Origin of the sequence: Pseudomonas syringae, assembly GCF_021606685.1 — a bacterium.
In the GTDB taxonomy this organism is placed as follows: domain Bacteria; phylum Pseudomonadota; class Gammaproteobacteria; order Pseudomonadales; family Pseudomonadaceae; genus Aquipseudomonas; species Aquipseudomonas syringae_R.
This window is the reverse complement of record NZ_WKCB01000008.1, coordinates 55797-113467: the sequence shown is the minus strand read 5'-3', so window position 1 is coordinate 113467 and position 57671 is coordinate 55797. Positions and strand designations below refer to the sequence as shown.

51 protein-coding genes (2 of these 51 cut by a window edge) are annotated in these 57671 nt (G+C 60.8%); 21 read left to right on the top strand and 30 right to left on the bottom strand.

The window, feature by feature from the left end:
- Positions 1 to 91 carry the start of an RNA polymerase-binding protein DksA gene (gene dksA, locus GIW02_RS05625; protein ID WP_236417692.1) on the bottom strand. Its footprint begins 314 nt before the window's first position, so the window shows 91 of its 405 coding nt (coding positions 1–91); its start codon is at positions 89 to 91; its stop codon lies off the left edge, out of view.
- A 126-nt stretch (positions 92 to 217) separates the two neighbouring features.
- Between dksA and GIW02_RS05620 the strand changes: the two genes are divergently transcribed.
- Positions 218 to 586 carry a glutamine synthetase gene (locus GIW02_RS05620; RefSeq protein WP_236417694.1) on the top strand — a complete coding sequence of 123 codons (369 nt, stop codon included), beginning with the start codon at positions 218 to 220 and terminating at the stop codon, positions 584 to 586.
- Here the strand turns inward: GIW02_RS05620 and GIW02_RS05615 are convergent.
- Positions 583 to 1785, bottom strand: coding sequence for an N-acetylmuramoyl-L-alanine amidase (locus GIW02_RS05615; RefSeq protein WP_236417695.1), 1203 nt, complete (start codon positions 1783 to 1785; stop codon positions 583 to 585). The two genes, GIW02_RS05620 and GIW02_RS05615, sit on opposite strands and share 4 nt — an antisense overlap.
- Before the next feature lie 128 nt (positions 1786 to 1913).
- On the opposite strand from GIW02_RS05615, the gene folE2 reads away from it, so the two are divergent.
- Genes folE2 through GIW02_RS05585 form a run of 6 tightly spaced genes read left to right on the top strand, consistent with a single transcriptional unit; the run spans position 1914 to position 7123 of the window.
- Complete coding sequence (gene folE2 / locus GIW02_RS05610) at positions 1914 to 2804, top strand: GTP cyclohydrolase FolE2 (protein ID WP_236417697.1); 891 nt, start codon at positions 1914 to 1916, stop codon at positions 2802 to 2804.
- Positions 2801 to 3469: an ATP-binding cassette domain-containing protein gene (locus tag GIW02_RS05605; RefSeq protein WP_236417701.1), complete on the top strand. Its 669-nt coding sequence runs from the start codon at positions 2801 to 2803 to the stop codon at positions 3467 to 3469. The genes folE2 and GIW02_RS05605 overlap by 4 nt, the downstream gene beginning before the upstream one ends.
- On the top strand, positions 3469 to 4335 hold the full coding sequence (locus tag GIW02_RS05600; protein WP_236417703.1) for a metal ABC transporter permease: 867 nt from the start codon (positions 3469 to 3471) through the stop codon (positions 4333 to 4335). The genes GIW02_RS05605 and GIW02_RS05600 overlap by 1 nt, the downstream gene beginning before the upstream one ends.
- 11 nt (positions 4336 to 4346) lie before the next feature.
- Positions 4347 to 5225 carry a metal ABC transporter substrate-binding protein gene (locus GIW02_RS05595; protein ID WP_236417705.1) on the top strand — a complete coding sequence of 293 codons (879 nt, stop codon included), beginning with the start codon at positions 4347 to 4349 and terminating at the stop codon, positions 5223 to 5225.
- Positions 5222 to 5782 carry a gamma carbonic anhydrase family protein gene (locus GIW02_RS05590; protein WP_005792581.1) on the top strand — a complete coding sequence of 187 codons (561 nt, stop codon included), beginning with the start codon at positions 5222 to 5224 and terminating at the stop codon, positions 5780 to 5782. The genes GIW02_RS05595 and GIW02_RS05590 overlap by 4 nt, the downstream gene beginning before the upstream one ends.
- 3 nt (positions 5783 to 5785) lie before the next feature.
- Complete coding sequence (locus GIW02_RS05585) at positions 5786 to 7123, top strand: dihydroorotase (protein ID WP_236417707.1); 1338 nt, start codon at positions 5786 to 5788, stop codon at positions 7121 to 7123.
- On the opposite strand, the gene GIW02_RS05580 is transcribed toward GIW02_RS05585, so the two are convergent.
- Positions 7120 to 7641, bottom strand: a complete 522-nt coding sequence (locus GIW02_RS05580; RefSeq protein ID WP_236417709.1) for a DUF3617 domain-containing protein — start codon at positions 7639 to 7641, stop codon at positions 7120 to 7122. The two genes, GIW02_RS05585 and GIW02_RS05580, sit on opposite strands and share 4 nt — an antisense overlap.
- Positions 7642 to 7771: 130 nt before the next feature.
- Here GIW02_RS05580 and cls point away from each other — a divergent pair, with 130 nt between their 5' ends.
- Positions 7772 to 9211 (top strand): cardiolipin synthase, encoded by a 1440-nt coding sequence (cls, locus tag GIW02_RS05575; RefSeq protein ID WP_236417710.1) that lies wholly within the window; start codon positions 7772 to 7774, stop codon positions 9209 to 9211.
- Positions 9212 to 9379: 168 nt separating this feature from the next.
- Here the strand turns inward: cls and cfaB are convergent, their stop codons facing one another.
- From cfaB to hflK (GIW02_RS05550), 5 genes are all read right to left on the bottom strand, one after another.
- Positions 9380 to 10564, bottom strand: coding sequence for a C17 cyclopropane fatty acid synthase CfaB (cfaB, locus tag GIW02_RS05570; protein WP_236410557.1), 1185 nt, complete (start codon positions 10562 to 10564; stop codon positions 9380 to 9382).
- Positions 10565 to 10710: 146 nt separating this feature from the next.
- Positions 10711 to 12597 (bottom strand): cation-translocating P-type ATPase, encoded by a 1887-nt coding sequence (locus GIW02_RS05565; protein ID WP_236410558.1) that lies wholly within the window; start codon positions 12595 to 12597, stop codon positions 10711 to 10713.
- A complete protein-coding gene (gene hflK / locus GIW02_RS05560; RefSeq protein WP_236410559.1) occupies positions 12594 to 13628 on the bottom strand; it encodes a protease modulator HflK in 1035 nt (344 codons plus the stop codon). Before hflK (GIW02_RS05560) ends, GIW02_RS05565 begins: the two co-directional genes overlap by 4 nt.
- Positions 13625 to 14614 (bottom strand): protease modulator HflC, encoded by a 990-nt coding sequence (gene hflC / locus GIW02_RS05555; RefSeq protein WP_236410560.1) that lies wholly within the window; start codon positions 14612 to 14614, stop codon positions 13625 to 13627. Before hflC ends, hflK (GIW02_RS05560) begins: the two co-directional genes overlap by 4 nt.
- A gap of 12 nt (positions 14615 to 14626) precedes the next feature.
- Positions 14627 to 16531, bottom strand: coding sequence for a protease modulator HflK (hflK, locus tag GIW02_RS05550; RefSeq protein ID WP_236410561.1), 1905 nt, complete (start codon positions 16529 to 16531; stop codon positions 14627 to 14629).
- A 320-nt stretch (positions 16532 to 16851) separates the two neighbouring features.
- Here hflK (GIW02_RS05550) and GIW02_RS05545 point away from each other — a divergent pair, with 320 nt between their 5' ends.
- The 8 genes from GIW02_RS05545 to pbpC all read left to right on the top strand — a co-directional run bounded on the left by GIW02_RS05545 (position 16852) and on the right by pbpC (position 30803).
- Positions 16852 to 17475, top strand: coding sequence for a CDP-alcohol phosphatidyltransferase family protein (locus GIW02_RS05545; protein WP_236410562.1), 624 nt, complete (start codon positions 16852 to 16854; stop codon positions 17473 to 17475).
- Positions 17476 to 17485: 10 nt separating this feature from the next.
- On the top strand, positions 17486 to 19240 hold the full coding sequence (locus GIW02_RS05540; protein ID WP_236410563.1) for a bifunctional alpha/beta hydrolase/class I SAM-dependent methyltransferase: 1755 nt from the start codon (positions 17486 to 17488) through the stop codon (positions 19238 to 19240).
- Positions 19241 to 19242: 2 nt separating this feature from the next.
- Positions 19243 to 20541, top strand: a complete 1299-nt coding sequence (locus tag GIW02_RS05535; RefSeq protein WP_236410564.1) for a phosphatase PAP2/dual specificity phosphatase family protein — start codon at positions 19243 to 19245, stop codon at positions 20539 to 20541.
- Positions 20531 to 20974, top strand: coding sequence for a hypothetical protein (locus tag GIW02_RS05530; protein ID WP_236410565.1), 444 nt, complete (start codon positions 20531 to 20533; stop codon positions 20972 to 20974). The genes GIW02_RS05535 and GIW02_RS05530 overlap by 11 nt, the downstream gene beginning before the upstream one ends.
- A gap of 9 nt (positions 20975 to 20983) precedes the next feature.
- Positions 20984 to 21604 carry a lysophospholipid acyltransferase family protein gene (locus GIW02_RS05525; RefSeq protein WP_236410566.1) on the top strand — a complete coding sequence of 207 codons (621 nt, stop codon included), beginning with the start codon at positions 20984 to 20986 and terminating at the stop codon, positions 21602 to 21604.
- Position 21605: 1 nt separating this feature from the next.
- Positions 21606 to 22538 carry a phosphatidate cytidylyltransferase gene (locus GIW02_RS05520; protein ID WP_236410567.1) on the top strand — a complete coding sequence of 311 codons (933 nt, stop codon included), beginning with the start codon at positions 21606 to 21608 and terminating at the stop codon, positions 22536 to 22538.
- Between the two features lie 179 nt (positions 22539 to 22717).
- Positions 22718 to 28522, top strand: coding sequence for an alpha-2-macroglobulin (locus tag GIW02_RS05515; RefSeq protein ID WP_236410568.1), 5805 nt, complete (start codon positions 22718 to 22720; stop codon positions 28520 to 28522).
- Positions 28503 to 30803 carry a penicillin-binding protein 1C gene (gene pbpC, locus GIW02_RS05510; protein ID WP_236410569.1) on the top strand — a complete coding sequence of 767 codons (2301 nt, stop codon included), beginning with the start codon at positions 28503 to 28505 and terminating at the stop codon, positions 30801 to 30803. Before GIW02_RS05515 ends, pbpC begins: the two co-directional genes overlap by 20 nt.
- Here the strand turns inward: pbpC and GIW02_RS05505 are convergent.
- The 17 genes from GIW02_RS05505 to mnmG all read right to left on the bottom strand — a co-directional run bounded on the left by GIW02_RS05505 (position 30800) and on the right by mnmG (position 47023).
- Positions 30800 to 31168, bottom strand: a complete 369-nt coding sequence (locus GIW02_RS05505; protein ID WP_236410570.1) for a hypothetical protein — start codon at positions 31166 to 31168, stop codon at positions 30800 to 30802. The genes pbpC and GIW02_RS05505 overlap by 4 nt on opposite strands.
- A gap of 59 nt (positions 31169 to 31227) precedes the next feature.
- The gene (gene glmS / locus GIW02_RS05500) at positions 31228 to 33060 is read right to left on the bottom strand and encodes a glutamine--fructose-6-phosphate transaminase (isomerizing) (protein WP_236410571.1); all 1833 of its coding nucleotides are present in this window, start codon (positions 33058 to 33060) and stop codon (positions 31228 to 31230) included.
- A 10-nt stretch (positions 33061 to 33070) separates the two neighbouring features.
- Positions 33071 to 33838, bottom strand: a complete 768-nt coding sequence (locus tag GIW02_RS05495; protein ID WP_236410572.1) for a DeoR family transcriptional regulator — start codon at positions 33836 to 33838, stop codon at positions 33071 to 33073.
- Between the two features lie 210 nt (positions 33839 to 34048).
- Positions 34049 to 35416, bottom strand: a complete 1368-nt coding sequence (glmU, locus tag GIW02_RS05490) for a bifunctional UDP-N-acetylglucosamine diphosphorylase/glucosamine-1-phosphate N-acetyltransferase GlmU (protein ID WP_236410573.1) — start codon at positions 35414 to 35416, stop codon at positions 34049 to 34051.
- Between the two features lie 123 nt (positions 35417 to 35539).
- Positions 35540 to 35956 (bottom strand): F0F1 ATP synthase subunit epsilon, encoded by a 417-nt coding sequence (locus GIW02_RS05485; RefSeq protein ID WP_032885166.1) that lies wholly within the window; start codon positions 35954 to 35956, stop codon positions 35540 to 35542.
- 44 nt (positions 35957 to 36000) lie between these two features.
- Positions 36001 to 37377, bottom strand: a complete 1377-nt coding sequence (gene atpD, locus GIW02_RS05480) for a F0F1 ATP synthase subunit beta (protein ID WP_065953331.1) — start codon at positions 37375 to 37377, stop codon at positions 36001 to 36003.
- 27 nt (positions 37378 to 37404) lie between these two features.
- Positions 37405 to 38265, bottom strand: coding sequence for a F0F1 ATP synthase subunit gamma (gene atpG / locus GIW02_RS05475; RefSeq protein WP_003233565.1), 861 nt, complete (start codon positions 38263 to 38265; stop codon positions 37405 to 37407).
- A gap of 50 nt (positions 38266 to 38315) precedes the next feature.
- Positions 38316 to 39860: a F0F1 ATP synthase subunit alpha gene (gene atpA / locus GIW02_RS05470; protein WP_236410574.1), complete on the bottom strand. Its 1545-nt coding sequence runs from the start codon at positions 39858 to 39860 to the stop codon at positions 38316 to 38318.
- Between the two features lie 21 nt (positions 39861 to 39881).
- Positions 39882 to 40418, bottom strand: a complete 537-nt coding sequence (locus GIW02_RS05465; RefSeq protein WP_236410575.1) for a F0F1 ATP synthase subunit delta — start codon at positions 40416 to 40418, stop codon at positions 39882 to 39884.
- 12 nt (positions 40419 to 40430) lie between these two features.
- Positions 40431 to 40901, bottom strand: coding sequence for a F0F1 ATP synthase subunit B (locus GIW02_RS05460; protein ID WP_015886647.1), 471 nt, complete (start codon positions 40899 to 40901; stop codon positions 40431 to 40433).
- 56 nt (positions 40902 to 40957) lie between these two features.
- A complete protein-coding gene (gene atpE / locus GIW02_RS05455; protein ID WP_002555987.1) occupies positions 40958 to 41215 on the bottom strand; it encodes a F0F1 ATP synthase subunit C in 258 nt (85 codons plus the stop codon).
- A gap of 134 nt (positions 41216 to 41349) precedes the next feature.
- Positions 41350 to 42219, bottom strand: coding sequence for a F0F1 ATP synthase subunit A (gene atpB / locus GIW02_RS05450; protein ID WP_236410576.1), 870 nt, complete (start codon positions 42217 to 42219; stop codon positions 41350 to 41352).
- Positions 42220 to 42235: 16 nt separating this feature from the next.
- The gene (locus GIW02_RS05445; protein ID WP_010565865.1) at positions 42236 to 42643 is read right to left on the bottom strand and encodes a F0F1 ATP synthase subunit I; all 408 of its coding nucleotides are present in this window, start codon (positions 42641 to 42643) and stop codon (positions 42236 to 42238) included.
- A 148-nt stretch (positions 42644 to 42791) separates the two neighbouring features.
- Positions 42792 to 43664 carry a ParB/RepB/Spo0J family partition protein gene (locus tag GIW02_RS05440; protein ID WP_236410577.1) on the bottom strand — a complete coding sequence of 291 codons (873 nt, stop codon included), beginning with the start codon at positions 43662 to 43664 and terminating at the stop codon, positions 42792 to 42794.
- Positions 43665 to 43673: 9 nt separating this feature from the next.
- Complete coding sequence (locus GIW02_RS05435; RefSeq protein WP_236410578.1) at positions 43674 to 44471, bottom strand: ParA family protein; 798 nt, start codon at positions 44469 to 44471, stop codon at positions 43674 to 43676.
- An 18-nt stretch (positions 44472 to 44489) separates the two neighbouring features.
- Entirely contained in the window at positions 44490 to 45134 is a 645-nt protein-coding gene (gene rsmG / locus GIW02_RS05430) for a 16S rRNA (guanine(527)-N(7))-methyltransferase RsmG (protein ID WP_236410579.1), read from the bottom strand.
- Positions 45131 to 47023 (bottom strand): tRNA uridine-5-carboxymethylaminomethyl(34) synthesis enzyme MnmG, encoded by a 1893-nt coding sequence (gene mnmG / locus GIW02_RS05425; RefSeq protein WP_236410580.1) that lies wholly within the window; start codon positions 47021 to 47023, stop codon positions 45131 to 45133. The genes rsmG and mnmG overlap by 4 nt, the downstream gene beginning before the upstream one ends.
- A 553-nt stretch (positions 47024 to 47576) precedes the next feature.
- On the opposite strand from mnmG, the gene GIW02_RS05420 reads away from it, so the two are divergent.
- The 3 genes from GIW02_RS05420 to GIW02_RS05410 all read left to right on the top strand — a co-directional run bounded on the left by GIW02_RS05420 (position 47577) and on the right by GIW02_RS05410 (position 51539).
- Positions 47577 to 48083 carry a sigma-70 family RNA polymerase sigma factor gene (locus GIW02_RS05420; RefSeq protein WP_236410581.1) on the top strand — a complete coding sequence of 169 codons (507 nt, stop codon included), beginning with the start codon at positions 47577 to 47579 and terminating at the stop codon, positions 48081 to 48083.
- Positions 48083 to 49027, top strand: coding sequence for a FecR domain-containing protein (locus GIW02_RS05415; protein ID WP_236410582.1), 945 nt, complete (start codon positions 48083 to 48085; stop codon positions 49025 to 49027). The genes GIW02_RS05420 and GIW02_RS05415 overlap by 1 nt, the downstream gene beginning before the upstream one ends.
- A 136-nt stretch (positions 49028 to 49163) precedes the next feature.
- Positions 49164 to 51539: a TonB-dependent siderophore receptor gene (locus tag GIW02_RS05410; protein ID WP_456361622.1), complete on the top strand. Its 2376-nt coding sequence runs from the start codon at positions 49164 to 49166 to the stop codon at positions 51537 to 51539.
- 19 nt (positions 51540 to 51558) lie between these two features.
- On the opposite strand, the gene mnmE is transcribed toward GIW02_RS05410, so the two are convergent.
- The 5 genes from mnmE to rpmH form a co-directional block, all read right to left on the bottom strand.
- Positions 51559 to 52929, bottom strand: a complete 1371-nt coding sequence (gene mnmE / locus GIW02_RS05405) for a tRNA uridine-5-carboxymethylaminomethyl(34) synthesis GTPase MnmE (protein WP_236410584.1) — start codon at positions 52927 to 52929, stop codon at positions 51559 to 51561.
- A gap of 79 nt (positions 52930 to 53008) precedes the next feature.
- Positions 53009 to 54691 (bottom strand): membrane protein insertase YidC, encoded by a 1683-nt coding sequence (yidC, locus tag GIW02_RS05400; RefSeq protein WP_236410585.1) that lies wholly within the window; start codon positions 54689 to 54691, stop codon positions 53009 to 53011.
- Between the two features lie 2 nt (positions 54692 to 54693).
- Complete coding sequence (yidD, locus tag GIW02_RS05395) at positions 54694 to 54939, bottom strand: membrane protein insertion efficiency factor YidD (RefSeq protein WP_010207715.1); 246 nt, start codon at positions 54937 to 54939, stop codon at positions 54694 to 54696.
- Positions 54932 to 55336, bottom strand: a complete 405-nt coding sequence (gene rnpA, locus GIW02_RS05390; protein ID WP_236410605.1) for a ribonuclease P protein component — start codon at positions 55334 to 55336, stop codon at positions 54932 to 54934. The genes yidD and rnpA overlap by 8 nt, the downstream gene beginning before the upstream one ends.
- A gap of 16 nt (positions 55337 to 55352) precedes the next feature.
- A complete protein-coding gene (gene rpmH / locus GIW02_RS05385; RefSeq protein WP_003213577.1) occupies positions 55353 to 55487 on the bottom strand; it encodes a 50S ribosomal protein L34 in 135 nt (44 codons plus the stop codon).
- A 586-nt stretch (positions 55488 to 56073) separates the two neighbouring features.
- Between rpmH and dnaA the strand changes: the two genes are divergently transcribed.
- Positions 56074 to 57594: a chromosomal replication initiator protein DnaA gene (gene dnaA, locus GIW02_RS05380; RefSeq protein ID WP_236410586.1), complete on the top strand. Its 1521-nt coding sequence runs from the start codon at positions 56074 to 56076 to the stop codon at positions 57592 to 57594.
- A 38-nt stretch (positions 57595 to 57632) separates the two neighbouring features.
- On the top strand, positions 57633 to 57671 hold the beginning of the coding sequence (dnaN, locus tag GIW02_RS05375) for a DNA polymerase III subunit beta (RefSeq protein ID WP_122675238.1). Its footprint extends 1065 nt past the window's final position; 39 of the gene's 1104 nt are visible here — the first part of the coding sequence; it begins with the start codon at positions 57633 to 57635; its stop codon lies beyond the right edge, outside the window.

The following is a 57671-nucleotide window of genomic DNA, read 5'->3' as shown; positions in this document are numbered from 1 at the left end:
GCTGGGCCAGCAACAGCGCACGGAAGAAACCTTGCTGGGCTTCGTTCATGTAATCGGCGGGGGGCTGGGCCAGAAGGTCTTGTTCAGTCATGGAAGCTGTTCACGGGTCAGGCTGTTGTTTTATGTTATAGTATAACAATACAAATAAGCCAATCCCCCTTGCTCACCGCGACGAAGGGCGCAATGCTTGGCCCTCCCCCACCCCCCGAGAACCCCTATGAAATACCTGGTGTGCGCCCTGATATTGGCAGCGGCAGGCCCCGCCTGTGCCCAGGCACCGAGCCCGTTGGCCCACTGCACGCGCAGCGCCAACCTGCTGGCCTGCGTGGATCCGTTGGGCAATGCCTACAGCGTGGCGACGGTGGGCAGCACCACGTATTTGAGGGGGTTTGAGGTGATCGGCAAACGCTATTGGGCACAGACCAACAGTCGCTATGGGCAGCTGACGTTCTTCACCGGGTTGGCGTCGGATGGTGAAGCATGGGTCGGCTACACACGGCGCGTGGGCTGGACCACCCTCAACCGGTTCTCCAGCTCGGGGGGCGCCAGCGCCAAGTTCACCTGCAGCCGGATAACCGGCTGTTAGGCCTGGGCGTCTTTCTGTTCCTGCACCCAGGCCATGTAGCTATTCATTGGCGGGTTCTTCTGGAAGTATTTTTTCAGGCCCTCGAACAAGCCATCGGCAACCGCCTGTTGATGCCGCGCCGTGACCAGCCGCGCGCTGTCCCGGGCATTGGAGATAAACCCGGTTTCCACCAGGATCGACGGCACGTCCGGTGACTTGAGCACCGCGAACCCGGCCTGCTCCACGCGTTTCTGATGCAAGGAGGTGATGCCTTCCAGGCTGCCCAGGATCGAGCTGCCCAGCTGCAGGCTGGAGGCGATGGTGGCGTTCATCGACATGTCGAGAATCACCCCGGCCAACATCGGGTCCTTGTCCTTGAGGTTGAGCAAACTGGTAGCGCCCAGCAGGTCGGCGCCGTTTTCGCGTTGCGCCATGAACCGCGCAGTGGCGGACGTGGCGCCGCCTTCGGACAAGGCATACACCGAAGCGCCCGACGCGGTGATGCGCGGCGCCGCGTCGGCGTGCACCGAGATGAACATGTCGGCGTTGTGCTTGTGGGCAATTTCCACGCGCTTGCGCAGCGGCACAAAGAAGTCGTCGTTGCGCACCAGCTTCACGTCGAAGCCCTTCTCGCGCTTCAAGCGTTTGGCCAGCAGTTGGGCGATGGACAGCACCACGTCTTTTTCGCGCTGCCCCTTGGAGCCGACGGCGCCGGGGTCCTTGCCGCCGTGGCCGGGGTCGACCACCACGATGATGTCGCGCTTGGGATGCGCCTTATCCACCGGCGGTGAGGGTTGGGCTGCAATGTGGCGAGGCACCTGAGTAACGCTGCGAAGGTCCAGCACCAGGCGATGGCCTTGGCCATCCTGAGGCGGCAATAGAAAGCTGTTGAGCTGCATCGGCGCGGCCAGGTTCAGCACAATCCTCGTATCGCCTTTGCCGAAATGCCCGGAGCGTATCGACGTAATGCCGCTGTTCTCCAAAGCCAACTGAGAAAAATCACCACTGAGGCCAGCGCCGCTGAGGTCGATGATCAGGCGTTCGGGCGCACTCAGGGAAAAGGTTTTGTATTGCACCGGCCCGCTGAGGTCGAACACCAGCCGCAGCTTGTCCTCCGAGCGCCACAGGCGGGCGTTGCGGATCTGCGCTGCCGACGCGGTGAAGGGCAAGGTGAACAGGGGGCTCGCCAGAAGCAGGTTAAGGAGCTGACGTCTGTGCATGACAAATACCGCAAATAGAGGAGCGTCCCTACTCGACATGACTGAGAAAAGGCCGGAGCAGAAAAATCTTCGTCGACTCAATGGTTATAATATAACATGTCTTTTTATTTCCAACGATGGACCTGCTCATGAATGCGCTGACTCTGCCGGATATCGCCGCGCAGGCTTCACGCCAAGCCTTGCCACTCGATTGGGTAGGCATGTGCGGCATCGCCCTGCCGATCCTTATCGATGGCCAACACCTGACCGCCACTGCCGATGCAGGCGTCAGCCTTGACGATGGCAGCGCCCGTGGCATCCATATGTCACGCCTGTACCTGGCGTTGGAAATGCTCGATCAGCAGGCCCTTACGCCCGCACTTCTGCGTAATGTACTGCAGCGTTTTCTCGACAGTCATGAAGGTTTATCTGAGAACGCCTACCTGCGGATCCACACCGATTTGCTGCTCAAACGCACGGCGCTGGTCAGCCCATTGGCCGGCTGGAAGCGCTACCCGGTGAGCATCGAAGCGCGTTTGGAAAATCAGATGTTCCACGTGGAACTAAAAATTGACGTTACCTATTCCTCAACCTGCCCTTGCTCAGCTGCGCTCGCCAGGCAGTTGATTCAGCAGCAATTTCTTCAAGACTTTGCCAACACGCCGTTGCAGCATGAAGACGTACTGACCTGGCTCGGCAGTGCTGATGGCATTGTCGCTACGCCCCATAGCCAACGCAGCAGCGCGCAGTTGCATGTCCAGCTGCAAGGCGACCAACTGCCGCTTACCGCGTTGATCGATAACGTCGAAGCCGCCCTCGGCACCGCCGTGCAAACCGCCGTGAAACGTGCGGACGAACAAGCCTTCGCCCTGGCCAACGGGCAGAACCTGATGTTCTGCGAAGACGCCGCCCGCCGCCTGAACCTCGCCTTGAAACGCTCGGATGCCGTCAAAGCCTTCCACCTCAAAGTGATCCACGCCGAAAGCCTGCACGCGCACGATGCCGTGGCTGAAAGCCGCTGGACGAGACACTCTGCATGATCACCTGCAACGCCCTGCGCTGGGGCGCTCCCGGCCAACCGCTGACGCCCGCAGTCGATTTCACCCTGGAACAAGGCAGCCTCACCGGCGTGATCGGCCCCAACGGCTGCGGTAAAAGCAGCCTGCTCAAAGTCATCGCCGGCCTGCAAAAGCCCTTGGCCGGCAAGGTCACCGTGCAGGTGCCACGGCGCGGCGGCCTGGCGTTCCTGCCCCAGCAGCAGCACCTCGATCGCCAATTCCCAATCAGCCTGCAAGAGCTGGTGGCTGCCGGTTTTTGGGGCACCCAGCTCACCCCGCAACAACGCAGCCTGCGTTTACACGCCGTGCTGGAAGACTGGTGCCTCAGTGGCCTGGAACAACGCCCCTTGATGGCCTTGTCTGGCGGCCAGTTGCAACGCGCCCTGCTCGCCCGCATGAGCCTGGCCGATTCGCCAGTGTTGCTGCTCGACGAACCGCATGCCGCGCTCGACGAAGATGGCCAGGCGCTGTGCTGGAAACACATCCACGCCTGGCACGATGAAGGCCGTACGCTGGTGGTGGTGTGTCATGACCTCGCCTCCGTGCGCCACCACACCCCGCAAGTGCTGCAGGTCAAAAGCACAGGTTGCGTGTTCGGCGCGAGCAAAGAACTGATCCGCCCGCAACCTCAGATGCAGGTGGCCTGATGCACTTCGCCGCACACCTGTGGATGCCTTTTTGCGACTTTGTGTTCATGCGCCGCGCCCTGATCGGCGGGCTGGTGCTTGCCTGCAGTACCGCGCCGCTGGGGGTGTTTCTGATCCTGCGCCGCATGAGCCTGATTGGTGACGCCGTGGCCCATGGCATCCTGCCCGGCGCCGCCCTGGGCTTCTGGTTCGCCGGGCTCAGCCTGCCCGCATTGACCATCGGCGGCCTCGGCGCCGGGCTGAGCATGGCCGGTTTGTCGGCATGGATCACTCGCCGCACCGGCCTGCGCGAAGACGCGAGCCTGGCCGCCATCTACCCGATCTCCCTGGCTGCCGGTGTGCTGATCCTCGGCATTGCCGGCAAGCGCCTGGACCTGCTGCACCTGCTCTTCGGCTCGGCGCTGGCGGTCGATGAAACCACCCTGACCGGCATGCTCTGGGTCAGCGGCTTCAGCCTGATTGCAATGGGGCTGATCTACAAACCGTTGCTGCTGGACACCCTCGACCCGTTGTTCCTGCAGACCGTCAGCCGCCTCGGCCCACTGGCCCACGGGCTGTTTTTGACCCTAGTGGTGCTGAACCTGGTGATCGGCTTCCAGGCCATCGGCGCCTTGATGGTGGTAGGCATGATGATGTTGCCGGCCATTGCTTCACGTTTCTGGAGCCGGCGCCTGCCGGTGTTGATCGCAATATCGGCGGTGCTGGGATGCCTGTCGGTGTGGCTGGGCTTGTTGCTCTCGTTCTACTACTCACTGCCCAGCGGCCCGGCGATTGTGCTGGTGGCCGGGGCTGGGTACCTGTTGTCCGTGGTCTTTGGTCCGGTGCACGGCTTGCTGCGCCGTGCGCCCTTGCTTACATCCCAATGAGGTGTTTCCCGATGCGCGCTCTACTCGTGCTGTTCAGTCTCGTCCTGTGCTTATCGACGGCTCAGGCCGCCGACAAACTCCAAGTGGTTACCAGCTTCAGTATTCTCGATGACATCACCCACCAGATCGGCGGTGATCACATCCAGATCAGCAACATGGTCGGCCCCGATGCCGATGCGCACACCTACGAGCCAACCCCCGACGACGCCAAGGCGCTGCTCAAGGCCAAGCTGATCATCAAGAACGGCCTTGGCTTCGAGCCCTGGCTGGACCGCCTGGTCAGCAGCACCGAAACCAAGGCCACCGTGGTCACCGCCAGCAAAGGCGTGATTTCCCACACCATGGAGGAAGACGGCGAAACCATCCCCGACCCACACGCCTGGCATAACCTGGCCAACGCCGAAATCTACGTCAACAACATCACCAAGGCCCTGATCGCCGCCGACCCGGCCAACAAGGCCGACTACCTGCGCACCAGCCAGGCCTACCTCAAGGAGATCTACCGGCTGCTCGCCCAAGCCAAGGCCCGGTTCGGCGCCCTGCCACCGGGCAACCGCCGCATCGTCACCTCCCATGACGCTTTCGGTTACCTGGGCCAGGCCTATGGCATTCAGTTCCTCGCCCCCCAAGGCTTGTCGACCGAGCGTGAACCGTCCGCCGCCGAAGTCGCTGCGCTGATCACCCAGATTCGCAAAGACAAGGTCAAGGCCGTGTTCATGGAGAACATCAAGGACTCGCGCCTGCTCAAGCAGATCGCGGATGAAAGCGGCGCGCAGATCGGCGGCACGCTGTACTCCGACGCCCTCGCCGCAGAAGGCCCGGCCAGCACCTTCACCGGGCTGTTCGAATACAACCTCAACACCCTCTGCGCTGCACTGAGCCAACCATGATCCGCAAGAACCCTTCCGGCGATCTGCCGGTCATTGCCGAATCGGCCTACGTCGACAAAACCGCGATCATCTGCGGCAAGGTCATCATCGGCGAGAACGTGTTCGTCGGCCCCTACGCCGTGATCCGCGCGGATGAAGTCGACGCCAGCGGCGCCATGGACCCGATCACCATTGGCGCCAATTCGAACATCCAGGACGGCGTGGTTATCCACTCCAAGTCCGGCGCGGCAGTGACCATTGGCGAGTTCACTTCGATCGCGCATCGCTCCATCGTCCACGGCCCCTGCACGGTTGGCGACCGCGTGTTCATAGGCTTTAACAGCGTGCTGTTCAACTGCGCCGTGGGCGACGGCTGCGTGGTGCGTCACAACTCGGTGGTCGACGGCCGCGACTTGCCCGCCGCCTTCTACGTGCCCTCCACCACCCGCATCGGGCCGAATACCGACCTGTCGCAATTCCCGCCGGTGAGCGTCAGCGCCTCGGAATTTTCTGAAGACGTGGCCCGCACCAACGTCGACCTGGTGCGCGGCTACAAAGCCCTGCAAAACGAGTTCTGAACCATGAGCCGCCTGCTGATCCGCAATGCCCGCCTGGTGAATGAAGGCCAGGAATTCGACGCCGATGTGCTCATCGGCAATGGCCGTATCGAGAAGATCGCCAGCAGCATCGAAGGCTGCAACGCGCCCGTGGCCATCGACGCGCAGGGCCAGTGGTTGCTGCCCGGCATGATCGATGACCAAGTGCACTTTCGCGAGCCCGGCGCGCCGGACAAGGGCAGCTTCTACAGCGAATCCCGGGCTGCAGTGGCAGGCGGCATCACCAGTTTCATGGACATGCCCAACACCCAGCCGGCCACCCTGAACCTGGAAGCGCTGGCCGATAAAAAGCGCCGCGCCGCTTTGCACTCAGTGGCCAACTACGGCTTTCACTTTGGGGTGAGCAACGACAACCTCGACACCGTCGCCGCCCTCGACCCGTGCGAAGTGGCCGGGGTCAAAGTGTTCATGGGTGCCTCCACCGGCAATATGCTGGTGGATGACCCGCGCATTCTGGAACGCCTGTTCGCCGAGGTGCCGACCATCCTGCTGGCCCACTGCGAACACACGCCGAGCATCCTGGCCAACGAACAGCGCCTGCGCGAACGCTTCGGCGACAAGATCCCGGCCGTCGCTCACCCGCTGATCCGGGATGCCGAGGCGTGTTATCGCTCGTCGTCTTATGCGGTGGAGTTGGCCAAGCGCTTTGGTACGCGCCTGCATGTGCTGCACTTGACCAGCGCCCGTGAACTGCAGCTGTTCGAAGACAAGCCGCTGGCGGACAAACGCATCACCGCCGAAGTCTGCGTGCACCACCTGCTGTTTGATGACCACGACTATCACCGCCTCGGCCACCAGATCAAATGCAACCCGGCGATCAAGACCCGCGCCGACCGCGACGCCCTGCGTGCAGCCTTGTTGAGTGACCGTCTGGACGTGATTGGCACTGACCATGCGCCGCATACCTGGGCACAAAAACAGTTGGGGTATCGTCAAGCGCCGTCGGGGTTACCGCTGGTGCAGCACGCGCTGCCGGCGTTGTTGGAGTTGGTGGCCGACGGGCTGCTGCCCCTGACCACCCTGGTGGCCAAAACCAGCCATCGGGTCGCTGACCTGTTCGCCATCCCGGACCGAGGTTATCTGCGCGAAGGGTATTGGGCCGACCTGGTGTTGATCAAGCCCGAACCCGCCGGCAAGCCGGTCAGCAGCCAGCCGATCCTTGCTCGCTGCGGCTGGACGCCGTTTGCCGAGCGCAGCTTTCGTCACAGCGTCAGCACCACGCTGGTGTCAGGCCACCTGGCCTGGCACAACGGCCAGGTGGTCGACAGTTGCCAGGGCTTACCCCTGCACTTTCTGCGTTAAGCGCGTGGTTTGACCGTTCCGCAGTCGGTACCCAGCCATTGCGCGTGGCTGTCCAGGCTGCCCTTCTGCTGGACACCGGTGGCATTGAAGGTGCCGTTGACGGTGGTGGTGAATTCCTTCTGGCTTTGGAAAGTCGCCACGCCAGTGCCCTGGGCTTTCGGACAGCTGAAACGGAATTTCCACTGGTTGCCGGTCTTGTCGGTCACTTCCTGTTTGCAGCCCGATTGCGGGTCGGTCAGGGGGATCGAGTCAGAGGCCACCTGGGCCGGCGTAAGGCATACCTGTACGCCTTTACCGGCCATGGTGATGCCTTGTTTTTCCAGCATCGCGCGCTGTTCCGGGGTCATCTGTTGCTTGAGCTGACCGAGGATCAGCGACAGGTCCGGCAGGTCCTGGTTATCAACTTTCATATTGCTGGTGGTCAATTCCCACAAGCCCGGCGCCAGCATCTGCGCCTGTGCGGCCACCGGCAGCGACAAACCAATAACCATGGCTAAACCAAGCAGACGAGCATTCATCGGGTAACTCCTGGGTAATTGTGGGCGTTAGACGTCGCGAAAGCGCCAGTGTTGCACGGCAAATAAAATAGCGACATTCGTAGCCGTTCATGGTCTGTTAGGCACTGGATTGTCTGGAGTGATGTCGTTCATGGATTTTTTTGGCCCGCACCTGCTCGCCTACTTCATTGCCACGTTGCACTTTCTCGGAACCCTCGCCGCGATCCACGCGGTGCTGACCGTCAGGACCGCCCAAGGCTCGATCGCCTGGGCCCTGTCGCTGATGTTCATGCCCTACCTCACGCTGATCCCCTACCTGATTTTCGGCCGCAGTACCTTCGACGCGTATATCCAGGCGCGGCGTCAGGCCAACCAGGAAATGCACACCGCCATCACCGAGCTGAACTGGCGCCCGTGGGTCGAGGAGGCCCTGGCCGCGCGCAACTCCAGCGCCTATGCGTCCCTGCGCGCCATGCCCAAGCTGGGCCGCATGCCATGCCTGGCCAACAATGAAGTGCAGCTGCTGATCAATGGCGATGCCACCTTCAGCGCAATCTTCGAGGCCATTCGCAACGCGAAGACCGCCGTGCTGTTCCAGTTTTTCATCATCCATGACGATGAGCTTGGCAGACAGCTACATGCTTTGCTGAAGGAAAAGGCTGCACAAGGCGTAAGCATCTACGTGCTCTACGACCGCATCGGCAGCCACGCCCTGCCCCATCGCTACGTCCAGTCGCTGCGCGACGCCGGGGTGCAGGTCAAGGCATTCGCCACCCGCAGCGGCTGGCTCAATCGCTTCCAGGTCAACTTCCGCAACCATCGCAAGATCGTGGTGGTGGACGGCCTGACCGGGTTCGTCGGCGGGCATAACGTCGGCGATGAATACCTGGGCAAAAAACCGCCACTGGCGCCGTGGCGCGATACCCACGTGCAAGTCACCGGCCCAGTCGTGGCGTGCCTGCAGGAATCGTTCGCCGAAGATTGGTTCTGGGCCGCACGCGAGTTGCCGCCGCTGATCTTGCCGGACGCCTACCCCGAAGACGGTGTGCTCTGCCAATTGCTTGCCAGCGGCCCGGCCGATCCGTATGAAACCTGCTCGCTGTTTTTCGTCGAGGCCATCCATGCGGCGACCGAGCGCGTGTGGATCACCAGCCCGTATTTCATCCCCGACGAAGCCGTGTTTGCCGCGCTGCGCCTGGCGGTGCTGCGCGGCGTCGATGTGCGCCTGTTGCTGCCCTCACGGCCCGACCACCGTATCGTCTACGCCGCCTCCAGCCTTTACGCGATTGAAGCGGTACGCGCTGGCGTGCGAGTGTTCCGCTACACGCCGGGCTTTCTGCATCAGAAGGTGGTGCTGGTGGACAGCGAAATCAGCGCGATTGGCAGTGCGAACATGGACAACCGTTCGTTCCGGCTGAATTTTGAAGTGATGTTGCTCACCGTCGACGAAGCGTTCGCCAAACAAGTCGAGCACATGCTGCTGGACGACTTTGCCCTGGCCCATGAAGTCAGCCAGGAAGAAAGCCGCGAAACCCGCCGCCTGCAGCAGCTGGGCATGCGGGTGGCGCGGCTTATTTCACCGATTCTCTAACAAACGCCGAAGATCTGAATGTGGGAGGGGCGGTGCGACGATTCGACTTGCCCCCGATAGCGGTGTATCAGTGCCAGATCAGCTGGCTGACGTACCGCTATCGGGGGCAAGTCGAATCGTCGCACCGCCCCTCCCACATTTTTACCGAGTTGTTTGCCTAACCGAAATTCAGCGGTAGATATCCTCCCGCGTCCACGGCAGTTCATGGCTGCCATCGGCATGGGGTTTCACCGCCAGGATCTGGTGCAGGTTGATCCAGCCCCGGGCAAACGCATAGGCGCAACCGGCCAGGTACAGCCGCCAGATGCGCAACGCCTGTTCGGGCACCATCTTCGCCGCCGCTTCCAGGTTGTCTTCCAGGCGCTCGCTCCAATGGTCCAGGGTGCGCGCGTAGTGCAAGCGCAGGCTTTCGACGTCGACCACTTCCAGCCCGACTTCGCTGAGCTCGGCAGTCATCATCGCCAAGTGCGGCAACTCGCCGTTGGGGAACACATAACGCTCGATAAAATCCCCGGCGCCACGGCCCACTGGGCGGCCGTCAGTGTGCTTGGCGGTAATGCCATGGTTCATCACCAGGCCGCCTTCACGCACCGCGCCGAACAAGGTCTTGCTGTACTCCGCCAGGTTGGCGTGGCCCACATGCTCGAACATGCCCACGCTCACCACTTTGTCGAACCGGCCGTCCTGGGGCAGGTCGCGGTAATCCAGCAGTTGCAGGTCGACCTGGTCTTCCAGGCCTTCGGCCTTCACCCGCTCCCGGGCCAGTGCCAACTGCTCTTTGCTCAGCGTGATGCCAAACACCTTGACCCCGAACTCCCGCGCCGCAAACCGTGCCAGCCCGCCCCAACCGCAGCCTACGTCGAGCAAATACTCCCCAGGCTGCAGCCGCAATTTACGGCACAGGTGGCGGAATTTGTCTTGTTGGGCCTGGTCGATGGATTCGCTGCCGGTTTCGAAATACCCGCAGGAGTACGCCATGTCCTGGTCCAGCCACAGCTGGTAGAACTCGTTGGACAGGTCGTAATGGTAGGAAATGGCTGCTGCATCAGTGGCCTTGTCGTGGATCGAGCGCACGGGACGACGGTCTTCATCGTCGTCGATCAGGGCGTGACTCAACTCATCACAAACCCGAATGACCTCGGAGATAGAGCCTTCCAGCTCCAGTTTGCCCTCGACGAAGGCTTCGCCCAGTGAGTCGAGCGTGGGATGGGTCAGTTGAGTGACGACGGTGGGGTCCTTCACCACGATGGTCACACTGGGCTCTGGGCCCAAGTTGAATTCATGGCCGTCCCAGAGTCGAAGACGCAGCGGTAGCTGAAGATTCTGTAAGGCCGGTGGAAGTTGCGCGAGCATGAGTAGTCCCCCCTTGTTTCAGACGTCTGCTGTGAGGGTAGACCATCCCAAGACAAAGTAGGAGGCTATCGATTTCATAGCGTTCCTCTATGGAGCCCGGCGCCCTCTACACGAGTGACCGCCGGTTCGATGCACAGTTCTGAAAATCAGTCTTCGAGCTTCAAAAGCGGCTCCTGAAAGCGCAGCAAACGCCCGGCATTGCCCAGTACCAGCAAGGTGCTGAGGTTATGCAGCACCGCCGCAATCATTGCGCCTGCGGCACCCAACCAGCCAAACGCGGCAAACACCACGATGGCCAGGGTCCAGCCCAAACCGATGATCACGTTGACCTGCAACGTCTGACGGCACTGGCGACTCAAGCGCACGCAGGTGCCCAGCCGGCGCAGGTCGCTGCCGATCAACACCACGTCCGCCGACGCCAGCGCGATGTCCGCGCCGCCCGCCCCCATGGCCACACCGACCACACCGGCCTTGAGCGCCAGGGAGTCGTTGATGCCGTCGCCCACCACCATCGGCCGAAAGCCGCTGCCGATCTCGCCCAATACGCGGTTGAGCTTGTCCTCGGGCAGCGCCTGGGCTTCGACATCACTGATGCCCACGTCCAGCGCAAGGCTGTCGGCCACACTTTGGCGGTCGCCGGTCAGCAGCAGTTGCCGGCCCAGGCCCAAATCCCGCAGTTCCTGTAGGGCCTGACGCGCTTCCGGCTTGACGCTGTCGGCCAGCAACAGCCAGGCCAGAAACTCGCCATTCAGCGCCAGCCCGGCGATCGGGCCGTCGTGGTTGGGGACGGCGGTGGTGACGATGCCCAAGTGTTCGAACAACTCCGGCCGCCCCAACGCAGCCTCGCCCTGCGCGGTCTGTGCCACCACGCCCAGTCCCTGGCGTTCGCGAATATCGGTCAGCGCCAGCAACTGCGCCTGCGTCGCCAACCCTGCCAGGGCCCGGCTGACCGGGTGACTGCTGGCCGAGCCGAGGCTGGCCGCCAGGTTCAGCACCACTTGGCGGTCCGGCGCGCTGGTCTCGATGGACTGCAAACGCAGGGTGCCAAAGGTCAGGGTGCCGGTTTTGTCGACCACCAGCGAGGTCAGGTCCGCCAGCTCCTCGAGGAACGCCGAGCTGCGAATCAAAATGCCGTGGCGCGCCGCCACCGCAATCCCGGCAATCGCCGTGGCCGGTGCCGACAGCACCAAGGCACAGGGGCACGCAGCTACCAGCACGGCCAGCATGGCCTGAGCATCGTTGGTCACAAACCAGGTCACCGCCGCCAGCAACAGCACCAGCACCATATAGCTGCCGGCGTAACGCTCCAGCAGCCGCGTGATGGGCGGCTTGGAACGCTCGGCGTTCTGCATCAGCGCGATGACTTTGCCCAGGGTCGACTCATTACCGGTACGGGTCACCTCCAGGCGCAACAGGCCATCGAGGTTGATCGCGCCGCCGAACACCTGCACACCCGCACGGGCTTCCAATGGCACCGACTCGCCGGTGATCGGCGCCGTGTCCAGGCTCGCCTGGCCGGACAGCACCACGCCATCGGCAGGCACCCGGTCACCGGCGCGCACTTCAACGATATCGCCGGTACACAGCGTGCCGTTGTCCACTTCAACAATGCTGCCGTCCGCCTGCACCCGCCGCGCATGGCTGCGAGTCAGCTTGCCGAGGGCATGGATCGCCTCTTGCGAGCCGATCACGCTGCGCTCTTCCAGCACATGGCCAAAGATCATGATGATCGGCAGCAACGCGGCGGTCAGCAGGTCGCCGGTCGCCCACGCGCCCATCATCGCCAGGGCGATCAGTTGGTCGGTGATGCCATGCAGGCTCGGAAAGCGCAGGCTGTACCAGGCCGAGCGCATTACCGGCACGGCCACCAGCAGGGATGCCACGCCAAGCAACAACTGGCTCACGCCACTCTGGTCCGGCGCCAGCCAGCGCCACACCAGGCCCAGTATCAGCAAGCCCAACGCCAACATGGCCAGGGTCAATTGCCGGGCAGCGCTGCGCTGCTCGGCGGAGGTCAGCATGGGTGCACTCATTGTTCGGCTCCCTGGATGATCAAGCGGGAGTCGTCTTTAGGGTCGACCGTGGTCACAGAACCGGCCTGGCCGAGAATCCTGGGCAAGCGCTCGCGGTACAGGCGCAACAGCAGGCCCGGGTCTTTCACCTGGGCCAGGCTGGCGACGGTGGCGGTTTGCGCTTGGGCACTGGCCAGGCGTTCACTGGCCTGGGCATGGGCGACTTGCAGCAGTCGGTCGGCTTGCTGATTGGCGGTTTGGGTGAGCTTTTCCGCATCGGTGCGTGCATTGGCCACCGCCTTGTCGGCTTGCTGGCTGGCAGTCAGAACAGCATTGAAGGCATTCACCGCCGGCCCCGGCAGGCTCGACTGCACGTCAACGCGGGTGACTTCAATGCCCAACCCCACACCGCTGGAGGTCAGCGCCGCCAGGCGCTTGTTGATCCCTTGCACCAGATCGCCGCGCAGCCGTTCGCGCCGTTCGGCGGCGCCGTTGTCGGTGCCGATCAGTTCCGGGCGAGCCACCAGGATCGTGTCCAGGTCCCGCGCCGCCGTCAGAGCCACCGCGCTGCGCGTCACCAGGCGATCCAGCGCCGGCAACACATGCTCGCCCTGCAACACGAAGGCATACGGCTCGGTGACCTTGTAGAACACCCGCACATCCAGCTGTACCACGCCGGCATCACCGGTCAGCAGGTAACCGGAACCGGCCAGCGCGTCGCTCAACGGCGTGGCAAAGCTGGCCACGCGGTCGGCCTGGAGCGCCGCATCGGAACGCAACAGGTTGTCCACCCGCCGCTCGATCACGCGGTCCGCCGCCGGTAACAACACCACCTGCTCGAACGGCTGCGGCCAGGCCAGCAACAGGCCGGCATTCTGGATGCGGTCCAGCGCGCCAAAGTGCAACACCACGGCGCGGTTCTGCGGGTCGATCTGGCGCACATTGGAAAATGCCCAGGCCAACGCGGCCAACACCGTTACTCCATACAGCGCCAGGAAGGTCAGGCGTCCGGCCTGAATCCACGGGCTGTCCGGGCTGTGGCGCTCGGTCATGGCTGAACGTCCTTGGGCCCGTCCACCAACGCACGAAACGGCGCCGCGTCGGTGCGCAGGATGATTTTGGTGCCCGGCGTGACCACCGTGCCCAAGGTATCCAACGAGCGCAGCAGGTTATACAGCTGCGGGTTGCCCGCGTAGGCGCGGCCATAAATCTGCGCAGCTTCAACCCGCGATTGCGCTTCGATATCGGCGGCTTTCACCGTGGCATCGGCCTGCACGATGCGTGCATCACGCTCGGCGGCGGAGCGAATCTGCGCCGCCTCACGCTTGCCCACGGCGGTGCGTTCGGTGGCGATGGTTTCGCGCTCGGCGCGCATGCGGTCGACCGTGGCCGTGAGCGTCACCGACGGCAACGTCAGCCGCTCGATGCCGACCTGTGCCACACGCACGCCATAGGTGGTGAGCAATTGTTGATCAATCTGCGCACGCAACTGCGCTTCGAACTCGGCAATGCGCACTTGGCTGGCGTCGGTGTTGATCAGGCTGGACAGGTCAAAGCTCGCCGCCGTGGTTTCCAGCGCCGAGCCGACAAAGGTTCGAATCTGCCGCGCCGCTTCATCCGGCTGGTTCTGCACCGCGCGCATAAAGCGTTGCACATTCTCGGCATCGCCCTGCACCTGCCACGCCACGTAGGCCTGCACGATAATGCGCAGGCCATCGCGGGTGCCCACATCCTGCAAGCCGCTGGACGTGGTACGCAGGCGCAAGTCCACCGGGATCGCGGCTTCGAACGGCGCCGGCCAGCGCCAGCCCAGGCCCGGTTCCAGCAGCACCCGTGACGGGTTGCCGAAGCGAGTAATCACCGTGGCCTCACCGGAGCGCACTTGCACCAGGCTCGCCGCTGCCACGGCAAACAACACGAGCAGCAGCGCCCAGGCCATGCGCCGCCAAGGGAAAGGCCCGGCAGCCTGTGCATCGCCATGATGGTGGTGGTGGTGATGGCCATGATGATGACCGTGATCGTGAGAATGAGCGCTCAACAGACAGACTCCTTATTGAACGGCTTTACGCGGCGCCGAGGGATCGGCCGGCAAGGTAAAGGAACGCAGATCGATCGTCGGTGCGCCGTCGGCGCCCAGGCGGTGATCCAGGATAAGCAACTTGGCGTGGGCCAGGCCCTGGCTGAGTTGGCCGAGATACTGCTCCAGCACGAAAGCCTGGCCAGCCGCGGCGTAGGCTTTTTGTTCGGCGGCAAAGCGCAGGTCGGCCGCCTGGGCGCCAGCGCTTACCTCGCGGGCGGTGGCCACGGCCTGGTCACGGGCGGTGCTGGCTTGCAGCAAGGCCTGGTTAGTCTGTTCGCTGGCGGCGCCGCGCTCGCGGGAGATCAATGCCTGGGCGCCAATCTGCGCGGCTTGCACACCGTGGTAGGCGTTGGCGGCACCGGCCGGTGGGTGGATGGCTTCCACCACAGTCGCCAGAATCTCTACACCGCTGTCGAGCTGTTGCAGGTCCGCCTGCACGGCGCGGCCGATTTCGTCGGCGAGGCGGGTGCGCTGTTCGCCGAGCAATTCGTCGAGGGTGCGCGAGGCAAAGTCATGCACCAGGATGCGGCTGGCGGTGCTGCGGATCAGGGTCGGCACATCCGCGCTATTGTAGGTAGCGGCCAGGGCGGCCTGGTCGGTCAGGCCGATACGGTAGACAAAACGCACATCCATATTGACGATCTGGAAGCTCTGCTTGTCGCCGCTGCTGCTGGCGATTACCTGGGATTTGTCATTCACATGGCTGGCGTCCCATAACCGATTGGCAATCGCCGGCGGCGGGCCTTCGGCAGGCGCCAGATCGGGCTTCGCGGCTTCACCGACACTGGTGGCCAGCTCATGCACCACGCCGTTTTCCACGCTAATGACGCGGCCCAGAGGCCAGGGTAGGCCGGTATGCAAACCGGGGCCGAACACCTCGACGGGTTTGCCAAAACGCTCATAAATCCCACGGCCTTGCAGGGCCACTTCGTGCACGCCAGTCAGCGCCCAGCCGAGCGCCAGCACCACCAGCAGCACCGGCAAAAACGCCCGGCGCATGTAGGTAAATGCCCAGATCTGACGCAGGTCGATGCCAAAGCGGTTGTGCAACTCATGCTGCAAAGCCAGCAACGGTTGCGGTGGCCAGCGCAGCAGGCCGGCGATAAAGCTTTGCGCCATCAGGCGCGGTTCAAGGCGCGGCTGGCGCGGGCTGAACAGCGACAGCGCACCCCTTAATAGAAACTCCACCGCCACCAGCGCTGGCAGCAGCCCGATCAGCACCGCCAGGCGCAACGGCCAGACGGACTCAGCCCCGGCAAACAGCAGGCACACTGCACTGACCAGCAAGCAGATAATCGCCACCCGGCTCAGCTGTGCCAACTGCGAGGCCTCTGGCCATTGCGCGGGGGTTTCCTGGGCCAGGCGGCGTTCGAATACCAGCAAGCCAAACGCCAGGGCCAACCCCAACGCGGCACCGACACTGGCCGATTGCCCCACCGCAGCGACTGGCAAGGCTAGGTTCCAGAACTCCATGATGCTGACCAGCGCCAGCAGCGCCCAGCCGCCGAGCCACAACACCGGCGCCCCGATCTGCCTGCCAACGCGCCCGACAAGGCGGGCGTAGCGGCCGGTGTCTTCAACCGATACGTCGGCCGCCGGCGGCTCCAACGCCTGGGCACGCCAATCGGCCACCCACCACGCCGACTGCAGCCCAGCCACCAGCACCAACAAGGCCGAAGCACAGTTGATCAACACCACCGGCCAGATCGACAACGGCGCAAACAGCGCGACAAACAACGCCAATACCCAGCCGGCAATGGCCAGTGCCGTCAGGCTGATCCCGGCTTGGCGCAATCGACGGGCATGGAACAGCCCTTGTTGAAAACGCGCGAGGCTCTCAACCGAGGCGCCGTCAGCTTCCAGATCCACTTGCATCCACTCAACGCCCGTCTGCACACAATTCGTTACGATATAACACGCAGCGTGAAATTTTTGTTCGAAAAACACCGTTTTTACAGACCCCACACACCCTGTGGGAGGGGGCTTGCTCCCGATGGCGGTGGATCAATCAGCACATGCATCAACCAGCAGACCGCTATCGGCAGCAAGCCCCCTCCCACATTTGCCCTTCATCGCGCTCAAGACCGTGACTAACCCCCCATAAACACGCGCTATCGCTGGTGCACGCGATGAATAATCGGGCACACTCCCAAGCAGTTTTTCGCGGGTTCACGGACAAGGAAGCGTCACCTCCCATGATTTCGATCTATCAGCTCAAACCGCGTTTTCAAAACCTGCTGCGTCCTCTGGTGCAGCGCCTCTATGACAACGGCACCACCGCGAATCAAATCACTGTGCTGGCCGGCGTGGTGTCGCTGTTGGTCGGCCTGTTGATCGCCAGCTTCGCCCAGTATGTGTGGCTGTTTGCGCTGATTCCGCTGTGGATGATCCTGCGCATGGCGCTCAACGCCATCGACGGCATGCTCGCGCGCGAATTCGGCCAGCAGTCGCGCCTGGGCGCTTACCTCAACGAACTCTGCGACGTAATTGCCGACAGCGCGCTGATCCTGCCCTTCGCGCTGATCCCCGGCGTGAGCCTGGCGCCCGTGCTGCTGGTGGCGCTGCTGGCGGTGTTCAGCGAATACGCCGGCGTGCTGGGGCCGATGGTCGGCGCATCGCGGCGCTATGACGGCCCCATGGGCAAGAGTGATCGGGCTTTCGTACTCGGCGTGCTGGCCACCGGTGTTGCACTGGGCTGGCTCGGTGCCGGCTGGGTCGACGCGGTGATGTGGCTGGTCGCTGCCCTGCTCGCCTACACCCTGGTCAACCGGGTGCGTCAGGGCCTCAAGGAACACCCAGAATCTTCCCCTTCTGCATAAGGATTTTGCGATGCGCGAACAGCAAGAGCACACCTTTGGTACCCATGATGGCGTCGAGCTTTTTTACCGGCACTGGCCGGCCAGTGCTGCAACGCAGGGCGAGCCACGCAAGGCCATCGTGCTGTTCCATCGCGGCCATGAACACTCGGGACGGATCGCCCACCTCGTCGATGAACTGAACCTGCCGCAGTTCGACTTCTTCGCCTGGGACGCCCGCGGCCATGGCCAATCCCCCGGCGCACGCGGCGACAGCCCGAGCTTCGCCACCAGTGCCCGCGACGTGCAGACCTTCTGCGACCATATCGGCGCGACCTATGGCATCGAGGCGGAAAATTTGGCGGTGATCGCGCAAAGCGTCGGTGCGGTGATCGCAGCCACCTGGGTGCATGACTACGCGCCGAAAATCCGCGCGCTGGTGCTGGCCTCCCCGGCATTCAAGGTCAAGCTCTACGTGCCGTTCGCCCGCCCTGGCCTGGCGTTGATGCGCCGGTTTCGCGGCAATTTTTTCGTCAACAGTTACGTCAAGGCCAAATTCCTCAGCCATGACCCGGAGCGCGTAGCGTCCTACGACAGCGACCCGCTGATCACTAAAGCAATCTCGGTGAATGTGCTGCTGGGCCTGTACGAAGCCGCCGACCGCGTTGTAGCCGATGCCCAAGCGATTCAGGTGCCGACTCAGCTGCTGGTTTCCGGCTCCGACTTTGTGGTGCATCGCAAACCCCAGCAGCAATTTTTCGAGCGCCTCGGCAGCCTGAAAAAAGAGCTGCACATCCTGCCCGGCTTCTTCCACGACACCCTGGGCGAACGCGACCGCGCAGTGGCCGTCAGCAGCGCGAGGCGCTTTATCCTGCAGAACTTCGCGCACCCGCTGGACCGCGCCAGCCTGCTGGATGCCGACAAAATTGGCGCGACCTGCGCCGAGTCCGAAGCCCTCGCTGCGCCGCTGCCACGTAATTCCCTGCGTGACCTGTACTGGCGGCTGACCCGCGCCAGCATGGGCCTGGGCAAGAATCTGTCGGACGGGGTGAAACTGGGCTTCGACACCGGTTTCGATTCCGGCAGCACCCTCGACTACGTGTACCGCAACAAACCCACCGGCAAGGGCGGGCTGGGGCGGATGATCGACACCAACTACCTCAACTCCATCGGCTGGCGCGGCATTCGCCAGCGCAAACTGAACGTCGAAGAGCTGCTGCGCCTGGCCATGGCCTCATTGCGCACTCAAGGTCGGGAAGTGCGCATCGTCGACATCGCCGCCGGCCATGGCCGTTACATTCTCGAAGCCTTGCAGGGCGTGTCGCCGCTGCCGGAATCGATCCTGCTGCGTGACTACAGCGACATCAACGTGCGCGACGGCGGAGCGCTGATCCGCGAGAAAGGCCTGGGGGATATCGCGCAGTTCGTCAAAGGCGATGCGTTCGACCGCTTGGATTTGGCGGCACTCGACCCTAAGCCGACGTTGGCCGTGGTGTCCGGGCTGTACGAGTTGTTTGCCGACAACGGCATGGTCGGCGGTTCGCTGGCCGGCCTGGCCGAGGCCGTGGAGCCAGGTGGTTACCTGGTCTACACCGGCCAACCGTGGCACCCGCAGCTGGAGCTTATCGCCCGTGCATTGACCAGCCACCGCCAGGGCCAGGCCTGGGTGATGCGCCGTCGCAGCCAGGCAGAAATGGACCAGCTGGTGGAGGCCGCCGGTTTCCGCAAGATCACCCAGCGTGTGGATGAATGGGGCATCTTTACCGTGTCCCTGGCGCAGAAGATCTGAGCATGCGCGAACCCGGTCTACTCAAACCCGCAGTTCTGTGGCTGCTGCTGTTGGCGCCGCTGTTTTTCAGCACCTACGGCTTCGCCACCTGGGTCACCAGCCAGCGCAGCGACGTCGGCACCCTGGTGTTCGGCTGGGAAACCCATATGCCGTTCTGGGCCTGGACCATCGTGCCCTACTGGTCCATCGACCTGCTCTACGGCTTTTCCCTGCTGCTCCCCAACAGTCGTCATGAACTCAAGCAACATGCGCTGCGCCTGCTGAGTGCCCAGGTGATCGCCGTGAGCTGCTTCCTGCTCTGGCCGCTGCGCTTCACCTTCGAACGGCCGGAGCTGGATGGCGTGTTCGGCTGGCTGTTTGCCGTGCTGGCGGGGTTCGACAAACCCTTCAACCAGGCACCGTCGATGCACATCGCGTTGCTGGTGATCCTGTGGGTCATGTACCAACGTCATAGCCAAGGCGTGTGGCGTTGGGTGGTGCATGGCTGGTTCGGATTGATCGGTATTTCAGTGCTGACCACTTATCAACATCACTTTATCGACTTACCCACAGGCGCCCTCGCCGGCTGGGTATGCGTATGGCTGTGGCCGCTGGAACATCCGAACCCGCTGCTCAATGCCCTGCTCACGCAGGATCGCCAGCGCAGGCGGCTGGGCCTGCGCTACGGCCTCGGCGCGTTGGCCCTGGCGGTTCCCGCATGTTGGCTTGGCGGCGCATGGCTGTGGCTGCTGTGGCCGGCCGCATCCCTGAGCCTGATCATGGCGAATTACTACGCAGTGGGCGCAACAGGCTTTCAGAAGCGTAACGATGGCCGACTCACGCCCGCCGCGCGCTGGTTATATGCGCCCTACCTGGCCGCTGCGTGGGTAAACTCAAGGCTGTGGACACGTAAGCATCCACAGCCCGACCTGATTGTGGATAACGTTTGGCTGGGCAGGATCCCCACCTCGAAAGAGCAAAGCTCTTACAAGGCCATCGTCGATCTGTGCGCCGAGCTGCCGATTAATCCACAGGGCCGGGCCTATCAGTGTGTGCCCGTGCTGGACCTGATTGCGCCTACGCCCGCCGAATGCCTGCAAGCCGCCGAGGCCATCGAGCGCCTGCGCGCCAGCGGCCCGCTGCTGGTGTGCTGCGCCCTGGGTTACTCGCGCAGCGCCACCGCCGTCGCCGCGTGGCTGCTACAGACCGGGCGGGCCACAACACTTGATCAAGCGCTGACTATTATTCGTACAGCGCGGGCCGATGTGGTCCTGCACCCCGCACACCGTGAAGCATTGGAGGGCTTAGCCCATGCCCGCTGATATGGAACTCCAGATTGTCGCCAGCCTGCTGCGTCGTGGCCGTTCGCTGGATCAGTTATCCACAGGCCTGACCCTGCTCGGCGTGTTATTTGGCCTGGCTCAGCTGCTGATGGCCAGTATCGCGCCGGTCTGCCTGCTGCTCAGCCTGTGGATGATTATCCTCGGGCTGCTGCAAAAGTACTGGGCACTGCGTGTGGCCTTTGATGCCGACCTGTTCGCCCTGCTGGCTCGCGACCTCGACCGTACCGCCGACCTCGACCAGGCCCTGCAAACTCTTGGCCTGCAATCGCCGAAACGCGCGGGTCGGCCCTGGGCCGAGCGCCGTCGCGGTGCGCTCAAACTGCTGCGCAAACAAGCCTGGTTGCTCGGTGCGCAAGCGCTGCTGACCCTGGGCGTGATCCTCGCCAGCCCTTGGCTGCCTTTCGCCGGATAAGGAATCCCCATGTTCGAACCCGTGGTTGCCACGTTGATTACCTCCATGGCCCGCACCGTCACCGGCGCCCGCAGCCTGTGGCTGGGGTGCGCGCCCGTGCCGGTGCAACGCATCTACTTCGCCAACCACAGCAGCCACGGCGACTTCGTGCTGCTCTGGGCTTCGTTGCCGCAGCAGTTGCGCAAATTCACACGCCCGGTGGCCGGCAGCGATTACTGGAACAAAAGCGCCTTGCGCCGCTACATCATCAACCGCGTGTTCAACGGTGTGCTGATCGACCGCGAACGCAAAGAGCCTGTGGATAACCCCTTGCAGCCCATGCTTGCAGCACTCGAAGGTGGCGATTCACTGATCATTTTTCCCGAAGGTACACGCAACCTGGAAGACGGCCTGCTACCGTTCAAAAGCGGCCTGTATCACCTGGCAAAAAGTTACCCACAGGCTGAATTGATCCCGGTGTGGATCGCCAACCTCAACCGGGTCATGCCCAAGGGCCGCGTACTGCCGCTGCCGTTGCTGTGCACCACCAGCTTCGGCGCGCCGCTGCAATTGGAAGACGGTGAAGACAAAGCCGCCTTCCTCGCCCGCACCCGCGACGCCCTGCTCGCCCTTGCCCCGGAGCATGTCTGACATGGCCAGCCAAACCCTGATGTTGTTCGGCGGGATCGGCGCGATCCTGGTGCTGGCCTCGCTGATCGGCCTGATCCTCAAGCTGCGCACGCGTGGCACGCCGAATGCGGTGATCGACAACCTCAACGCGCGCATCAACGCCTGGTGGGTGATGGTGGTAGTGATCGGCGTCGCCTTCTGGCTCGGCACCGGCGCGGTGATCCTGTTGTTCTACGCCGTGTCGTTCTACGCCCTGCGTGAATTCCTTACCCTCACCCCCACCCGCCGCAGCGACTACCCGGCCCTGGTGGCCGCGTTCTACCTGGCGTTGCCCCTGCAATACCTGCTGATTTACGCGGACTGGTACGGGTTGTTTTCGATCTTCATCCCGGTGTACGTGTTCCTGCTGCTGCCGATCCTCGCTTCGCTGGGCGGCGACACCACACACTTCCTGGAGCGCGCCTCCAAGGTTCAATGGGGCCTGATGATCGCGGTGTTCTGCGTGTCGTTCGTGCCCGCGCTGCTGACCCTCGACATCCCGGGCTACGAAGGCCGCAATCTGCTGCTGATCGCCTATCTGGTGATCGTGGTGCAACTCTCGGACGTGTTGCAGTACGTGTGCGGCAAGCTGTTCGGCAAACACAAGATCGCGCCCAATCTGTCGCCGTCCAAAACCGTGGAAGGCTTTGTCGGCGGGATCCTGCTGTCGTCCCTGATCGGCGCAGCGCTGTGGTGGACCACGCCGTTCAACCCGTGGCAGTCATTCCTGATCGCCCTGCTGATCAACCTGCTGGGGTTTGCCGGCGGCATCGTGATGTCGGCGATCAAGCGCGACCGGGGCGTGAAGGATTGGGGCCATATGATCGAAGGGCACGGCGGCATGCTGGACCGGCTGGATTCGGTGTGTTTTGCCGCGCCGATCTTCTTCCACCTCGTGCGCTACTGGTGGACCTGACACCACCGCTCCCTCACCCCAAGTGAAGATCAAAATGTGGGAGGGGGCTTGCCCCCGATGGCGGTCTGCCAGTCACCTAGGTACTGGCTGACACACCGCCATCGGGAGCAAGCCCCCTCCCACATCTTTTGTATCAAAGACGCTGTAAGATACGCCGCACTTAGCCAGGGAAGCTCACCATGTTCGATTCGTTCAAAGCGATCAGCCGCCGTCTTGTCGGCGCGTTTGTGACGGTGGTGAGGGCCATTTTTGGCCAATGGCATCCGCCATTCTGGCTGCGAGCCATCGGCCGTGGCCTAGCGAATCTGGGCCACAAGGCGCGTGCTTACCCGCGCCACACCGGTGCCGGCGTACTGGGACTGGTGCTGCTGGCCGCCGCCGGTTTTTACGGCTGGCACTGGTATTCCAACCTGCCGCAACCGCACACCGCGAGCTATTCGCTGCACAAGCCTAACCTGACCAACTACACCCAGCAGCCGCCGGTTGTGGATAACTTGCAGGTACGCTTTGCCGAGTCCGTGGCTCCGCTGGCGGCCATCGGCAAGCCGGTAACTCAAGGCATCACCCTCAAACCAGAGGTGGCAGGCACCTGGCGCTGGTCCGATGACCGCACCTTGCTGTTCGTGCCGGAAAAAGACTGGCCGGTAGACGCCCACTACAGCCTCGACCTGGCCAAGAAAAACCTGCTGGCCGACGGCGTACTGCTGGACCAATACACCACTCAATTTTCCACCCAGCCGTTCCGCGCCAGCCTGGCGCAAAACGAGCTGTACCAAGACCCGTCCAACCCGACGCTGAAACAGTTGGTAGCCACATTCCGGTTTTCCCACCCTGTGGATGAAGACAGCCTACGCAAGCGTGTCTCGGTAACCCTCGGCAAAGGCCTGGCCTACCGCGATGCCCAGTTGCCCAACCGCCCGGAAATCACCTTCGACGACACCAAGCTCAACGCCTACGTACGCTCTGCCGCCCTGGCCACCCCGCTGGAAAGCACACCGGTCAGCGCCAAGCTCGATGAAGGCATCAAGGCCCGCGACGGCGGCAACCCCAGCACTGCGCCGCTGGTGGCGGAAGTCACGGTGCCCGGCCGCTATCGCCTGACCTTCACCGGCGCCCAAGTCAGCTTTGTGGATAACGAGCGCGGTGAGCCGGAGCCGGTGCTGATGTTCAGCAGCTCCAGCGCTGTAGCCGACGACACCATTGCCGGTAAGGTCCAGGCCTGGCTGTTGCCGGAAAAAGCCGAGGACGACACTCGGCCCTACAGCAGCAACGATATCGACGATGCCCTGCTGGCCCGCAGCACCAAGGTCACGCTCACCCACGTGCCCAGCGTCGAGCCGCTCAATACCCTGCACGCGTTTAAATTCAAAGCACCAGCAGGCCGCGCACTGTATGTACGCGTGCCCGCCAACCTGGAAGCCATCGGCGGCTACCTGGCAAAAAACCCTACAGCCTCGCTGATCAGCATGCCGGCCTACCCACGCACCTTGCAGTTCCTGTCTGACGGCGCCCTGCTGAGCCTCAATGGCGAAAAACGCCTCGGCTTCATGGCCCGTGGCGTACCCGGCGCCCACGTGGAAATTGCGCGCCTGCTGCCCAACCAGTTGCAGCACCTGGTGGACCAGAGCAGCGGCAGCTTTGCGCGGCCGAATTTCGGCAACGAATACTTTGATCGCATGGTCGAGCGTCAGTCGCTGGATATTGCGCTGTCATCCAACGACCCGGCGAAAACCGTCTACGACAACGTTGACCTCAGCCACTACCTCACCGCCAATGGCGGCCGTCGCGGCATTTTTGTGCTCAAGCTCAGCCCACAGGATGACCCGGCCACGCGCACGTTCGAGTACGACCGCAGCAGCACCAGCGACCTGCGTTTTATCGTAGTGACGGATCTGGGCATCATCGCCAAGCGCTCCAGCGATGGCAGCCATGATGTGTATGTGCAGTCCATCGGCAATGGCTCGCCAGTCGCCGACGCGCAAGTCGACATCATCGGGCGCAATGGTTTGCCGGTCAGCAGCGGCCACACCGACGCCGAAGGCCATGCGCATTTCGCCAAGCTCGATGAACTGCGCCGTGAGAAAACGCCGCTGATGTATGTGGTGAGCCGTGGCAATGACCAGTCGTTCCTGCCGATTGCTCGCCAGTCCCAGCAGTTGGATTTGTCGCGTTTTGATGTAGGCGGTTTGGAGGAAGACGGTGCGATTGATCGCCTCAGCGCCTACCTGTTTACCGACCGTGGCCTGTACCGACCGGGCGAAACCGCGCACCTGGGCATGATCGTGCGCAGCGGCAACTGGAAAGGCGCCCTGCAAGGCCTGCCGGTGGAACTGCAAATCACCGACCCGCGTGGCCTGGAGGTAATCCGCCAGCCGCTCAAGCTGTCCGCCAGCGGTTTTGAAACCTTTGATTTCCCCAGCAGCGACGTCGCCCCCGCCGGGGACTACACCGCGACGCTGCAGTTGATCGGCGAGAAGCAAACCCGCACCGACCTGGGCAGCGTGAGCTTCAAGTTCCGCGACTTCGAGCCAGACCGCATGAAGGTTAGCCTGAGCCTGCACGACACGCCCGTGCAGGGCTGGATTCCACCGGACCAGGTGGTGGCCAAAGTCACCGCCATGCACCTGTTCGGCGCCCCGGCATCCGGTCGGCGGGTCAGCGCAAAAATGTCCCTGAGCCCGACGCTGGCAGCGTTTGATCGCTACCCGGAATACCGCTTCCGCATTAACGACTCCCTGGAAGAGGCCAGCACCGAAGACCTGGCCGAAACCACGGTCGACGACAACGGCCAGGCCGTGCTCGACCTCAACCTTCAACGTTTCGCCAGCAGCACCTATCGCCTGCAGGTGATGACCCAGGTGTTCGAGGCTGAAGGTGGCCGTAACGTGGCGGCGCAAAGCGCGCTGCTGGTGTCGTCCGCGCCTTACCTTGTGGGTGTGAAAAGTCAGGACTCGCTGTCGTACGTCGCCAAGGACGCCCCGCGCCAGGTGCACTGGCTGGCCGTCGCGCCGGACCTTACGCCGCTGGCGGTGGATGGCCTGACCAGCGAGGTGGTCGAGCACCGCTACGTGTCGGTACTGGTGAAACAGTCCAACGGCACCTACAAGTACGAGTCGCGCATCAAGAACATCAGCCAGCCGGCCTCACCGCTGGTAATGACCAAAGAAGGCGCCAGGCAGGCTCTGAATACCGCCACGCCGGGGGATTTCACCCTGCAACTCAAGGACGCCAACGGCAACCTGCTCAACCAGATCGACTACAGCGTGGCCGGACGTGGCAACACCTCGCGCTCCCTGGAGCGTAATGCCGAGTTGCAACTGCGCCTGGACAAACGCAGCTATGCCACCGGTGATGAAATCGCGATCAGCATCCGCGCGCCGTACACCGGTGCCGGTTTGATCACCATTGAGCGCGACAAGGTCTACACCCAGCAGTGGTTCAAGGCCGACAGTACCAACAGCGTGCAACATATCCGCGTGCCTGCAGGGCTTGAGGGCAATGCCTACGTCAACGTGCAGTTTGTGCGGGACATGGGTTCGGCCGAGGTCTACATGAGCCCGCTGTCCTACGGCGTGGTGCCGTTCAGCATCAACCTGGATGCACGGCGCATGGCGCTCAAGGTCGAAGGCCCGGCGAAGATCGAGCCGGGGCAGACCCTGGATATCAAGGTCAACGCCGACCGCCCGGGCCGCGCGGTGGTGTACGCGGTGGACGAAGGCATCCTGCAAGTGGCGCGCTACCAGACGCCGGACCCGCTGGGCTTCTTCTTCCAGAAGCGCGCACTGGAAGTCGGTACCAGTCAGATCCTTGACCTGATCCTGCCGGAATTCAGCCGCCTGCTCAGTGGCGCAGCGCCCGGTGGCGATACCGAAGGCGCCCTGGCCAATCACCTCAACCCGTTCAAGCGTAAACATCAGCCGCCGGTGGCGTGGTGGTCCGGGCTGGTGGACTTGCCCGCCGGTGAAACCGTGCTGCATTACCAGGTGCCGGACAACTTCAACGGCAAGCTGCACCTGTTTGCAGTGGCAGTGGACAGCGACAGTGTGGGGGTCAGCGAGGCCAATACCGACGTGCGCGGGCCGATCGTCATCACGCCGAACGTGCCCGCATTTGTCGCACCGGGGGATGTGTTCAATGTCAGCGCCGGGGTGTTCAGCAACCTCGACGCGGCCACGGACGTGAAGTTCGAAGTGCAAACCAGCGCTGGCCTGGTGGTGCAAGGCGACAAGGGCAGCACCTTGTCCCTGCAACCACGCAAGGAAGGCACGGCCGAGTTCAAGGTCAAGGTCGGCGAAACCCTCGGCTCGGCGGACCTGCGTTTTGTCGCGGTGCTGCCCGATGGCAAGCGTATCCAGGTGGCCGAAACCACCTCGGTCCGCCCCCTGAGCGAACACCGCGTAGCCCTGAGCCTGGGCCGCTTCGACAGCGCCAGCAAAGAGCTGAAACCCACGCGCGAGCTGTTCACCCAACTGCGCGACGTGCAACTGGGCGTCGCCGCTTCGCCACTGGTATGGGCCAACGGCCTCAAGCATTACCTGGATGACTATGGCTATGCCTGCACCGAGCAATTGGTGTCCAAGGCCATGCCGGCGTTGATCTGGGGCGGCAATGCGACGGAGGCCGAACACGCCTTCACCAGCGTCGTACGTATGCTGCGCCAACGTCAGAACCAGGCCGGCGGCTTCGGTTTGTGGGCGGCCAACCCGGACGTGGCGCCCTACGCCAGCCTGTACGCCACTGACTTCCTGATCGAAGCCAAGGAGCGCGGGCTGCCGGTGCCGGAAGACCTGCTGGTGCGCGCGAATGCCTATCTGACGGACCTGGCCAACGGCCCGAGTGAAGGCCTGTCGGAATTGCGCAACCGCGCCTACGCCAGTTACCTGTTGAGCCGTCAGGGAATTCTCGTCAGCGGCGCCTTGAGTGACATCCGCGAGCGCTACGAAAGCTACTTCAAAGACACTTGGCAGAACGACATCGGCGCCGCCTACCTGGCCGCGAGCTACAAGCTGCTCAAGCAGGATCGCCAGGCGGATACGCTGTTCCGCAAGGTCCCATGGCGCTCGCTTGTGGATAAGTGGGACAGCGACGGCCTGTACTACGACCCGCTGGTGCACGATGCCGAGCACTTGCACCTGCTCGCGCGGCACTTCCCCGAGTTGCTGGATGACGTGCCGGTGGCCTTGCTGGACAAACTCGGCAAGCGCCTCAACGAGCAACGCTATAACTCGCTGTCGGCGGCATTACTGCTGCGCGCTCTGGATAACTATGGCCAGCGTACACAGAGCGACATGACCCTCAAGGCCACCGCCTGGTTGGGTGACAAACAGCAACAACTGCTGGAGATGGCCGGCCAGCCGCCCCGAGCCGCCGTACCGGGCGCCACGCAAAAGCTGGTACTGGAAAAATCCGACGGCCCTGCGGCGTTCTACATGCTCAGCGAAGCCGGTTTCGACAAGGGCGCCAAGCTCAAGCCGATCAACAATGGCCTGGAGATCATCCACGAATACCTCGACCTCAAAGGCGAGCCGGTGAGCAAGGTGGTCGTGGGCGATGAGTTCCTGGTGCGCTTGCGTCTGCGCGCCACCGACCGTGAGCAAGTGCAGCAAGTGGCCGTGGTCGACCTGCTGCCGGGTGGCGTCGAGCCTGTGTATAACTTGCCGCCGGAGCCGGAAGCCGCCAGCTCCGAGGAAAGTGAAGGTGAAGAATCCGAGTACGTCGAAGCCAGTGACGAAGAGGCCGACACCTGGCAGGCGCCGATCGGCGAAACCGAGCTGAGCACCTGGCAGCCGGACTACGTGGACGTGCGTGATGATCGAGTGGTGTTGTACGGCACTGCGCTGCGCGACGTAGGCACTTTCGTGTACCGCGTGCGCGCCACCAACGCAGGGACGTTCAATACGCCTCCGGCCTACGCCCAAGGCATGTACGAAACCACCCTGCAAGGGCGCGGCAAAGTAGGCGAGCTTGAAATTACCAAGCCTTAAACGCCTGACGCCGCCGCTGCTGGTAGCGGCGGTTCTGCTGGCGGGATTGCGGCTATGGCCGCATGCCCCGCTGGAACAGGCGGTGACGTCTTCACGGGTGGTGCTGGCCGACGACGGCTCGCTGCTACGCATGACGCTGGCGGATGACGGCCAATACCGACTCTGGCTACCTCTGGAGCGGATTTCTCCTTCACTGGTCGAGGCCATCCTGCTCAAGGAAGACCGCAATTTCTACTGGCATCCGGGCATCAATCCCCCGGCATTGCTGCGCGCGGCCGTCGCCACCTACAGCGGCGGCCAACGTCAGGGTGGTTCGACCTTGAGCATGCAACTGGCGCGGCGCCTGTGGGATCTGAACACCCGCCAGGTGCCGGGCAAGGTGCAGCAGATGGCCCTGGCCCTGTGGCTCGAAGCGCGTTACAGCAAGCATGACATCCTTGAGGCCTACCTGAACCTGGCGCCCATGGGCGGTAATATCGAAGGCGCCGAGGCTGCCAGCCGGATCTACTTTGGCAAGTCAGCGGCGCAGCTGTCGTTGTCCCAAGCGCTGGCGCTGGCGGTGATCCCCCAGCAGCCGGGGCGGCGCGCGCGCTTTGGGCCATCGCTGCAAAACGCCCGCCTGCGTTTGATGGCCGACTGGCGCGAGACTTATCCACACGACCCGCGTAACGACAGTTTGCTCGACCTGCCGCTGGAAGCGCGCAGCCGCCAACAGATCCCGTTTCTGGCGCCGCACCTGAGCGAGCAACTGCTGGCCTCTCAACCCGGCAACGAACTGAACAGCACCCTCAACCTGCCCCTGCAGCAATTGCTTGAACGCCTGATCGGCGGCTTTATCGCCGAGCGTCGCAGCACCGGTGTGGAAAACGCCACGGCGATTCTGATCGACAGCCGCGACCAGAGCGTGAAAGCGCTGGTGGGCTCGGCGGATTACTTATCCACAGGCATCCAGGGCCAGGTCAACGGCGTGCTGGCGCGGCGCTCACCGGGGTCGACCCTGAAGCCTTTTCTGTATGGGTTGGCGCTGGATCAGGGCGTGATCCACCCCATGAGCATCCTCAAGGACATGCCGAGTAACTTCGGCTACTTCCAGCCGGAAAATTTCGACGGCAGTTTTATCGGGCCACTGACGGCGCGCGATGCGTTGATCCGTAGTCGCAATATCCCGGCGGTGTGGCTGGCCAGCCAGGTCAAATCCCCCTCGCTGTACGGCATGCTGCAACGGGCCGGGATCAAGGGCTTGCGGGGCGAAAGCCATTACGGCCTGGCACTCGCCTTGGGCGGCGGCGAAATGACCCCTGAGGAGCTGGCCCGGCTGTATGTGATGCTGGCCGGCGACGGGCATTTGCGGCCCTTGCGCTATTTGCAGGAACAGCTCCAGACCACTGGCGCCCAACTGCTGACGCCTCAAGCCGCGTTCATGGTGCGCGACATGCTGCGCCGCAACCCGCGCCCGGATGGCCTGCCTGGAAGCCAGTGGCGTACCGCCTGGAAAACCGGCACCTCCTGGGGGTTTCACGATGCGTGGAGCGCAGGCCTGGTCGGCCCGTATGTGCTGGTGGTGTGGGTGGGTAACTTCGATGGTCGGCCCAACCCAGCGTTTATCGGCGCCAAGACCGCCGCTCCGCTGTTCTTCCGCATCGCCGACGCCCTGCCCCTGGCCTTGCCCAATGTGCTGATCAAACCCGACAAGCCGCCCGCCGGGCTGGTGCGCATCAACGTTTGCGCGGCTTCGGGCGAGCTGCCCAACCGCTGGTGCCCATACACCCGCAAGACCTGGTACATCCCCGGCGTCTCGCCCATACGCGTGTCCAACCTGCACCGCCCGGTGCTGATCGACACCCGCACCGGCAAGGCTGCGTGCCCACCGTTCGAGGCGCAGTACACACGCGAAGAAGTCTTCGAATTCTGGCCCAGCGACATCCAACGCCTGTACCGCGCCGCTGGCCTGCCGCGCCGCACACCGCCCAACGTGATGAAAAACTGCCAGCCCAGCCGCATCAGCGACCAAAGCGAAGCGCCGCAGATCCGCTCGCCGCTGACCCAAGTGAGCTACCAACTGCGCCTGTCCCAGCCGCAGGAAAGCATCCCCCTGAATGCCAACGCCGCCAGCGATGCCGCGACGCTGTACTGGTTTGCTGATCAAACCTTGATCGGCCAAGGCCCGCCGCAAACCACGCTGAACTGGCGGCCGGGCAAATCAGGGGAGTACCGGTTGCGGGTCAGCGATGATCAGGGCCGCAGTGCGAGTCGCGGGCTGAAGGTGGAGTTTGTGCCTTAGGACGGGCTGTCGCACTCAACATAGTGTGATTCACCGCCTCCCGTTGCACCCGACAACCAACCCCACACAAAGCTCAGCGTCGTGCCCCCGGCATCGTCCACACCCACCGTGCCACGCGACCAGCCGGCCAGCAGTTGGCCGTCCAGCGTCAGGCACTGAAACAGCAGCTCGATAGTATCGGGGCCGGTCACTCGGCCGACTTGTTTACCCCAGCGGATTCGGCCGCCCTGGTAAGTGCCGCAAATCCCGTCAGCCTCGACGAGGTAATGAAACACCGTGCCACTGCCGGACAGCCCGTGGGTATTGTTGGCCACGGTGAATCGGCGGTTGTTAAGGCGTTGGTGAAGCTGGGAGGGGGTTTGCATCGAGGTCGCGTCCTTTCGCAGGGGCCTGGAGACCCGATGGGCCTCCAGGGTGAGGCGGCTTACTCCACGGTCACCGATTTAGCCAGGTTGCGCGGCTGGTCCACGTCGGTGCCTTTGAGCACGGCCACGTAGTACGACAGCAACTGCAGCGGGATGGTGTAGAGGATCGGCGACAGGGTGTCGTGGATGTGCGGCATGTTGATGACGTGAGTGCCTTCACCGTTGGTCATGCCGGCTTTCTCGTCGGCGAACACGATCAGTTGGCCGCCACGGGCACGGACTTCCTGCAGGTTGGATTTGAGTTTTTCCAACAGTTCGTTGTTCGGCGCCACGGTGACCACCGGCATGTCGTCATCCACCAGGGCAAGAGGGCCGTGCTTCAACTCGCCCGCGGGGTAGGCCTCGGCATGGATGTACGAGATTTCCTTGAGTTTCAGCGAGCCTTCCATCGCCACCGGGTATTGCGCGCCACGGCCGAGGAACAGGGTGTGGTTTTTGTCGGCGAACAGCTCCGCGACTTTTTCCACGGTGCTGTCCATGGCCAGGGCTTCGCCGAGGCGGGTCGGCAGGCGGCGCAGTTCTTCCACCAGGCGTGCTTCGACGCCTTCAGCCAGGGTGCCGCGCACCTTGCCCAGGGACAGCGTCAGCAGCAGCAGGCCAACCAGTTGGGTGGTGAAGGCTTTGGTGGATGCCACACCGATTTCGCGACCGGCCTGGGTCAGCAGGGTCAGGTCGGATTCGCGCACCAGGGAGCTGATGCTCACGTTGCAGATCGCCAGGCTGGCGAGGAAGCCCAGCTCCTTGGCATTGCGCAGGGCGGCCAGGGTGTCGGCGGTTTCGCCAGACTGGGAGATGGTCACGAACAGGGTGTCGGGCTGCACCACCACCTTGCGGTAGCGGAATTCGCTGGCGACTTCGACCTGGCACGGGATGCCGGCCAGCTCTTCCAACCAGTAACGGGCAACCATGCCGGCGTGGTAGCTGGTGCCGCACGCGACGATCTGCACGTTGCGCACTTTGGCAAACAGCTCGGCGGCTTGCGGGCCGAACGCATTGACCAGCACTTGCTGGTCGCCCAGGCGGCCTTCGAGGGTGCGTTGCACCACAGCCGGTTGCTCATGGATTTCCTTGAGCATGAAGTGGCGGTACTCGCCCTTGTCGGCCGCTTCAGCGCCGTCACGATATTGCACCGCTTCGCGCTCGACGGAATTGCCGTTTACGTCCCAGATCGCCACGCTTTCACGGCGGATGTCGGCGATATCGCCTTCTTCCAGGTACATGAAGCGGTCGGTAACCTGGCGCAGGGCCAGTTGGTCGGAGGCGAGGAAGTTCTCGCCCAGGCCCAGGCCGATCACCAGCGGGCTGCCACTGCGGGCGGCGACCACGCGGTCGGGTTGGCTGGCACTGATCACCGCCAGGCCGTACGCGCCATGCAGTTCCTTGACCGTGGCCTTGAGGGCGGTGGTCAGGTCGCTGTAGTCCTTGAGCTTGTGGTTGAGCAGGTGGGCGATGACTTCGGTGTCGGTGTCCGAGGTGAACACGTAGCCCAGGCCCTTGAGCTGGTCGCGCAGCACTTCGTGGTTTTCGATGATGCCGTTGTGCACCACCGCCAGGTCACCGGAGAAGTGCGGGTGGGCGTTGCGTTCGCACGGCGCACCGTGGGTGGCCCAACGGGTGTGGGCGATACCGAGGCGACCGACCAGCGGCTCACCGGCCAGGGCCTGCTCCAACTCACTGACCTTGCCCGGGCGACGCATGCGCTCCAGCTTGCCGGCGTTGGTGAAAACCGCCACACCGGCGCTGTCATAGCCACGGTATTCGAGGCGCTTGAGGCCTTCGAGCAGGATGGCGGTGACGTTGCGTTCAGCGACTGCGCCTACAATTCCACACATGGTATGTCTCCTAGATGATTGCCGCGCATATCAGCGTAATGCCACGGGCTTGGATCTGGTCGCGGGCCTCATGCGGCAGGCGATCATCGGTAATAAGGGTATGGACGCTGCTCCAGGGCAGCTCCAGATTGGGAATCTTGCGGCCGATCTTGTCGGATTCGACCATCACCACCACTTCGCGGGCGACCTCGGCCATCACGCGGCTCAGGCCGAGTAATTCGTTGAACGTGGTGGTACCGCGCTGCAGATCGATGCCATCGGCGCCGATAAACAGTTGGTCAAAATCATAGGAACGCAGCACCTGCTCGGCGACCTGGCCCTGGAACGAGTCCGAATGCGGGTCCCAGGTGCCGCCGGTCATCAGCAGCACCGGCTCGTGTTCCAGTTCGCTCAAGGCGCTGGCCACGTGCAGGGAGTTGGTCATCACCACCAGGCCGGGCTGATGGCCCAGTTCGGGGATCATCGCCGCGGTGGTGCTGCCACTGTCGATGATGATGCGTGCGTGCTCACGCAAGCGCGTCACGGCTGCACGGGCGATGGCGCGCTTGTAGGCTGAGACGGGCTGCGCGGCGTCGCCTACCAGCTCCTGCGGCATGGTGATTGCGCCACCGTAGCGGCGTAGCAGCAGTCCGTTGCTTTCGAGGGCGGCCAGGTCCTTGCGGATGGTCACTTCCGAAGTTTCGAAACGCTTGGCCAACTCGTCCACGCTGACTTCGCCCTGCTCATTGAGCAAGGCGAGGATGTTGTGGCGCCGTTGGGGTGTATTTCGTTTCGACATGGTGATGATAAGTTTCGTTTCGAAAGATAACGAAGGCAATCAAAACCTATTAGCGAAAGATCGTCAAGCGCGGCGAACAACATTTTTAAGCCACCGCAGATCAAATGTGGGAGGGGGCTTGCCCCCGATAGCAGAGTGTCAGTCGATACATAAGCTGACTGATCCACCGCAATCGGGGGCAAGCCCCCTTCCACATTGATTGTGGATAACTCAGGTCTTTTTGATTTTGACCGGGCGTTTCCAACCGTCGATGTTGCGTTGGCGCGCACGGGCTACGGCGAGCTGCGACTTATCCACATCCTGGTTGATAGTCGAGCCCGCTGCAGTATTCGAACCATCACCGATGGTTACCGGCGCGATCAGCGAGTTATTGGAGCCGATGAATACGTCTTCACCAATCGTCGTCTGGTACTTGTTGGCGCCATCGTAATTACACGTGATTGCGCCGGCGCCAATGTTGCTGCGCGCCCCGATTGTTGCGTCACCGAGGTAAGCCAAATGGCCAGCCTTGGCATCGTCGCCCATTTTGGCGTTTTTCAATTCGACGAAATTACCCACGTGCGCCCTGGCGCCCATCACGGTGCCCGGTCGCAAACGCGCAAATGGACCAGCATCGCTGCCCTCGCCCATCACGGCACCTTCGATGTGACTGTTGGCCTTCACCACCACACCTTTACGCAACGTGCTGTCCTTGATCACGCAGTTCGGGCCGATCACCACGTCGTCTTCGATGATCACGCGGCCTTCAAGGATCACGTTGATGTCGATCAGCACGTCGCGGCCCACGCTGACTTCACCGCGTACATCGAAACGCGCTGGGTCGCGCAGGGTCACGCCTTGGGCCATCAGACGGCGGCCTTCGCGCAGTTGGTAGTGACGCTCAAGCTCGGCAAGCTGCTTGCGGTCGTTGGCGCCCTGCACTTCCATCGGGTCGTGGGGCTGCTCGGTGGCGACCAGCAGGCCGTCACTTACGGCCATCTCGATCACGTCGGTGAGGTAGTACTCGCCCTGGGCGTTGTTGTTGGACAGGCGGCTCATCCAGTCGGCGAGCTTATTGGCCGGGACCGCGAGAATGCCGGTGTTGCCCTCAGTGATGGCGCGTTGGGCATCGCTGGCGTCTTTATGCTCGACGATAGCCGCGACCTTGCCGTCGGCCGTGCGCACGATGCGCCCGTAGCCGGTGGGGTCGTCCAGCTCAACGGTGAGCAGGCCCATCTGGCCCGGCACCACGTGCTTGAGCAGGCGTTGCAGGGTCTGTACTTCAATCAGCGGCACGTCACCGTAGAGGATCAGCACAGTGTCGGCGGTAATGAACGGTACGGCTTGGGCCGTGGCGTGGCCGGTACCGAGTTGTTTGTCTTGCAGCACGAAATTCAGGTCATCCGCCGCCAGGCGTTCACGGACCACATCGGCACCATGACCGATCACCACGTGGATTCGCTGCGGGTCCAGCTGCCGGGCGCTGTGGATAACATGGCCGAGCATGGAATTGCCGGCCACCGGGTGCAGCACCTTGGGCAGGGCCGAGCGCATACGGGTGCCCTGGCCTGCGGCGAGAATGACGATTTCAAGAGACATGAATGGCTACCAATCCTGGGCGGTCCGGCTTCAGACCTGAGAAGTGTTTTGCTGAAAAAGAAAAAGGGTAGCCGAGGCTACCCTTTTTAATCAATCGCGCATGAAGCATGACGGCGTGGCCGCTTACTTCTTGCGGATCTGCTGGAGCGTGCGCAGCTGAGCTGCAGCCTCGGCCAGACGTACAGCAGCAGCGCTGTAGTCGAAGTCCGCACCCTTTTCGTTCAGGGCCTTCTCAGCAGCCTTGACGGCTTCCTGAGCGGAGGCTTCATCCAGGTCGCCAGCACGTTGCACGGTGTCGGCAAGTACCTTGACCATGTTCGGCTGAACCTCGAGGAAACCACCGGAGATGTAAAACACCTCACGTTCCCCGCCTTGCTTGGTCAGCGTGATCGGACCTGGCTTCAAGCTGGTGATCAACGGCGCGTGGCCCATGGCAATACCCAGGTCACCGAGTTCGCCGTGTGCAATCACCATTTCTACCAGACCGGAGAAGATTTCCCCTTCCGCGCTGACGATATCGCAATGGACTGTCATAGCCATCTGATTGCCTCAACCTGATGAGCGCCCGTTTCCGGGCGCTTGGATTACAGTTTCTTGGCTTTCTCGATCGCTTCTTCGATGCCGCCGACCATGTAGAACGCTTGTTCTGGCAGGTGGTCGTAGTCACCGTTGAGGATGCCTTTGAAGCCAGCAATGGTGTCTTTCAGGGAAACGTATTTACCCGAAGCACCGGTGAAGACTTCAGCCACGAAGAACGGCTGCGACAAGAAGCGCTGGATCTTACGAGCACGGTTAACCAACTGTTTGTCGGCTTCCGACAGCTCGTCCATACCCAGGATCGCAATGATGTCCTTGAGTTCTTTGTAACGCTGCAGCACGTACTGAACGCCGCGAGCGGTGTCGTAGTGCTCCTGGCCGATCACGTTCGGGTCCAGCTGGCGCGAAGTCGAGTCGAGTGGATCGACCGCTGGGTAGATACCCAGGGAAGCGATGTCACGGGACAGAACGACGGTGGCGTCCAAGTGGGCGAAGGTGGTCGCAGGCGACGGGTCGGTCAAGTCATCCGCAGGTACGTATACCGCTTGGATCGAAGTGATCGAACCTTCCTTGGTCGAAGTGATACGTTCTTGCAGAACGCCCATCTCTTCAGCCAGGGTCGGCTGGTAACCTACTGCCGAAGGCATACGGCCCAGCAGTGCGGATACTTCAGTACCGGCCAGGGTGTAACGATAGATGTTGTCGACGAACAGCAGAACGTCGTTACCTTCGTCACGGAACTTCTCGGCCATGGTCAGGCCGGTCAGTGCTACGCGCAGACGGTTACCCGGCGGCTCGTTCATCTGACCGTAAACCAGTGCCACTTTGTCCAGAACGTTGGAGTCCTTCATCTCGTGGTAGAAGTCGTTACCCTCACGAGTACGCTCACCCACACCGGCGAACACGGAATAACCGCTGTGCTCGATGGCGATGTTACGGATCAGTTCCATCATGTTTACGGTTTTGCCTACACCGGCACCACCGAACAGACCGACTTTACCGCCTTTGGCGAACGGGCAAACCAGGTCGATAACCTTGATGCCGGTTTCCAGCAGGTCGTTGCCGCCTGCCTGCTCTGCGAACGACGGCGCAGCGCGGTGGATACCCCAACGCTCTTCGGTGTCGATCGGGCCAGCTTCGTCAATCGGGTTGCCCAGTACGTCCATGATCCGGCCCAGGGTCGCTTTACCGACCGGTACGGAGATGGCTGCGCCAGAGTCGATAACGTCCAGACCGCGCTTCAAGCCTTCGGTGGAACCCATCGCAATGGTACGAACTACGCCGTCGCCCAGCTGCTGCTGAACTTCCAGAGTAGTGTCCGCGCCTTGTACTTTCAGCGCGTTGTAGATGCTCGGTACGCTGTCGCGTGGAAATTCCACGTCGATAACGGCGCCGATGATTTGAACGATACGTCCGCTACTCATAGCTGGATCCTCTGAATATTTGAACCGTTAAACCGCGGCAGCGCCGCCGACGATTTCCGAGATCTCTTGGGTGATCGCAGCCTGACGCGCCTTGTTGTAGATCAGCTGCAAATCGCTGATCAGATCACCGGCGTTATCGGTAGCGTTTTTCATCGCGATCATCCGCGCCGCTTGTTCAGCTGCGTTGTTCTCGACCACCGCCTGGTACACCTGCGACTCCACGTAGCGCACCATCAAGCCGTCAAGCAGCTCTTTGGCGTCTGGTTCGTAGAGGTAGTCCCAGTGGTGCTTGAGTTCCTGATCCGGAGTCGCCACCAGTGGAATCAATTGCTCCACGGTTGGCTGCTGGGTCATGGTGTTGATGAACTTGTTGGATACCACGGAGAGGCGGTCAATCCGGCCTTCCAGGTATGCATCCAGCATCACCTTCACACTGCCGATCAAATCATTGATCGACGGCTCTTCACCCAGGTGGCTGATAGCTGCAACGACGTTACCGCCGAAGTTACGGAAAAAGGCCGCACCCTTGCTACCAACAACACACAGATCGATCTCGACGCCGTTTTCGCGGTTTACCGCCATGTCCTTGACCAGGGCCTTGAACAGGTTGGTATTCAGACCACCGCACAAACCACGGTCACTGCTCACTACCACATAACCCACACGCTTGACGGCGCGGTCGATCATGAACGGGTGGCGGTATTCCGGGTTGGCGTTGGCCAGATGCCCAATTACCTGGCGGATACGCTCCGCATAAGGACGGCTAGCAGCCATGCGCATTTGTGCCTTGCGCATTTTGCTGACCGCCACTTTTTCCATGGCGCTGGTAATCTTTTGCGTGCTTTTGATGCTCGCAATCTTACTGCGAATCTCTTTTGCGCCTGCCATGTAACACCTATCAGGTTAGCAAGCGGGAGCCTTGCGGCTCCCGCTGCGGCTTACCAGGTTTGGGTGGCCTTGAACTTCTCGATACCGGCTTTGAGGCCAGCGTCGATTTCGTCATTGAAGTCACCCTTCACGTTGATCTTGGCCAACAAGTCGGCATGATCGCGGTTGAAGTAAGCAATCAGCGCTTGTTCGAAGCTGCCGACCTTGGTGATTTCGACGTCAGTCAGGAACCCACGCTCAGCGGCATACAGCGACAACGCCATGTCAGCGATCGACATTGGGGCGTATTGCTTCTGCTTCATCAGCTCGGTAACGCGCTGACCATGCTCAAGTTGCTTACGGGTCGCTTCGTCCAGGTCAGAAGCGAACTGGGCGAATGCCGCCAGTTCACGGTACTGAGCCAGAGCGGTACGGATACCACCGGAAAGCTTCTTGATGATCTTGGTCTGAGCGGCACCACCCACACGGGATACCGAAACACCGGCGTTCACTGCAGGGCGGATGCCCGAGTTGAACATGGCCGATTCCAGGAAGATCTGACCGTCGGTGATGGAAATCACGTTGGTCGGAACGAACGCGGAAACGTCGCCAGCCTGGGTTTCGATGATCGGCAGTGCGGTCAGGGAACCGGTTTTGCCGGTCACTGCGCCGTTGGTGAACTTCTCTACGTACTCTTCCGAAACGCGGGATGCGCGCTCCAGCAGACGGGAGTGGAGATAGAACACGTCGCCTGGGTAAGCTTCACGGCCTGGTGGACGGCGCAGCAGCAGGGAAATCTGGCGGTAAGCCACTGCTTGCTTGGACAGATCGTCATAAACGATCAGCGCGTCTTCACCGCGGTCGCGGAAGAATTCACCCATGGTGCAACCGGAGTACGGTGCCAGGAATTGCAGCGCAGGAGATTCCGAAGCACTGGCAGCCACGATGATCGTGTTGGCCAGGGCGCCGTTTTCTTCCAGCTTGCGAACCACGTTGGCGATGGTCGATTGCTTCTGACCGATGGCTACGTAGACGCAGAAAATGCCGCTGTTCTTCTGGTTGATGATCGCGTCGATCGCCAGAGCGGTTTTACCGATCTGACGGTCACCGATGATCAGCTCACGCTGGCCACGGCCGACAGGGATCATGGCATCGACAGCCTTGTAGCCAGTCTGTACAGGCTGGTCTACCGACTTACGCCAGATCACGCCTGGAGCAACTTTCTCGACCGCGTCGGTCTCGGTGTTGCCCAGTGGACCTTTGCCGTCAACAGGGTTACCCAGTGCGTCGACTACGCGACCCAGCAGTTCCTTACCAACCGGAACTTCCAGGATGCGGCCTGTGCACTTGGCGCTCATGCCTTCAGCCAGACTGGTGTATGCGCCCAATACAACGGCACCTACGGAGTCTTGCTCCAGGTTGAGGGCCATACCGTAGACGCCGCCCGGAAACTCGATCATCTCGCCGTACATTACGTCGGCCAGACCGTGAATCCGCACGATGCCGTCAGATACGCTGACGACAGTGCCTTCGTTACGGGCTTGGGAGGTCACATCGAGCTTGTCGATGCGGCCCTTGATAATTTCACTTATTTCGGAAGGATTGAGTTGCTGCATTGCTCTGCTGCCCCTTCAAACTCAAGATTTCAATGCTTCGGCAAGGCTCGCGAGTTTGCCGCGAACCGAGCCATCGATAACCAGGTCGCCGGCGCGAATGACAATGCCCCCAATGAGGGACTTGTCTTCCGCAACTTGCAGGCGCACTTCCCGGTCGAGTCGTGCACTGAGAACCTTGGCGAGTTTGTCTTGCTGTTCTTGGTTCAATGCGAAAGCACTGGTGACTTCAACGTCTACCGATTTCTCTTGCTCGGCCTTGTACAGGTCGAACAGAGCGGCAATCTCCGGCAGAAGCGGGAGACGGTCGTTTTCGGCAACGACATTGATGAAGTTCTGCACTTTCACATCAAACTTGTCGCCGCACACTTCAATAAAAGTGGCGGCCTTGTCTGCGCTCGTCAGGCGCGGGGCCTTGAGCACGCGCTGCATGGTGTCGTCTTGCGACACTGCTGCAGCCAGGCCGAGCATGGCTGACCAAGAGGCCAGTTGCTGGTGGGCCTGGGCGTGCTCGAAGGCTGCCTTAGCGTAAGGTCGGGCCAACGTGGTCAGTTCTGCCATGATCGCCCTCGCTTAAATTTCAGCAGCCAGTTTATTAACCAGCTCCGCGTGCGCGTTTTGATCGATTGTGGCACCGAGGATCTTCTCAGCACCGCCGACCGCCAGAGCACCCAGTTGGGCACGCAGCGCGTCTTTGACGCCGTTCAGTTCCTGTTCGATCTCGGCATGAGCCGAAGCCTTCACACGGTCAGCTTCGACGCGGGCTTTTTCAACAGCCTCTTCGACGATCTGGTTACCGCGTTTCTTGGCTTGCTCAATGATTTCAGCTGCCTGTGCTTTAGCATCGCGCAGTTGATGACCCACTTTCTCTTGGGCCAACTCCAGGTCGCGAGCTGCACGGCTGGCAGCGTCCAAACCATCCGCGATCTTCTTCTGACGTTCGTGCAAAGCCGCGATGACCGGAGGCCACACGAACTTCATGCAAAACACTACAAAAATGAAGAACGCAACGGATTGGCCAATCAGGGTTGCATTAATGTTCACGCCAACACCTCGCTCATTCGTTGTCCATCACCCCAATCACTCGAAAATTCGAGTGATTAGCCAGCGAGTTGACCAACGAAGGGGTTCGCGAAGGTGAAGAACAGAGCGATACCAACGCCGATCATGGTCACGGCGTCGAGCAGGCCGGCGACGATGAACATTTTAACTTGCAGCATTGGAACCATTTCTGGCTGACGCGCTGCGCCTTCCAGGAATTTGCCGCCCAGCAGGCCGAAACCAATGGCAGTACCCAGGGCGCCCAGGCCGATCAACAGTGCAACAGCGATAGCGGTTAGACCAACTACAGTTTCCATCTTTCCTCCCGACTTTTACGTCGTATGGTTTAGGTTTTTTAGATTTTAAAGCGGTAAAACAAATCGTTTCATAGCCCGGTAGGGCCCACCTTCCCGTTTCACCGGGAAGGACATCAGACTAGTCGAGACTGGCCTTAATGGTTCTCTTCGTGCGCCATCGACAGGTAGACGATGGTCAGCATCATGAAGATGAAGGCCTGCAGGGTGATGATCAGGATGTGGAACACAGCCCACGCCCACTGCAGAACAATGCCCAGGCCGCTAAGCCAGAGCAGACCGCTGCCGAACATCACAGCGATCAGAATGAACACCAGCTCGCCGGCATACATGTTGCCGAACAGTCGCAGGGCCAGGGAAATCGGCTTGGCGACCAGGGTGACGAATTCCAGCAGGAAGTTCACCGGGATCAGCAGGGCTTGAACGAAGATGTTCTTGCTGCCGAACGGGTGCAGGGTCAGTTCGCCGATGAAGCCGCCGATACCCTTGACCTTGATGCTGTAGAAAATGATCAACGCGAACACCGACAGGGCCATGCCCAGGGTGGCGTTAGGGTCAGTGGTGGATACGGCACGGAACGGAATGTGCGCATCACCCGTGATCAGGATGGCCAGCTGAGGAATCCAGTCGACCGGAATCAGGTCGACGGCGTTCATCAGGAACACCCAGACGAAGATGGTCAGTGCCAGCGGTGCAATCACCGGGCTACGGCCATGGAAGCTGTCTTTCACGCTGCCATCGACGAATTCGACCAATACTTCAACGAAGTTCTGCAGGGCACCTGGTTGACCGGAAGTCGCCTTTTTTGCCGCCATGCGGAAAATCAGGACGAAGATCAGACCCAGTGCGACCGACCAGCCCAGAGTATCCAGGTGGAAAGCCCAGAAGCCCATTTCTTTGGCTTCTGCTGCGGTGTGGGCGAAGCCCCAGCCGCCGTTGGGAAGCTGACCGAAGGTCAGGTTCTGCAAGTGGTGCTGGATATAGCCCGAAGCGGTTGTTTCTGCCATGGTTGCCTCAAACGCCCTAAGGTTTCGAAAGTCTTGTTTTCATTAGCAGGGGAGCGAACCAGCTGACCAGTTGGGTCAACACGAAGACGCCGAATACAGCCAGCGGCGCCAATGGCTTCACACCTGCAAAGGTCAGTGCAAACAGCACTGCCGTCAAAATCAGTTTCCCTGCTTCGCCGGCATAAAAAGACCGGACGATAGCCTGGGCTGCTCGGGCGCCGGAAAACCGAAAGGCCCTGTGAGCAAAATACATATTGGGCAGCAAGGCTATCAGGCCTCCGCAGAGTCCTGAATATCCGGCTACGACTCCATGCCAATACCAAAGCGCCAGTGCGGCGATCAGCAAAATGACAAACTGAGCCAATAAAACCGGAAAAACGGCCAAGCGATGGAACGGCAACGTGTTTGGCGTGCGGGTTTCCATCACTCTTGCTCCTCAATGGTCGGCTGCCGGAAATCAATAACTTGGCATAATTTGTGCCGACAAAATGCGCGCAGAGTATAGGGGCGGTTCTGCCCCTATTCAACTGCCGGGTAGTGATTTCCGATCACGCGCTACATAAGCAAATGTTTCAGCGGATGTGGGCAAGGACGCCCTGAAGCTCATCGAGCGAGTTATACCCGATCACCAATTGGCCTTTGCCTTTCTTGCCGTGGCGAATTTGCACCGCAGAGCCTAGGCGCTCGGCCAGCCGCTGTTCGAGACGGGCGATATCCGGATCAGTTTTGACCGTTTCGACCGGTGCAGGTTTGCCGCTGAGCCACTGGCGAACCAGTGCCTCGGTCTGACGAACGGTGAGCCCTCGTGCGACAACGTGTCGCGCCCCTTCAACCTGTTGATTTTCCGGCAAACCGAGCAAAGCACGGGCGTGGCCCATTTCCAGGTCGCCGTGGGACAACATGGTCTTGATGACTTCCGGCAGCGCAATCAGGCGCAGCAAGTTGGACACGGTAACGCGGGACTTGCCCACCGCCTCGGCCACTTGTTGCTGGGTCAGCTGGAACTCTTGCTGCAAACGCTGCAACGCGATCGCTTCTTCGATCGGGTTGAGGTCTTCACGCTGGATGTTCTCGATCAACGCCATGGCGATGGCGGTTTCATCCGGCACATCGCGCACCATCGCCGGGATGGTTTCTTTGCCAGCCTGCTGGCTGGCACGCCAGCGGCGTTCGCCGGCGATGATTTCAAAACGACCGCTGCCGATCGGGCGCACCACGATCGGCTGCATCACGCCTTGAGCCTTGATCGAGTTGGCCAGCTCTTCCAGCGCCTGAGGGTCCATGTCGCGGCGTGGCTGGTATTTGCCTCGCTGGATCAGGTCCAGGGGCAGGTGCTGCAGCTCGCGCTCGTCGGCCTGCACCGCTTGTTCTTCAAGCGATGTGACGGTCGGACCACTCAACAGTGCATCCAGTCCACGTCCGAGACCTCGTTTCTTGACGGCCATGGGGATTCCTTAAATTGGCTGGGCTGCAGCGGTGCGTGAGTTGCGGCGTTGACGGCGAACCATCTCACCGGCGAGCGCCAGGTAGGCAATGGCGCCACGCGACGATTTGTCGTACGCCAGCGCAGGCATCCCATAGCTTGGCGCTTCGGCCAAACGGATGTTGCGCGGGATAACGGTGTCGTACAGCTGATCACCGAAGTGTTCCTTGAGCTGCGCCGACACGTCGTTCATCAGGCTCAGGCGCGGGTCATACATGGTCCGCAACAGGCCTTCGATCTGCAGGTTCGGGTTGAGCAACTCGGCGATACGCTTGATGTTATCCACAAGGTCGCTCAACCCTTCCAGCGCAAAGTACTCGCACTGCATCGGGATAATCACCCCATCGGCGGCCACCAGCGCGTTGAGCGTGAGCATCGACAGCGACGGTGGGCAGTCGATCAGAATGTAATCGTAGTTTTCACGGATCGGTGCCAATGCGCTGCGCAGACGGCTTTCTTTCATCTGCATTTCCAGCAGCACCACTTCCGCGGCGGTCAAATCGCGGTTGGCCGGCAGCAGTTGATAACCACCGTGCTCGGAGTAGTGCATGGCCTGGGCCAGGTCGCACTCGCCAATCAGCAAGTCGTAGACCGAGTTTTCCAGGCCGTGTTTATCCACACCGCTACCCATGGTGGCGTTGCCCTGTGGATCGAGGTCGATCAACAGCACCCGGCGCTTGGTGGCGACCAGGGATGCTGCGAGGTTGATGCAGGTGGTGGTTTTACCCACGCCACCTTTCTGGTTCGCTATCGCGAATACCTTAGCCATTCTTGCTTGTGTTCCCAATCATGCCGTGCGGCGCAGTATCAGCAGATGGCGTTGGCCTTGGCAACCGGGTACGGCCAAGGCATGTTCGCTATCGAGGTGGAAGTCTGCCGGCAATGCTAACAGCTCGTCGCTTGGATGAACGCCCTTCATTGCCAGCCAACGGGTGTCGCGGTCACCGAGGTGACGCGTCCAGTTGCTGAAGTTCTCCATGCTGCTGAATGCCCGGGAAACAATTCCGTTAAACGGCAGTTCAGGCGTGAAGGCTTCAACACGGCTGTGGATAACCTGCAGGTTGTCCAGTTTGAGTTCGAGTTTGACCTGGGTCAGAAAGCGGGTTTTCTTGCCGTTGCTGTCCAGGCAGGTCACGTTCGAGTCAGGAAACAGGATGGCCAGCGGGATGCCAGGCATGCCGCCACCGCTGCCCACGTCAAGCCAGCGACCGTTTTCGATAAACGGCATTACGCTCAAGCTGTCGAGCAAATGACGCGAAACCATTTCATTCGGGTCGCGAACCGCCGTGAGGTTGTAAGCCTTGTTCCATTTGATCAACAGGGCCAGGTAGCCCAACAGCAATTCGTGCTGGGCCGGGGTCAGGTCGACGCCCAATTGGCGTGCCCCTGTGGATAATTCTTCGGCGTGTTGCGAGGTGACCAACGAACTCAAGCGCTTTGCTCCAACTGACGGCCCGCGCCGCGTTTTTTCAAATGAATCATCAACAGCGAAATGGCTGCCGGCGTGACGCCGGGAATGCGCGAAGCCTGGCCCAGGGTTTCCGGACGAGTTATCCCCAGCTTGCTTTGAATTTCTTTCGACAGCCCGGAAATCCCGGTGTAGTCGATATCCACAGGCAGCTTGGTGTTTTCACTGGCGCGCAAGCGAGCGATCTCATCCTGTTGGCGGTCAATGTAACCGGCGTACTTGGTCTTGATTTCGACCTGCTCGGCGACCTGTGGGTCTTCTGCGCCCTGGCCTGTCACTTCGACCAGACCAGCGTAGTCGATTTCCGGACGCGACAGCAGGTTCAGCAGGTTGTACTCGTGGGTCAGCGGCGTGCCGAATTTTTCTGCAATCGCATCGCCCTGCTCGGTGCCGGGGCGAACCCAGGTACTTTTCAGACGCTGCTCTTCGAGCGCGATGCTTTCGCGTTTTTTGCAGAAAGCTGCCCAACGCGCGTCATCGACCAACCCAAGCTCTCGACCTTTTTCGGTCAGGCGCAGGTCGGCGTTGTCTTCACGCAGGATCAGGCGATATTCGGCCCGGGAGGTAAACATCCGGTACGGTTCCTGGGTACCCAGGGTAATCAGGTCGTCAACCAACACGCCGATATACGCCTCGTCGCGACGCGGGCACCAGCTGTCTTTGCCCTGGGCGCGCAATGCAGCGTTGGTCCCGGCCAGCAAACCTTGGGCACCGGCTTCTTCGTAACCGGTGGTGCCGTTGATTTGCCCAGCGAAGAACAGACCGCCGATGACTTTGGTTTCCAGGCTGTATTTCAGGTCACGCGGGTCGAAGTAGTCGTATTCGATGGCATAGCCCGGCCGCACGATGTGGGCGTTTTCCATGCCACGGATCGATTGCACGATCTGGATTTGCACATCGAACGGCAGGGAAGTGGAAATGCCGTTCGGGTACAGCTCGTGGGTAGTCAGACCTTCCGGCTCGATAAAGACCTGGTGGCTTTCCTTGTCGGCAAAGCGGTGGATCTTGTCTTCGATCGACGGGCAATAACGCGGGCCGATACCTTCGATCACCCCGGAATACATCGGCGAACGATCGAGGTTCGCGGCAATGATTTCGTGGGTGCGCGCATTGGTGTGAGTGATCCAGCAGCTCACCTGTTTCGGGTGTTGTTCTTTGGAGCCCATGAACGACATCACCGGAATCGGCGTATCGCCGGCTTGCTCGGTCATCACCGAGAAATCCACAGAACGCCCGTCGATACGCGGCGGGGTCCCGGTTTTCAGGCGGCCGACGCGCAGCGGCAATTCACGCAAGCGTTTTGCCAAAGCGATCGACGGCGGATCACCCGCGCGACCGCCGGAATAGTTCTGCATGCCGATGTGGATAAGTCCGCCCAGGAACGTTCCGGTGGTCAACACAACGGATTCTGCGAAGAAACGCAGACCCATTTGCGTGACAACACCCTTCACTACGTCCTGTTCGACGATCAGGTCATCGGCTGCTTGTTGAAATATCCACAGGTTCGGTTGGTTTTCCAGGGTTTCGCGGACTGCGGCCTTGTACAGGATGCGGTCGGCTTGTGCCCGGGTAGCACGCACGGCCGGGCCTTTGCGGCTGTTGAGCACGCGAAATTGAATACCGCCTTTGTCGGTGGCCATGGCCATGACGCCGCCAAGGGCATCGATTTCCTTGACCAGATGGCTTTTGCCAATCCCACCGATAGCAGGGTTGCAACTCATGGCACCGAGGGTTTCCACGTTGTGCGTGAGCAACAGGGTTTTTACGCCCATGCGTGCTGACGCCAGTGCTGCCTCGGTACCGGCATGACCGCCGCCGATGACGATCACTTCAAAACGGGAAGGGAAATCCACCACGCACCTCGTGCCTGCTTATGTAGGTAATCAGGAATTGTTTGTTGAAAGAGTTTTAGAGCTTTGGCGGCAAGTATAGGGACTTAGCCCTTCCTAAAGAACCCTTTGCACAAAATTTAACCAGCTGTGGATGAATCACGGACAATAGAAATTAAAAGAGAGAAATTTATTAAATCTTTGTTTTTATGTTTATTTCTACTGAGCACCATTTCTGTGGATAGATCTCTACAGGCCTTTGTTTACAATGTGTACAGCGATTCAAAAGTCTGTGGTCATGTGCCAATGAGGCCCTTGGATAAGTGCTTTAAGCCTGTGGATTAAACAGCTGGTTATCCACAGAGGGGTTTTTACTCAGGTTTCAAGCCCTGTTATCAACTGGGCACAAGGGCGGTTATTCACAGGGCTTAATCCACAGAAAAGCCGAATTTCGCCCACGACGACGCCACCGATATCGGTCGACTCGGTGGAGAGCACGGTAAAAAGAGCCCTATTGTGAGAAAACCACAGGGCAGTTAATAATAGCGATTATCATTAACCTGCCTTGTCATGCCCTATGTCCCCTCCTTCACACACGGCTGCGGTCCAGCACATCTATGAACAGCACCATTCGTGGCTGCACGGGTGGCTCAAAGGTAAATTGCATAACGCCTGCGATGCGGCTGATGTGGCGCACGATACGTTCGTGCGCATTCTCGGTGGGCGCCATGCGGCGCAGATCCTGGAGCCGCGGGACTATCTCGCAACCATCGCCAGGGGCCTGGTAATCGACCGTTACCGGCGACACGCGATTGAACAGGCCTACCTGCAGACATTGGCAGAGCGGCCTGAAGCCACGGCCATCAGCGAAGAAGACAAGGCGATCATCATCGAAACCTTGGTGTCTGTGGATAAAGCCCTCACCGGCCTTGGGGAACGCGCACGACGGATCTTCATGCTGTCGCAGATCGACGGCCTGACTTATCAACAGATCGCTGACCACCTGCAGGTATCACTGACCACTGTGAAGAAGCACATGGTTCGCGCCCTGACCGAATGTTCGCTGATCATGGCCAGCCTGTAATGGCCGCCCCTGATCGCAAGACTTTCGAGGCGGCCGCCACCTGGTACGTACAATTTCAATCCCAGCCACCTACACCGGCCGAGCGCCATGCCTGGCAACAATGGCTCAATGGCGATCCGTCGCACCAGGCGGCATGGAACCAGATGGAGCAGTTGCAACGCAGCCTGGGTGCCATGCCTCAGGACTTCACCCGCCGCGCATTATCGACCAAGCAACAACGTCGCCAGGTACTCAAGTGGATGCTGGTACTCGGCGGCACCGGCTACCTGGGTTGGAATGTTCAGCAACATACGCCCTTGGGCAGTGTGTGGGCCGACTACCGCACCGCTGTGGGTAAACGCCGGCATCTCGAGTTGGCCGATGGCACGCGGGTTGATCTCAACACCAACACCGCGATTGATGTGGTGTTCGATGGGCACCAGCGTCTGATCCGCCTGCGCGAAGGCGAGGTTCTTATCCACACTGGCAAGTTCGGGGGGCAAACGCCGTTCTATGTCGAAACTCGCCAGGGCCGAATCCAGGCATTGGGCACGCGGTTTACGGTGCGTCAGTTGGCGGATGTCACGCGTGTAGGTGTTCTGGAGGATCGGGTAGAGGTATCCCCCGCCGATCAACCCGATCGCGGCCGGCTACTCGGCGCGGGAGAAAGTGCTGACTTCGATCGCCGAAATGTCGGGCCCAACCATCTCTATGGCGGTGCGCAGGCGGCCTGGGTCGACGGGCAACTGATCGTACTGGACGCCCGGCTTGGGGATGTCATCGACGAACTCGCCCGCTATCGCCCGGGTGTGCTGCAGTGCGATCTGGCTTCGGCGCGGTTGCGTGTGTCCGGCACCTTGCGCCTGGATGCGACCGATGCGGTGCTGGCCAACCTGCAAGCGACCCTGCCGATCCAGGTGAAATATTTCACTCGTTATTGGGTGTCGGTGAAGCACGCCGGTTGAGCATAAAAATAATCCACAGGGGGGTTATCTTTTTTCTACGTGAAACGGCCCTACAGGTAATTACGACGCTACCTTCAGGGCTTACCCACCTATGCGCCTTCCTACCAAGCTTCGCCAACGACTCTCTTGCCACGGCATGACTTACGGGCTCCTGCTCGCGAGCGCCAGCGGTGTATTGGTTTCAACCCCTGCTATGGCCGCGCACTACGCCATTGGGCCGGGCCCGCTGGACCACGCGTTGAGCCAATTTGCCGCCCGGGCCAATGTGATTCTGTCTTTTTCGCCCCAACAGACCGCGCGTTTGAACACGCCAGGGTTGGAGGGGGACTATTCAGTGGAGCAAGGCTTCGCGCTGCTGCTGCAAAACTCGGGGTTGCAGGCCGTCATCCAAGCACCTGGCAGCTATGTGTTACAGGCGGCTCCGGCTGGAGAACTCACGCTTGCCCCCACTACCGTGAGTACTTATCAACAGGCCGGGTTCAATCAGGAGATCGCGGGGGATGTGGGCTACAAGGCGCAAAACAGCCGCATCGGTACCAAGACCAGCACGCCGCTGTCGGAAACGCCGCGTTCGGTATCCGTCGTCACCGGCCAACGTATAAAGGACCAGAAGTCCCAGACCCTGACCGAAGTATTGGGTTATGTGCCGGGTATTTTCGCGCCGCCCTTCGCCGCCGGCGACAGCCTGGCCGGTGATCTGTTTTTCATTCGCGGTTTCAACGCCACCGATTACGGCTACGGCCTGCTGCGCGATGGCCTACGCGTACAGGGCAACCGGTACGACACGACCAGTGAGCCTTACGGCCTCGAGCGCGTGGAGATTTTCCGTGGGCCGTCTTCCCTGCTCTATGGGGAAAACGCACCGGGCGGGCTGGTGAACCTGGTCAGCAAACATCCGACAGCCACTCCACAAGGTGAGGTGCAGCTGGGTTATGGTTCGAACAACCGGCGCCAGGTGGGTGTGGATATCTCCGGCCCACTCAATGATAACGACAACATCCTTGGCCGCGTGGTGATGCTGGGGCGCAAGTCAGACACACAGACCGATCACGTCCCGGACGATCGCCTCTATATCGCCCCGTCCTTGACCCTGAATTTCGACGATTACAACACCCTCACGCTGTTGGCCAACTACCAGAAAGACCACACCAACCTGGAACTTGGCCTACCTGCGGCGGGTACCTTGCTCAGTAATCCCAATGGCAAGCTGTCCAAGCACACCATGCTCGGCGACCCGGACTGGAATACCTTCGAACGCGAAGCCTGGAGCACTGGCTACGAATTCAGCCACAGCTTCAATGACGATTGGCAGTTCCGCCAGAACTCGCGCTATATGCAGTCACGCATTAATCGCCATGAAACCTGGCCGGGGGCGCTGGATAACGGCGGCTTCGGCACGCAACTGAACATGACCGCCTACGATCGCTACAACAAGTCGATGGTGTACTCCCTGGATAACCAGCTTGAAGGAAAATTCCAGGTCGGTGGCCTGGAAAACACCCTGCTGTTGGGGGCCAGCTACGACCGTACCTCGTTCAACCAGGATTGGGACGCGGGTTTCGCCGGCACCATCAATGTGTATAACCCTGTGTACCTGCGTGACCCACTGACCCCGGTGGCGGTGCAAAACACCTTGCTCGAACAGCAGATGAAAGGTGTTTATGCACAGCTCCAGAGCAAGTATGACCACTGGCTGTTCCTGCTCGGCGGCCGCCAGGATTGGGTCGACAGCGATTTCCGCGACAAAGTGAAACCGGCCAGCGATATCGGCTCCGAGGATCGCAAGTTCACCTACCAGGGCGGGGTGATGTATCAGTTCGACAACGGCCTCACGCCGTATGTCAGCTATTCCACCGCGTTTGTCCCGGTGCAACAGATCTCCAACGCCGGCGCGCCTCTGAAGCCGATTACCAGTAGCCAGTACGAAGTGGGCGTGAAGTACGAGCCCATCGGCTGGGATACGGCGATGACACTCTCTGTGTATGACCTGCGCAAAGAGGACGACACCTACCTCGACGCCACCACCAACAGCTATCGCCAGGTCGGTGAAAGCCGCGCCAAAGGTGTGGAAGCTGAAATCAACAGCAACTTGACGCCTAACCTGAACGTCACGGCGGCCTACACCTACACCGACGCGCGGATTACCAAGGATTCCGCAACGTCGCTGGTCGAGGGGCATCAGATGACCGGCGTTCCGCGCAACCAGGCGTCGGTGTGGGGCAAATACCGCTTCCTCGATGGTCAGCTCAAGGGCTTGTCCGTGGGCGGCGGTGTACGTTATTTCGACAGTACCTTTTCCTACACAGCACCTTCGCTGTACGGAAAGTTGGACGCCGGAAGTGTCACGTTGGTGGATGCGTCCATTGGCTACCAGCTAGACAAGCACTGGTCGCTGGATCTGAACGCCAAGAACCTGTTCGACAAGGAATACGTAGCCGGTTGCAACGATGCGGGGCGCTGCTACTGGGGCGACAGCCGTACCTTGCTCGGTACGGTGTCTTACAACTGGTAAGCGGTTGTGGATAACTCGCTTACTTACCGATACAGAAGCTGGAAAAGATCCGCCCCAACAAATCATCGGAGCTGAACGCGCCGGTGATTTCTCCCAATAGCTGCTGGGCCTGGCGTAGATCCTCCGCCAGCAGCTCACCGGCGCCCGCCAGGGTCAGTTGTGCCCGACCGTGCTCCAGGGCCGCGCTGGCATGGCGCAGCGCTTCCAGGTGCCTGCGGCGTGCGCTGAAGCTGCTTTCCGAGGTCTGCTCGTAGCCCATGCAGGCCTTGAGGTGCTCGCGCAGCAACTCCAGGCCCTCTCCCGCCGACTTGGCACTCAAGCTGATGGTGACATGGCCATCCTCGCTGGTTTGCATGGCAATGGCTTCACCGGTCAGGTCAGCCTTGTTGCGGATCAAGGTGACTTTGGCCGGGTCCGGCCGTTGCTCGAGGAATTCCGGCCACAGCGCAAAAGGATCCACAGCCTCCGGCGCCGTAGCATCCACCACCAGCAATACACGGTCGGCTTCGCCGATAGCCTTGAGCGCGCGTTCTACGCCAATCTTTTCCACCTGGTCGTCGGTGTCACGCAATCCGGCGGTGTCAACCACGTGCAACGGCATGCCGTCGATGTGGATATGTTCACGCAAGATATCGCGCGTGGTGCCGGCGATCTCGGTGACGATGGCCGCTTCACGACCCGCCAGGGCATTTAGCAGGCTGGATTTGCCAGCATTCGGCCGCCCGGCAATCACCACGGTCATGCCATCGCGCAGTAACGCGCCCTGCCCGGCTTCACGCAGAACTGTGGATAACTCATCGCGGACTTTGTCCAGCATCGCTAGCACGTGGCCATCGGCGAGGAAGTCGATTTCTTCTTCCGGGAAATCGATGGCTGCTTCCACGTAGATACGCAGGCTGATCAGCTGTTCGGTCAAGTTATGCACACGCAGGGAAAATGCGCCCTGCAGTGAGCGCAATGCATTGCGGGCAGCTTGTGCAGAGCTGGCTTCGATCAAATCCGCGATGGCCTCGGCCTGGGCCAGGTCGAGTTTGTCATTCAAAAAGGCACGTTCGCTGAACTCCCCCGGCCGCGCCAGGCGGCAGCCCAGTTGCAGGCAACGCTGCAGCAACATATCCAGTACCACCGGGCCGCCGTGGCCCTGTAGTTCCAGCACGTCTTCACCGGTAAACGAATTCGGCCCAGGGAAGTAGAGCGCCAGGCCCTCGTCCAACACGCTTTTGTCAGCATCCAGAAACGGCCCGTAATGGGCATAGCGCGGCGTCAACTCACGGCCGCTGATAGCCTTGGCAGCTATGCCCGCGAGGGGCCCCGAAATACGCACGATACCGACACCGCCGCGACCTTGAGCGGTAGCGACAGCAGCGATGGTTTCACGAGGAGCACTCATCAACAGGTTCCAGAACAAAAGTGACGGAAAGCAAAACGCCCCACTAGGGGGCGTCTTGAGTGGTTACCCACAGAGTAAGTTACGCCGCGGCTTTTGCGGTAGCCGCTTCGATCTTACGTGTGATGTACCACTGTTGAGAGATCGACAACACGTTGTTGACCACCCAGTACAGAACCAGACCAGCTGGGAACCACAGGAAGAAGAAGGTGAAGATGATTGGCATCATTTTCATTACCTTGGCCTGCATCGGGTCCGGCGGAGTCGGGTTCAGACGCTGCTGGATAAACATGGTCGCGCCCATGATGATCGGCAGGATAAAGAACGGGTCTTTGATCGACAGGTCAGTTATCCACAGCATGAACGGGGCCTGGCGCATTTCTACGCTTTCCAGGAGTACCCAGTACAGCGACAGGAATACCGGCATCTGCACAAGAATCGGCAAGCAACCGCCCAGCGGGTTGATCTTCTCTTTCTTGTACAGCTCCATCATGGCTTGCGACATTTTCTGCCGGTCGTCGCCATGTTGCTCTTTCAGAGCAGCCAGTTTCGGTGCAACAGCACGCATGCGCGCCATCGACTTGTAGCTGGCAGCCGACAGAGGGAAGAAGATCCCTTTGATCAGCATGGTCAGGAAGATGATCGAGAAGCCCCAGTTACCCACAATGCTGTGGATATGTTGCAGCAACCAGAAAATCGGCTGGGCAATGAACCACAGAATGCCGTAGTCCACCGTCAATTCCAGACCTGGGGACAACTCTTTCAGCACAGCCTGGCTTTTCGGACCGGCGTACAAAGTAGCGCTGGTTTCAGCCTTGGCACCTGGAGCGACGGTCAACGCCGGGCCAGTGAAGCCGATGATGTAGTTGCCCTGGCTGTCCTTGCGGGTTTGCACCAGGTTTGCTTCACCCTTGTTCGGGATCCACGCGGTGACGAAGTAGTGTTGCAGCCACGCTACCCAACCACCTTGAACCGTTTCTTTCAGCGCGCCCTTGTCGATATCTTTCATCGACACTTTTTTGTACGGCTCGCTACTTGTCCACAGGGCGGCGCCCAGGTAAGTGGCGGTGCCGGTGGCAGTGCTGGAGGACGGATCGGAGCTGCCATCACGCTTGAGTTGGGCAAACAGGTTGCCGCTCCAAGGTTTTTCGCTGGTGTTGTCGATCAGGTAAGTGACCTTCAAGTCGTACAAACCGCGAGTGAAGCTGAAGCGCTTGATGTAGTTGACGCCGTCCTGAGTGAATTTCAGGTCAACATTCAACTGGTCCTGGCCGTCAGCCAGTTGATAAGTCTTCTGTTCGGTCGAATAAACCGGACGACCGGTAGCACGCGCATCCGGACCATTGGTGCCAGTCAGGCCGCTTTGCGCCAGATAAGTACGTTCACCACCGTTATCGAACAGTTGGAACGGTACATCAGGATGGTCTTGGCGACGTGGATACAGCGGCAGTTTCAACTGCGCGATATCGCCACCTTGTGGGTCGATAGCCAGGTCGAGCACATCCGTTTTAACGTGGATGAGGTCTTTATTGGTGACCACTGGCGTTTCTAGAGGGGCGCTTGTCTCGCCATTCGCGCTGGGAACATCGGCACTCGCGGACGCATTGTTACCCAGCGGGGTGTCCGGAATAGCCGGCGCAGCCTGATTGGTAGCAACATTCTGAGTCGGCAGGGCAGCCTGGCCGTAGTCCTGGTTCCACTTTAGGACCATGACGTAGGACACGATTGCCAGGGCGACGATCAGGATCGTGCGTTTAATATCCATGATTACTCGGCCATCGAAGAAGAACGGGAGGTAGGGATAGGTGGAACCGGGTCATAACCACCGGGATTCCACGGATGACAGCGACCTAAACGACGAAAGGTCAGCCAGCCACCGCGCAGAAGACCATGATTTTCTATGGCCTCTAACGCGTAGCAGGAACAACTGGGGTAGAAACGACAGTGGCTGGCCATCAGAGGACTAATGGCATAGCGATAAAACTGGATCGGAACGAGGGCCAGTTTACGCATCAAGGCTGTCTACCCCTACAGTTTCGGTGCTGACTGCTGGTGCTGGCTTGTTGGTACGCGCCAAACGTTTCCAGAGCTTGCCGAAATGCTGAATCAATTCGGGGTTTTCTACATCCCCCAAGCCTTTGCGCGCGACGATAACAATATCCCAACCAACCAGACTGTCCTGGTGGAGGCGAAACGATTCGCGCATCAGACGCTTGAGGCGATTGCGCTCAACGGAGAGCTTTACGCTCTTCTTGCCAATCACCAACCCGAGACGGGGGTGATCAAGATCGTTGTTACGCGCAAGGAGCAGGAGATTTTTCCCCGGAACCTTGCCGGTGGGGGAGTCAAAGACTGCCTTGAAATGCCGGGGGGTTAGCAGACGCTTTTCCCGACTGAAGTCCTGACTCACCACCAGTACCGGATTATCAAACTGCCAGACGCGCACGACCTTTGGCGCGACGACGCGACAGGACAGCACGGCCGTTCTTGGTAGCCATGCGAGCACGGAAACCGTGGGTGCGGGCGCGTTTGATGGTGCTTGGTTGGAAAGTACGTTTCATGGCGTTGTTACCTGGTTCGTCCACAACGGGCCGGAATGGCCCCCGTTTTAAGAGACCGGCGATTCTAGTGAAAGCAAGCCTCTAGGTCAATTTCCAACCAGCTTTTCCTTTAATTAGATCTCTGGGGCGCAACGTGACCTTTTCCATCCGCTCGCCTTTCATGAGCAGTGCCATAGATATAAAAATAAAGAAGGAAGTTATTTAAAGCTTTTCTGTAAAGCTTATAAAAGCTAGGGCGTCGATCATCTGTGGATAAGTGCCTTGAGGCCATATTCTGCCTGATGTACAGAGAATGACAACACGGGGGAGAAACGGTGCTCTGCCTGTGCTGCGCTATCGGATAAGCTGTGTGTGGAATGGCATGTTATCCACAGGCCGGTTACCCACAGACTTTAACCCCCACTTGTGCAACGAGCTCAGGGGCGCTTATCCACAGAGCTTATGCACAGACCGCTGGTCGACTTTTTTGTGCTTAACGCATTGATTTTGGGTGGCCTGTGCGCAACCTACATGTGGATAAGTGGGCGGCTGATCGCTACAATGGCGGCTGTTTTTGCCTCACCGGCTTTCAACTTAGGGGATATCCGTGTCAGTGGAACTTTGGCAGCAGTGCGTGGAGCTTTTGCGCGAAGAGCTGCCTGCCCAGCAATTCAACACCTGGATCCGCCCGCTACAGGTCGAAGCCGAAGGCGACGAGTTGCGTGTCTATGCACCCAACCGTTTTGTTCTCGACTGGGTCAACGAGAAGTACCTGAGCCGCGTTCTCGAATTGCTCGATGAACACGGCAACGGCCTCGCGCCCGTGCTCTCCTTGTTAATCGGCAGCAAACGCAGCTCAGCACCGCGTGCTGCGCCGAATGCGCCATTGGCAGCGAGCGCCTCGCAGGCTCAGGCCGCGGCGGCGCCTGTTAATAACTCGCCGGCGCCGGTCGCCCAGGCTCCGTCGAAATCCTCGGCGCAGAAAAACGCGCCTATTAATGAAGAGCCGTCCCGCGACAGCTTCGACCCTATGGCAGGCGCCAGCTCACAGCAGGCTCCGGTCCGCGCCGAGCAACGCACCGTGCAGGTTGAAGGTGCGCTCAAGCACACCAGCTACCTGAACCGTACGTTTACCTTCGAGAACTTTGTCGAAGGTAAATCCAACCAGCTGGCCCGCGCGGCCGCCTGGCAAGTGGCCGATAACCCCAAGCACGGCTACAACCCGCTCTTCCTTTATGGTGGCGTGGGTTTGGGTAAGACCCACTTGATGCACGCAGTGGGTAACCATCTATTAAAGAAGAACCCGAATGCCAAGGTCGTGTACCTGCACTCGGAGCGCTTCGTCGCTGACATGGTCAAGGCCTTGCAGCTCAATGCCATCAACGAGTTCAAGCGGTTCTACCGCTCGGTTGATGCCTTGCTGATCGATGACATTCAATTCTTCGCCCGCAAGGAGCGTTCTCAGGAAGAGTTCTTTCATACCTTCAACGCCCTGCTCGAAGGTGGCCAACAGGTCATCTTGACCAGTGACCGTTATCCCAAGGAAATCGAAGGCCTGGAAGAACGCCTCAAATCGCGCTTTGGCTGGGGCCTGACCGTCGCGGTAGAGCCGCCGGAGCTGGAAACCCGCGTCGCGATCCTGATGAAAAAAGCCGATCAGGCGAAGGTCGATCTGCCGCATGACGCAGCCTTCTTCATCGCCCAACGCATTCGCTCCAACGTGCGTGAGCTGGAAGGCGCGCTGAAGCGGGTCATCGCGCACTCACACTTCATGGGCCGTGATATCACCATCGAGCTGATTCGCGAATCCCTGAAAGACTTGCTGGCCCTGCAAGACAAACTGGTGAGTGTGGATAACATCCAGCGCACCGTGGCCGAGTACTACAAGATCAAGATTTCCGACCTGCTGTCCAAGCGCCGCTCGCGCTCGGTGGCGCGTCCCCGTCAGGTGGCTATGGCGCTCTCCAAGGAGTTGACCAACCACAGCCTGCCGGAAATTGGTGATGTGTTTGGCGGTCGCGATCACACCACGGTTTTGCACGCGTGCCGCAAGATCAACGAACTTAAGGAATCCGACGCGGATATTCGCGAGGACTACAAGAACCTGCTGCGTACACTGACTACTTGATGACACCAGCGCAGCTTATTAAGGCAAGGGACTAGACCATGCATTTCACCATTCAACGCGAAGCCCTGTTGAAACCC

Coding starts and splice junctions, on each gene's coding strand:
- GIW02_RS05620 (WP_236417694.1), top strand. CDS start 218: ATGAAATACCTGGTGTGCGCCCTGATATTGGCAGCGGCAGGCCCCGCC.
- GIW02_RS05615 (WP_236417695.1), bottom strand. CDS start 1,785: ATGCACAGACGTCAGCTCCTTAACCTGCTTCTGGCGAGCCCCCTGTTC.
- folE2 (WP_236417697.1), top strand. CDS start 1,914: ATGAATGCGCTGACTCTGCCGGATATCGCCGCGCAGGCTTCACGCCAA.
- GIW02_RS05605 (WP_236417701.1), top strand. CDS start 2,801: ATGATCACCTGCAACGCCCTGCGCTGGGGCGCTCCCGGCCAACCGCTG.
- GIW02_RS05600 (WP_236417703.1), top strand. CDS start 3,469: ATGCACTTCGCCGCACACCTGTGGATGCCTTTTTGCGACTTTGTGTTC.
- GIW02_RS05595 (WP_236417705.1), top strand. CDS start 4,347: ATGCGCGCTCTACTCGTGCTGTTCAGTCTCGTCCTGTGCTTATCGACG.
- GIW02_RS05590 (WP_005792581.1), top strand. CDS start 5,222: ATGATCCGCAAGAACCCTTCCGGCGATCTGCCGGTCATTGCCGAATCG.
- GIW02_RS05585 (WP_236417707.1), top strand. CDS start 5,786: ATGAGCCGCCTGCTGATCCGCAATGCCCGCCTGGTGAATGAAGGCCAG.
- GIW02_RS05580 (WP_236417709.1), bottom strand. CDS start 7,641: ATGAATGCTCGTCTGCTTGGTTTAGCCATGGTTATTGGTTTGTCGCTG.
- cls (WP_236417710.1), top strand. CDS start 7,772: ATGGATTTTTTTGGCCCGCACCTGCTCGCCTACTTCATTGCCACGTTG.
- cfaB (WP_236410557.1), bottom strand. CDS start 10,564: ATGCTCGCGCAACTTCCACCGGCCTTACAGAATCTTCAGCTACCGCTG.
- GIW02_RS05565 (WP_236410558.1), bottom strand. CDS start 12,597: ATGAGTGCACCCATGCTGACCTCCGCCGAGCAGCGCAGCGCTGCCCGG.
- hflK (WP_236410559.1), bottom strand. CDS start 13,628: ATGACCGAGCGCCACAGCCCGGACAGCCCGTGGATTCAGGCCGGACGC.
- hflK (WP_236410561.1), bottom strand. CDS start 16,531: ATGCAAGTGGATCTGGAAGCTGACGGCGCCTCGGTTGAGAGCCTCGCG.
- GIW02_RS05545 (WP_236410562.1), top strand. CDS start 16,852: ATGATTTCGATCTATCAGCTCAAACCGCGTTTTCAAAACCTGCTGCGT.
- GIW02_RS05540 (WP_236410563.1), top strand. CDS start 17,486: ATGCGCGAACAGCAAGAGCACACCTTTGGTACCCATGATGGCGTCGAG.
- GIW02_RS05535 (WP_236410564.1), top strand. CDS start 19,243: ATGCGCGAACCCGGTCTACTCAAACCCGCAGTTCTGTGGCTGCTGCTG.
- GIW02_RS05530 (WP_236410565.1), top strand. CDS start 20,531: ATGCCCGCTGATATGGAACTCCAGATTGTCGCCAGCCTGCTGCGTCGT.
- GIW02_RS05525 (WP_236410566.1), top strand. CDS start 20,984: ATGTTCGAACCCGTGGTTGCCACGTTGATTACCTCCATGGCCCGCACC.
- GIW02_RS05520 (WP_236410567.1), top strand. CDS start 21,606: ATGGCCAGCCAAACCCTGATGTTGTTCGGCGGGATCGGCGCGATCCTG.
- GIW02_RS05515 (WP_236410568.1), top strand. CDS start 22,718: ATGTTCGATTCGTTCAAAGCGATCAGCCGCCGTCTTGTCGGCGCGTTT.
- GIW02_RS05505 (WP_236410570.1), bottom strand. CDS start 31,168: ATGCAAACCCCCTCCCAGCTTCACCAACGCCTTAACAACCGCCGATTC.
- glmS (WP_236410571.1), bottom strand. CDS start 33,060: ATGTGTGGAATTGTAGGCGCAGTCGCTGAACGCAACGTCACCGCCATC.
- GIW02_RS05495 (WP_236410572.1), bottom strand. CDS start 33,838: ATGTCGAAACGAAATACACCCCAACGGCGCCACAACATCCTCGCCTTG.
- glmU (WP_236410573.1), bottom strand. CDS start 35,416: ATGTCTCTTGAAATCGTCATTCTCGCCGCAGGCCAGGGCACCCGTATG.
- GIW02_RS05485 (WP_032885166.1), bottom strand. CDS start 35,956: ATGGCTATGACAGTCCATTGCGATATCGTCAGCGCGGAAGGGGAAATC.
- atpD (WP_065953331.1), bottom strand. CDS start 37,377: ATGAGTAGCGGACGTATCGTTCAAATCATCGGCGCCGTTATCGACGTG.
- atpG (WP_003233565.1), bottom strand. CDS start 38,265: ATGGCAGGCGCAAAAGAGATTCGCAGTAAGATTGCGAGCATCAAAAGC.
- atpA (WP_236410574.1), bottom strand. CDS start 39,860: ATGCAGCAACTCAATCCTTCCGAAATAAGTGAAATTATCAAGGGCCGC.
- GIW02_RS05465 (WP_236410575.1), bottom strand. CDS start 40,418: ATGGCAGAACTGACCACGTTGGCCCGACCTTACGCTAAGGCAGCCTTC.
- atpE (WP_002555987.1), bottom strand. CDS start 41,215: ATGGAAACTGTAGTTGGTCTAACCGCTATCGCTGTTGCACTGTTGATC.
- atpB (WP_236410576.1), bottom strand. CDS start 42,219: ATGGCAGAAACAACCGCTTCGGGCTATATCCAGCACCACTTGCAGAAC.
- GIW02_RS05445 (WP_010565865.1), bottom strand. CDS start 42,643: ATGGAAACCCGCACGCCAAACACGTTGCCGTTCCATCGCTTGGCCGTT.
- GIW02_RS05440 (WP_236410577.1), bottom strand. CDS start 43,664: ATGGCCGTCAAGAAACGAGGTCTCGGACGTGGACTGGATGCACTGTTG.
- GIW02_RS05435 (WP_236410578.1), bottom strand. CDS start 44,471: ATGGCTAAGGTATTCGCGATAGCGAACCAGAAAGGTGGCGTGGGTAAA.
- GIW02_RS05420 (WP_236410581.1), top strand. CDS start 47,577: ATGTCCCCTCCTTCACACACGGCTGCGGTCCAGCACATCTATGAACAG.
- GIW02_RS05415 (WP_236410582.1), top strand. CDS start 48,083: ATGGCCGCCCCTGATCGCAAGACTTTCGAGGCGGCCGCCACCTGGTAC.
- GIW02_RS05410 (WP_456361622.1), top strand. CDS start 49,164: ATGACTTACGGGCTCCTGCTCGCGAGCGCCAGCGGTGTATTGGTTTCA.
- mnmE (WP_236410584.1), bottom strand. CDS start 52,929: ATGAGTGCTCCTCGTGAAACCATCGCTGCTGTCGCTACCGCTCAAGGT.
- yidC (WP_236410585.1), bottom strand. CDS start 54,691: ATGGATATTAAACGCACGATCCTGATCGTCGCCCTGGCAATCGTGTCC.
- yidD (WP_010207715.1), bottom strand. CDS start 54,939: ATGCGTAAACTGGCCCTCGTTCCGATCCAGTTTTATCGCTATGCCATT.
- rpmH (WP_003213577.1), bottom strand. CDS start 55,487: ATGAAACGTACTTTCCAACCAAGCACCATCAAACGCGCCCGCACCCAC.